Source organism: Micromonospora sp. LOL_014 (assembly GCF_048060245.1).
Taxonomy (GTDB): Bacteria; Actinomycetota; Actinomycetes; order Mycobacteriales; family Micromonosporaceae; genus Micromonospora_E.
In genome coordinates this window covers 1-57011 of record NZ_JBHMIP010000003.1, presented here as the reverse complement: position 1 = coordinate 57011, position 57011 = coordinate 1, and the positions used below count along the sequence as shown (strand labels likewise).

The window sequence follows — 57011 nt, the reverse complement described above, 5'->3', positions numbered from 1 at the left end:
TAGCCACTGCGCCGCGTGGTCGTCGTCGAGCCGACGCCGGATGTTGTCGCGGTCGCGCCGTCGGCGGCCGGGACGGTCGGAGTCGGACGGCGGGCCGGTACGACGGGACGACCGACGACTGCGACCGTCGTACCCCTCCAGGTCACCGGGGTCACCTGGATCACTGGGCGATGCCGACCACCGCGCCGACGCGGTCGACCAGGTAGCGGGTGGCGTAGTGGCTGGACCGCCCGGGTCGAGCGGACCGGCACCCGACACCGGCCCGTATCGGCTATCGGGCGACTCACGCCGCCAGCCCGCTGGATCGCCGGACACCGGGCTGCCGGAGATCGGGTTCCCGGACACCGGGCTGCCGGAGATCGGGTTCCCGGACACCGGACCGCCGGAGATCGGGTCCTCGGCCGCGCGGCGCCGGCCCGGTGCCCGCCGGGGCCGGTCCCAGGCAGGGGCGTCCATCTCGGGCCCGGCCGCTGGCAGCGCCGGCCGGCCACGGGACCGGCGGGTCCGTACCGGCTGCTCGGGGATCTGCCACGATTCGTCGCGGTGCCGCCCGGCCCGGCTGGCCGGCGGATCCCGGTGGACCGGCTCACCCGCTGGCGGCGTCGGGCCGGCGGGCAGCGCCCACCGGCCCGACGCCGGGCTGCCCCAGTCTGCCTGGTGCTGGGCACCGTCGCGCTGGTCCTCGTCGCGGCCGCGTCGGTCCTCGTAGCGGCGCCGGCCGCGGGGCGCCGCGTCATCCTCGGCCGGGTCGTAGCGCCGTGACCGACGAGAGCGTGGTGCCGGGTCGGCGTCGGTGTCGTCGGGCCACCGGGCAGCCGACCGCCGCTCGCATGGAGGGCGGTCGCCGTACTCCCAGTCCCGGTAGTCCACCGCCGGAGCCTCGCCCCTTCGCTATCGAGCCGTGATCGGCTGGGCCGGCGAATCAGTTCCCGCCCGATAGTAGCCGGTGGCCAGGTGGGCAGCCCGGTGCAGATTTTTGTCCACCGGCTGTGGATCGCAAAGTCCCAGCTCAGCGGGCATCTCCTCGAGGTGGCGGCAAGTTTTCCACAGGCTGTGCACAAGGTTGTGCACAGCCTGGGCCCTCCTGTCCACAGCTTGTCCAGAGGTTCATCCACCGCCGTGTTTGGGCATGCCGCCGCAAGTCCGTATCGTTTCCCGGAGCCCTCCCACGCCGATGCGACGTCCCCTGGTCGCCCGGTCCCTGGTGGGTCCGACCGCAGGTCGTCGACGACGCACGAGCAGACGATGTCGTACCCGCGCAGTTGACTCGCGGCAGTGATGTAGTGAAGGGGGGTGCCCGGATGTCCATCACGGACGACCTGCAGACCGAGCCCCGGCCACCGGCCCGCCCGTCCGGTCCACCCGGCCCGCCGGCCAAGCCACCCGGTCCACCCACCGGCGGTGAGCCCTTCGACCGCACGCCACCCCAGGACGTCGCCGCCGAACAGTGCGTCCTCGGCGGAATGCTGCTCTCCAAGGACGCCATCGCCGACGTCGTGGAGATCCTCAAACCGAACGACTTCTACCGCCCGATCCACGCCACGGTCTTCGACGCGGTGCTGGACCTGTACGGGCGAGGCGAGCCGGCGGACGCGATCACCGTCTCCGCCGCGCTCGCCAACTCAGGTGACCTGGGCCGGATCGGCGGCGCGCCGTACCTGCACACCCTGATCGCGAGCGTGCCCACCGCGGCCAACGCCTCCTACTACGCCAGGATCGTGGCCGAGCGCGCGGTGCTGCGCCGCATCGTCGAGGCCGGCACCAAGATCGTGCAGCTCGGGTACGGTTCCGCCGCCGGCGGTGGCCGGGACATCGACGACGTCGTCGACCTCGCCCAGCAGGCGGTGTACGACGTCACGGAACGGCGGGTGAGCGAAGACTTCGCGGTCCTGGCCGACATGCTGCAGCCGACTCTCGACGAGATCGAGGCGGTCGGTGCCCAGGCCGGCATGATGACCGGAGTGCCCACCGGGTTCACCGACCTGGACCGGTTGCTCAACGGGCTGCACCCCGGGCAGTTGATCATCGTCGCCGGCCGGCCCGGCCTCGGCAAGGCGCTGGCGCTGGACACTCCGCTGCCCACCCCGACCGGCTGGACCACCATGGGTGAGGTCGCGGTGGGTGACCGACTACTCGACGCCGCCGGTCGACCTACCACGGTCGTCGGCACCTCTGCCGTCCTGCTCGGCGGACGGTCCTACCAGGTCGAGTTCTCCGACGGCTCGGCCATCGTCGCCGACGGTGACCATCTCTGGCAGGTGACACACCGGCCCGCCGTGCCGGTACCGGCAGCGGCCGCCGCGGCGCTGGCCGCTGTCACCCCGGCACCGGTCTCGGCCGATCCGGTCCTGGCCGGCCGATCCCGGCCAGGACCGGATCGGTCCGCACCTGCACGGGCCACCCAGGTACTGACCACCGAGGAGATCCTGGACCTGCTCGACCGGTCACCTGCGGAGCATCCCGAGGTCACCGTCGCGAACTGCCGTGCCCTGGCGCTGCCCGACCGCGACGACCTGCCGGTGCCGCCGTACCAGTTGGGGGTCGATCTTGCCGGTGGTGACCCGGCTGCCGACCACCGCCAGGTCGACCGGCGGATCCCCGACGCGTACCTGCGGAGTTCCGAGCGGCAGCGGCGGGCGCTGCTGACCGGTCTGTTGGACACCGCCGGCACCCGCAACCCGGGCGGGCTGGACGAGTACCGGACCACCTCGCGTTCGATGGTCGAGGCGGTACGCGAGTTGGTGGCGAGCCTCGGTCTGCACTGCACGGTGTCCGTGACCACCGTCCAGGGCCGGATGACCTCGCCATCCACCGTCTACACGGTGAGCATCCAGACCGACGACGAGCAGCAGCGAGGAATCACCTCGGTCCGACCGGTCCGCAGCGTGCCGGTGCGCTGTGTCACCGTGGACAACGCCGACCACCTGTATCTCGCCGGCCGGACGATGATCCCGACGCACAACTCGACCGCGTCGATGGACTTCGCCCGCAACGCGGCGATCCGGGCCGGTCACGCCAGCGCGATCTTCTCGCTGGAGATGAGCAAGGTGGAGATTGTCATGCGGCTGCTCTCCGCCGAGGCGAAGGTGCCGTTGCATGTCCTGCGCTCCGGCCAGCTCTCCGACGACGACTGGACGAAGCTGGCCCGGCGGATGGGCGAGATCAGTGAGGCGCCGCTCTTCGTCGACGACACGCCGAACATGAACCTGATGGAGATCAGAGCCAAGGCGCGGCGGCTACGGCAGCGGCACGACCTGAAGATGATCGTCGTCGACTACCTGCAGCTGATGACCTCACCGAAACGCACCGAGAGCCGTCAGCAGGAGGTCGCGGACCTGTCCCGTGGGCTCAAGCTGCTGGCCAAGGAGGTCGAGTGCCCGGTGATCGCGGTCAGCCAGCTGAACCGTGGCCCTGAGCAGCGTACCGACAAGCGGCCGCAATTGTCCGATTTGCGCGAGTCGGGGTCGATCGAGCAGGACGCGGACGTGGTCATTCTGTTGCACCGAGATGACTACTACGACAAGGAGTCGCCTCGGGCGGGCGAGGCGGACTTCATCGTCGCCAAGCACCGGAACGGGCCGACCGACACGGTGACCGTCGCCGCGCAACTGCACCTATCCCGGTTCGTCGACATGGCGATCTGAGCCACCATGCCGGGACGGCCGCCCGATTCCAACGGCGCGGCGGCCCGGACCAGCGCAGCGTTCCGGACCGCCGGGGGCACAGGCTCAGTCGAACAGCTGGTTGAGGAAGCTCTTCTGCCGCTTGTGCCGGTAGTGCCCGTGGTAGCCGTGGTGCCCGTAGGCGGCCGCCGGCGGGTAGGCCGGGGCCGGCGGCGGGTAGCCGGGCTGGTGGTGCGTCGGCGGGGGTGGCGGAGGCGGCGGGTATCCGCCGGCCGGGCTCGGTGCCGGGCGGGGCGGTTGACCGGGCTGCTGGCCGCCGGCACCACCGTTCCAGGCTGCCTCCGCGTCCAGCAGGCGCTCCAGCTCGCCCCGGTCGAGAAAAATGCCGCGACACTCGGTGCACTGGTCGACGGTGATCCCACTGCGCTCGTACTGCCGCATGGCGCCGTGACACTTGGGACAGTTCATCTGCATGACTTGACGGTACCGGCTGGGATCCTCACCTGCCGACCGGCAACGCGGTGACCTCGTCGTCGGACACCTGGTGGAAATCCTGGTAGTGACAACCGACGGCGCGAAAGTCCGTTGGCCGCAGCGGGCAGACGACCTCGTCGACCACGTCTTGAAGCGTGCCGATCGCCTCGGCCGAGCCGACCGGCACCGCCAGCACCACTCGGTCCGCACCGAGGCTTCGACTCACCGTGACCGCTGCCCGGGCCGACGCGCCGGTGGCCAGCCCGTCGTCGACCAGAACGGCGGTCCGGCCGCGCAGGTCCAGCGGCGGCCGGTCGCCCCGGAACAGCCGCTCGCGGCGGCGCAACTCGGTGGTCTCCGCGGTGGTGATCCGGGCGATCTGTCCCGGGTCGAGCTGGTCGGCGATCTCCGGGTTCAGCACCCGCACCCCGCCCGGCCCGATCGCGCCGAAGGCGACCTCGGACGCCGACGGCAGACCGAGTTTGCGGATGACCAGCACGTCGTACGCTACGTCGAGCTGGTCGGCGACCACCGCCGCGACCGGTGCTCCGCCCCGCAACAGTCCAAGGACGACGACGTCCGGTCGCCCCCGCAACTGCGCCAACTGCCCGGCCAACTGCTCCCCGGCGTCGCGGCGGTCCCGGTAATCCGTCTCCATGTCCTCAAGGTGTACGCCGTTTCCCGCCCGCCCGCCGCCCGGTCGGCGGATTCCACACCGACGGTCGCGGTCACCCTGCCAGGATGTCGCCGGCCAGGCGGCCGACCAGCAGCGCGGCGAATCCGGCCAGCAGGGTGCCGGTGGCGTAGCCGGCGGCCGTCCAGCGATCCCGCGCGGAGCCGCCGGCCAGCTGGACCACCTCGTAGGCGAAGGTCGAGTACGTGGTCAGCGCGCCGCAGAAGCCGGTGGCGAGTAGCCGGGCCAGCCAGCCGGCACCGGTCAGTCCGGCACCGGCGAGTACGCCGATCAGCGCGGCCCCGGCCAGGTTGACCAGGAAGGTGCCCCAGAAGCTGGGCTGACCGAGCCCCACCACGACCCGGTCGGTGAGGTAACGAACCAGCGCGCCGACCGCCCCGCCACACATCACCAGGAGCAGACTCATCCCGTACCTCCCGAATGTTCCGGATGATCGGGGCGGGTCACCGGACCCGCCGCGCGATCCGGTCGGCGAGCGGCCGGGCCGCCGCGCCGCCGAGCCAGACCGCGACCAGCGCGCCCGCCAGGGTGCCGAGCGCGTAGCCTGCGGCCAGCCAGGGCCGTCCGGCGGTGAGCAAGTCGGCGACCTCCAGAGTCTGGACCGAGAAGGTGGTGAAGCCGCCGAGTACGCCGGCACCGAGGAACGGCCGGAGCAGCAGGTGCGGGTGAGGCACGGCGGTGACCACCCGCATCAGGACACCGATCAACGCACATCCGACGAGATTGGTGACCAGGGTCGGCCAGGGCAGCCCAACCTCGGCCGGGCCCGGCCAGCTGGCGGCGATGCCGTAGCGGGCGGCCGCTCCGGCCGCGCCGCCGACAGCCACCGCGGCGAGGACCGCCGGTGCCGCCGACCCCCGGGGGATCACCGGTCGGGCCCGTACGCCGGCACCAGCCCGTCACGGTCCGGCGCGAACGCCTGCGCCGGCACCTCGGCGACCCGGAGCACAGGGATCCAGCTGAACAGGGCGACCGGGTAGAGCAGGTAGCCGAACCGGGTCGACGGCAGCAGCAGCGTCGCCGCCAACAGGCCGAGGCCGCAGATCAGGGCCGCGGTGGCGGCGGTCTGCGGCGGCCGGCGGACCAGCCGTACCGCGATGGTGAACCCGGCGAGCAGCAGCAACCCGCTGGCGACGATCCGTCCGCCGGGCATCCAGGTGGCGATCAGCATGCCGGGCAGCGGCGAGGCCGCCGGGCTGGGGACCATGCCGGCACCGAGTGGGAAGCCGAGCACGTTGTGGATCAGCGCGGCGTGGTCGACCACTGCCACCGGCAGCAGGGCGAGCAGCGGCAGAGTGATCCCACCGGCCGCGACCCGGCCTACGGCCCGTCGACTACCGGTGGCGGCGTGGCAGAGCAGCACCAGCAGGACCGGCCAGGCGAACAGCTTGAGCGCGGCGGCCGCGCCGATGGCCGCCCCGGCTGCCGCGTACCGGCCGCCGGCGCAGAGCACCAGGGCGAGCAGGGCGAGAGCCAGCACCGGAAGGTCGTCGCCACCGGTGCTCATGGCCAGCGCGGCGATCGGCAGTACGGTGCTGAGCTGAGCGGCGCGCACGATTACCCGATCGCCGGACGGGCCGGCCCGGCGGCGCGCCAGAGTGAGGGCCGCGGCCAGGGCGGCGAGGGTGGCGACGGCGAACCAAACCCGGGCGTCGGTCCACCAACCGGTGCCGGCCAGCGCCCGGGGCAGCCCGAAGATCGCCATCCCGGGCTGGTACGGCAGGTATCCGAGTAGCCGTTCGTCCGCCGGCAGCGCCGCGATCTGCTGTTCGGACAGGTACGGGCTGCCGTCGGCGAGCAGCCGGGAGGCACCGCCATCGTCGACCACAACCACCTCTTCCTGGGCCCGGTCGGTGCGGCCATCGGCCCGCTGCTCGGCCTGCAGGACCAGGGGCACCGCGACCACCGCCGCCCAGGTGGCTCCGGTAAGCCACGCGCGGGCGACGCCGCCGGTCAGCCGCAGCCGCTGGCGGGCCGCGGCGTGCCGGACGACGAGTTGGCCGACCACGACGAGGGCCGCGGCCGCGTAGCCGACAACCGCGACGGCCCCCCAGGCTCGGTGCGGGGCGAGCGTGGAGGCGACCGCGGTGACCGCCGCGAAGACTGCGGAGAGCAGATAGAGGGCCAGGTCGCCGCCGAGGCCGTCGGCGCTTCGGTCCAGTTGCACCCAGCGGCGGGTGGCGACGGCTCGCCACCGCCGGGCCGGGCCAGCCGGGCGGCGCTGGCGAGCTGCGGGTCCGGCCGCCGTGACGGTCACGCCGGCAAGTCTGACAGAACGGTCAGGCCGGCAGGTGCGGTACCTTCTCGTTCCGTTGCCGCTGGCCGGCGCGGCGGGTGTGGTCGATGCGGACGACGGCGCCTGCATCGTGCAGTGGACTGGCCAGGCTGCCGGGGCGGCCGTCGGACCCGCACTGTAGCGCGGTGAGCAGCCGGTGGGCCGGCATCGGCCGGGCGAACAGGTGTCCCTGACCAGCGGTGCAGCCGATCGTCCACAACGCGCGGCGCTGTGGCTCGCTCTCCACGCCCTCGGCGACGACGGCCAGGCCGAGGCTGCGGCCGAGGTCGACGGTCGACCGGATGACGGCGGCCGATTCGGAGGAGGCCTCCATGCTCATCACGAATGAACGGGCGATCTTGAGCTCGTGCACCGGAACCCGGGACAGCATGGACAGCGACGAGTAGCCGGTGCCGAACTCGTCCATGGCGAGCCGTACCCCGGCGTCACGTAGCTGGCCGAGCACCTGGTCGACCACTTCGAGTTGGCTGAGGGTGAGGGTCTCGGTCAGCTCCAGGATGAGCCGCTCGGGCGGGACGTCGTGGGCCTGCAAGCGGGCCAGTACGGCACCGGGGAACCGCCGGTCGAGCAGGCTGCGCGGGGACAGGTTGACCGCGACCGGCAGAACGAAGCCGGATTCGTGCCAGGTGGCGGCGGCGATCAGGGACTGCTCCAGGACCGCGTCGGCGAACGCGGGGAGCAGACCGGAGCGCTCGACGGTTTCCAGGAAGCGCTTCGGGTCGAGACGGCCCCGGTCGGGGTGCTGCCAGCGGGCGAGCGCCTCTGCGGCGATCACCTCCCCGGTGCCGAGGTCGACGATCGGTTGGAAGTCGACGTTGAACTCGTGCTGGGCGACCGCGCGACGCAGGTTTCCGCCGAGCGCCAGCCGGCCGACGTCGGCGGTGTCCCGGCTGCGGGCGTAGACGGCGGTCCGGCCGCCGGATCGCTTCGCCTGGTACATCGCCACGTCGGCGCGGCGCAGCAGTTCGGCCATTCCGCCGCTGCCCGGTGCGACGGCGATGCCGCCACTGGCTTCGACGTTGATCCGCATGCCGTCAAGTTCCATCGGTTCACAGATCGCGGTGAGTAGCGCGTCCGCGCGGTGCGCGGCGATCGCGGGAGCCGGCAGCGTGGTCAGCAGTACGGCGAACTCGTCGCCGCCGAGCCGGGCCACCAGGTCACCAGGCTGCACGTTCGCGGACAGTCGCCGGGCGACCTGGATCAGCACCTTGTCGCCGGCGCCGTGGCCGAGCGTGTCGTTGATCTCCTTGAAGTGATTGAGGTCGACGAGGAGCAGCGCGGTGATCCCGCAGGTGCGCCGTCGGCCGAGCAGTTCGGAGCCGTGCTCCATCAGCCGGCGCCGGTTCGCCAGCCCGGTCAGTTCGTCCTGTGCGGCCTCGCGGGCGTGCCGTTCGGCGTCCTGGTTCAGCTGCCGGTAGAGCGAGGCGTTGCGGACCGCCGTGCACAGTGCGGACGCGAAGGTAAGCAGCGTGTAGTGCTCCCGGTCGGAGAACTTGACCGGGCCGGTCAGGCAGAGCCGCAGGGTGCCGACACTTAGGGTGCTGCCCGGACCGGCGAGCGGTACGGCGATCACGGTCCGCATGTGCGGGGTGGGGGCGCTGCCGGTGGGGCCGTCGTACTGCACACCGTCGCTGTTGCCTTGAACCAGCCGGGCAGGTTCGTTGAGTTCGATCTCGACCCGGTCGGTGGAGAACAGGTCGGCGGCCTGCACCACCGCGATGGACAGCACCGCGTCGAGGTCGACGACGTTGAGCGCGTCGGTGGCCCGGGCGAGCCGCTGCCAGGCCTGCTGGTCGTCGCGGGCCCTGGCATGTCCGGCGTAGGCCAGGTGGATGCAGAGCACTACGGGCGGAATCGTTACCAGTAGCCACTGGTCCGCCTTGAGGATCAGCAGGATGGCGACGATCAGCGGGAACCGGATCACCGCGCTGGAGAGCCGGAGTCCGAGGTTGTGCCGGAAGATGGCGCACAGTCCGGTTCCGGTGTCGCGGGCGATGACCGGGATGGTGAGCACCTCGTCGAGCACGACCGCTACGACATAGGCGGTGACGAGTGGACCGAAGAACGCCGTGCTGTAGATCGCCAGCTCCGGATCCCAGTTCGGCGTGTGCAGGACGGCACCAGCGGCGGCGGCGACGAGCATGTTCTTCGCGACGGCGAAGGTCGCCTTTATCCGGGCCATCCGTTGCACGATCATCGCGAGGCCGACGCCCAGGCCGGTGCAGAGCACCACCAGGGTGGCGGGTGCCACCGCGAGTCCGACCAGGATGGCGACTTCACTCCAGGCGATGGCGTGGGCCGTCGACCGGATACGGACGAACCATTTGACGGTGACCCCGACCGCGGCGAGGAAGACCAAGGCGGCGACGAGCGCCAATTCGTCGGCAGTGCTGACCAGCGACCCGGCGACGAGGTAGAGCGACGAGACGCCGACGGCCACCGCACAAACGGCGACGAGACCGACGAGCAGCACCAGCTGCCGATCGGTCTCGTTGTCGTGTCGAACCGTGCGGGTCACATCTGTTCCTGATCTTGTTGCGCTGCGTGGCCCGCAGAACTACTGCTCGTCATCGGTAGACGACAGTATCAGTACCATTCGTTGCTGCGCATGGTCTTCCCCTCCACTCGATTGGGCAGTTGATGCTGCCGGCTCTTGCTGACAGGAGAATCATAGAGTTGCGATATGCCACTTGCATACGGATAAATGTCCATATGCGCATGATTAGTCAAGATGGCGGCGGTTTGTCACCCTTGGTTATTGATCGCCGACGGAATGCATTCGAACAGTTCGTTCATAACCTTATAAATTCCTTAGGCGTGCACGATTTGGGGGCTGTAGTGGGTATCCGCGAAGGTGATCCGAGAAGTGCGGGTCGGTGGAGAAGCGGAAGGTGACATCCGGGCCGGCAGGTCGCCGGTACGGCCGGCCTGATGCCAACTCTGCCGCCAACCGTGGCGGTCGAGCCAGGGCCGACTGGTTTGCCCGATAGGCTCGTTCAGGTGACCGAGGTGCCGAACCTGACCCATGTCGATGAAACGGGCGCTGCGCGGATGGTCGACGTCACCGCCAAGCCGCCGACCGTCCGCCGCGCCGTGGCAGCGGGACGACTGCGTACCACCGGCGAGGTCGTCGAGTTGCTGCGCCGCGACGGTCTGCCCAAGGGCGACGCACTGGCCGTCGCCCGGATCGCCGGCATCATGGGTGCCAAGCGCACCCCCGACCTGGTCCCGCTGTGCCATCCGATCGCGCTGCACGGTGTGGTCGTCGACCTGGCGCTGACCGCAGACTCCATCGAGATCACCGCCACGGTGCGGACCGCTGACCGGACCGGGGTCGAGATGGAGGCCCTCACCTCGGTCGCCACCGCCGGGCTGACCCTGATCGACATGATCAAGGCGGTCGACCCGGCTGCGTCGCTGGACGACGTCCGGGTGCTGTCCAAGGAAGGCGGCAAGACCGGCGACTGGCACCGTCCGGCGGACCGGTCGTGAGCCCGTACGCCCGGGTGGTGGTCGCCTCCAACCGCGCCGCCGCCGGCGTCTACTCCGACACCAGCGGTCCGCTGCTGGTGTCCGGCCTGCGTGACCTCGGCTGCCGGGTCGACGACCCGTTGGTCGTCGCCGACGGCGAACCGGTCACGCAGGCGCTGCGCCGGGCGGTCGCCGACGGGGTCCAGCTGGTCGTCACCAGCGGCGGTACCGGGATCACCCCTACCGACCGCACCCCGGAGGCGACCCGCTCGGTGCTCGACTACGAGATCCCGGGGATCGCCGAGGCGATCCGGGCGGTCAGCCGGTCGGCGGTGCCGACCGCTGCGCTGTCCCGGGGCATCGCCGGGGTGGCCGGTCGTACGTTGATCGTCAACCTGCCCGGCTCCACCGGCGGTGCCCGCGACGGACTGGCTGTGCTCGGGCCGATCCTGCGCCACGCGCTCGACCAACTGGCCGGCGGCGACCACCCCCGCGCCTGACACCACCGCACCCCGGCCGCACACCTGGCCGGCGGATAGGCTCGGTCGGTGAGCGCCGAACCGACGACCGGCAGGGCCGCCCCGGCCGCCGGGCACCCACCCGTCGACTGGGGGCAGGCCCGCGCCCTGGTGCACGCCGCCGGCCGGGCCGCGCGCCGCCCGCCGGTCCGGCTGCCGTTGCCGCAGGCCGACGGGACCACCCTCGCCGCGCCGCTGACCGCCCTGACCGACCTGCCGGCCTTCCGTACCGCCAGTGTCGACGGCTGGGCGGTGCGCGGCGGTGCCCCGTGGCGGGTGGTGGGCCGGGTGCTGGCCGGCGGAGTGCCGCCGGAGTTGTCCGACGACGGCACCGCGGTGCAGATCGCCACCGGCGCGATGGTCCCCGCCGGGGCCACCAGTGTGCTGCGGGTCGAGGAGTCGACGCGAGACGACACCGGGCTGGTACGCGGCGAGCCGCGGCCGCAGCCGGAGTGGCGCTCGCCCGGCGAGGAGGCGTCGGCTGGCGAGGAACTGCTGGCGGCCGGTACGCCGGTCGACCCCGGGGTGATCGGTCTCGCCGCCTCCTGCGGCTACGACGACCTGCCGGTGTATCAGCGGATCCGGGCCGGCCTGCTGGTCTTCGGCGACGAACTGCTGAACACCGGGCCACCCGGCGCCGGTCGGGTGCGCGACGCGCTCGGCCCGGCGGTGCCCGGGTGGCTGCGCCGGTACGGCTGCGAACTGCCTGCCGAGGAGGTGACCGGGCCGGTCGCCGACACCCTCGCCGCACACGTCGACGGGCTGCGGTCGGCGCTGGCCGGCGCCGATCTGGTCTGCACCACGGGCGGCACCATGCACGGTCCGGTGGACCACCTGCATCCGGCGCTGGCCGAGCTCGGTGCCGAGTACGTGGTCAACACGGTCGCGGTCCGACCCGGGTTCCCGATGCTGGTCGCCCGGGTGACCGGTGCCGACGGGCGGGACCGGTTCGTCGCCGGGCTGCCCGGCAACCCGCAGTCCGCGATCGTCGCCCTGGTGTCACTGGTCGCGCCGCTGCTCGCCGGGTTGCAGGGCAGGCCGCTGCCGACCCTGCCCCGGCACCGGCTGGGGGCGGAGGTGCCGGGCCGTGGTGATTTCACCCACCTCGCCCTGGTGCGGATCGATTCGGTGAACCGTGCCGCGTACCCGCTGCGGCACGTCGGGTCGGCGATGCTGCGCGGGCTGGCCGCCGCCGCCGGCTTCGCCGTGATCCCGCCGGGCGGCGACGGCCGCCCCGACGACGAGGTGCCCGTCGTACCGTTGCCACTGCTTCCCGGGGAGCGTCTGCCGTGACCGTCCCGACCACCCGACCTGTCGTTCTGGTGTCAGTGACCTCGCAACCGCTCGACCTGGCCGCCCACGAGGCGGCGGTCGCCGACCCACGGGCCGGCGCGGTGCTGTCCTTTCAGGGCGTGGTCCGCGACCACGACCACGGCCGGTCGGTGCTCAGCCTGGAGTACGAGGGCCATCCCAGCGCCGAGGACGTGCTGCGGGAGGTCGCCGACGAGGTGGCCGCCGATCCGGCGGTGCACGCCGTCGCCGTGTCGCACCGGCTGGGGCCGCTTGCCATCGGTGAGGTGGCCCTGGTGGCGGCGGTCAGCACCGCGCACCGGGCGGCGGCCTTCGCCGCCTGCGCCCGCCTCGTCGACGAGGCGAAGGCCCGGCTGCCGATCTGGAAGCGGCAGATTTTCGCCGACGGCACCGAGGAGTGGGTCAACTGCCCCTGACCTGACCGGAGGTTCGGGCGTCGGGCTGCCCGGTGCCGGTCGGAGCAGCCGGCTGGCGGTGCCGGATCTGCGGTCGCGGGTCGGTGTAGAACGCCGGCTCGGCTCCGGGCCGCCAGGGCAGCGCCGCGACGAGCGCGATCAGCGCCAGGGCGAGTGAGTTCTCCATCAGTACGCCGAACAGGCCGTCATGGTAGTGCGAGACCTGCGGCAACTGGTGCTCGTACGGCCAGATCGGCGACACCAGGAAGAGCAGGTAGAGCGCGATGGCAGCGGTGGCGTGCCGCATCCCGGTGAGGGCGGGGAACCAGATCGGGGTCCGTAGCCCGGCCACGCCGCTGATGCCGGCACCAGTGGGCGGGTAGGTGCGCCGCGAGATCAGCCCCTTGCTGGCGCTGCGTCGCCGCAGCGCCGCGTCGGCCAGCACGATGATCGCCGGGATCACGAAGACCAGGTGGTGCGACCAGCTGATCGGGCTGATCACGTTGGCGGTGAGGCCGATCAGGGTGAATGCGGTCAACTCGTCGCCGTCCGCGTGGGCGTGCGCGGCCCGGGACAGCCCAAGCGCCAGCAGCAGCAGGGCGAACGAGATCCAGAGCAGGCCGGGGGTCTCCATCGAGTCGTAGAGCCGGGCCAGCAGGCCGGCCAGCGACTGGTTCGGGGTCATGTCCGACACCCCGACCCGGCCGGTGTCCCACAGCACCGAGGTGAAGTAGGCGGCCGACTCGTCGGCGGCGACGATCATCGCGCCGACGGTGACCGCGGCGGCGGTGCCGATCGCGGTGGTGGCCGCCCGCCACTGCTTGGTGATCAGCAGGTAGACGATGAACAGGGCGGGAGTCAGCTTGATCGAGCTGGCCAAGCCGATGCCGACGCCGGCCCAGATGCCGCTGAAGAAGATTCGGCGCAGTGGGCCGCCGGTGCCCAGCCGGTGCGGCGTGGGCGCGGCACGCCAGCGCAACGCGACCAGGTCGGCGATGATCAGGCCGAACAGTAGCAGATTGACCTGCCCGTAACCGAGGGTTTCCCGGGACGGTTCGATGGCCACGGCGAGGGGCACCGCGAGACCGACGGTGAACCAGCGCGGCCAGCCGCAGCGGTCGGCGATCGGGCCGAGTAGCACCGCCAGCACGACGGTGAGGGCGGCGATACCGAATGCGACGTTGAGCCAGCCGGCGGTGATCATCGGAACCACCGCCATCGGCAGCATGGTGAGGCCGGCGAATGGTGGATAGGTGAAGCCCAGGGTGGTTTCCGGTGCGATGAATGCGTACAGGTCGCCGCCGTTGGCCCACCACGTGATCGCGCCGTGGTAGATGCGCATGTCGAAAAAGTTGTACGGCCGGCCGAACATGCCGATCGCGTACCAGGCGGCGTAGCAGGCCAGCGCGACGAGGCCGAGGCGCACGAGCGTGCCGCGCTCGACGTCGCGAACCAGGCGGCTCAGCGGCGCCGGACGACGTCGACCCAGTGGGGCGAGACGACGGACCCGGGATCGGACGTCCGCCACCATGATCTACCCACCCCCGGTCGTTGAATGCAGAGTCTGCTCAGTGCCCGTCCGAGCCTAGAACGCAGCGGCGTCCGGCGGCGGGCGCGTTACCCTACCGTGTCCGATCCCACACTAGTTCGCGACATTTCCACCACGTTAACGCTGTGTGCTGTCTTCTATCTCTTTCGTGGTCTTCGGTGCCCACTGCACACTGAAGTCCGATATCTACCGTCCATCGTTCGGGTCGCCGTTCGGCCGGATCTACAGATCAGCCGGGCAGTCGCCGGGCGGTGGCGGCGGACCGGACCGCGATCCGGGCGTCCCGCCGCGCCGAGTGCACCGCACGCCGCACCGACCGTCGGCTCCGCCGCACCGAGCGCTGGCTCTGCCGGACGGCCCGGCTGGTCCGCCAGCGTAGACCCGGCCGACCCTCAGTATCCGCAGCAGCGAGCAGCAGCCCGCCCAAAAGGCCCAGATTCTTGAAAAAGTGCACCTGATGGAGTTGTCGTTCGGTCGGTTCCGTCGCCGACCAGAATGGATGACCGGCCACCGTGGTGGGCACCAGCGAGGCCGCCAGCACCGCTGCGGCTGGCCGGGTCAGCCGACCGGTCGCTAACAGCAGGCCACCGGCGAGCTGGGTGGCACCGTGCAGCCGGACCAGACTCTCGGTGTCGGTCGGCAGTCGGGGCGTGGCCCGTTCGATCATCGGAGCGACCCGGTCGGTGACCGTCTTCGCCCGGTCGGCGTACTGCGCGGGGCTGGCCACCGCACGGGCGCCGCTGACGATGAAGATGCCGCTGAGCAGAGCGCGGGCAGTGGTGCGTACGGGTCTCATGCTCCCTGTCATACCCGGTCGGGCGGTCTGTTACCCGGCGAACCGGTGAGCTGTCGCATCGCGGCAAGGTTGCCGGGCCGCACCGGGCGTGGTCAACCGGGTTGGGTGCGCAGGTACCGGCCGAAGTGCGGCACGGTGAACGCGACCGTGCCGCGCTCGCCTGAGTAGATCAGCCCCTTTTTGATCAGGGCATCCCGGGCCGGGGACAAGCTGGCCGGTTTCCGGCCGAGGGATCGGGCGATCTCGGCGGTCGGCACCGCCGGGTCGATGTCCGCCGTCGCCGCCGGGTCCAGTGGTCCATCGCTCGTTTCGTCGTGGTATCCCTCGACGGCCGGTGCCGGGCCGTCCCCCGGGGTCGCCGAGGCGAGCACGGCCATCGCCCGCATGTACTCGCGCTCCGCCGGGGTGGCCCGTTCGAACCGGGACCCGAAGAACCCGACCGCGAGTTCCGCTTCCGCCTCCGGCGCGGCAACCCGCACGTCGGCGGCGGTGATCGGCGAGCGCGGAGCATGGTCCCAGGTGGCCTTGCCGTAGGCCTGTACGAAGTACGGGTATCCGCCGGACTTGTCGTAGAGCAGGTCGAGCGCCTTCGCCTCGTACTCGACCTGCTCGCGGGCGGCCGGCGCGGTGAGCGCCTGGTCGGCGGCGACCCGGTCCAACCGGTCGATCCGCTGGTAGCGGAACAGCCGTTCGGAGTAGGACTTGGCGGCGGAGAGCACCGCAGGCAGGTGCGGCAGCCCGGCTCCGACGACGATCAGCGGCCCGCCGAGCTGCGACAACTCGTGACAGGCCGCACAGAGCGCGGAGACGTCGGTCGCGTCGACGTCCTGCATCTCGTCGATGAACAGCGCGATCCCGGTGCCGACGTCGGTGGCCACCGCGGCGGCGTCGGTGAACAGCTCCACGAGGTCGATCTCGATGTCGCCGGAGTCGGCCCGCCCGGTCGCCGCCGGCACGTCGATGCCCGGCTGCCAGCGGTCGCGCAGCCGAGGCCGGGCGTTGCCACGTCCGCCGGCGGCCGGCGGGTTCGCACGCATCGCGAAGGCCTTCAGTACGCCGAGAAAGTCGTCGATCCGCTCGGGTGCCCGGTGCCGGGGCGCGAGCTCGCGTACCGCCATGTGTAGTGCGGCGGCAACCGGGCGGCGCAGCGACTGGTCCGGCCGGGCCTCGATCTTGCCGGTGCCCCAGAGCCGCGCGATGGCCTGCGACCGGAGCGCGTTGAGCAGGACGGTCTTGCCCACCCCGCGCAGGCCGGTGAGCATCAGGCTGCGCTCCGGGCGGCCCCGGGCGATGCGTTCCAGGATCACGTCGAAGACGTCCAGCTCGCGGCCGCGGCCGGCCAGCTCGGGCGGACGTTGGCCGGCGCCGGGGGCGTACGGATTCCGGATCGGATCCATGGCTGGCACCGTATCGGGCCGTCTAGCGTTTGGGCTAGAACCGGGTATAGGTCCCGATCGTGTCGGCCGACGTCCGCCGACACCTCGGCCGAGCTGCCCGCCGAGCCCCTGTCGGACCGTCGAGCAATGACTAGGGCTCTCTAGCGTGACAGCTAGAGAGCCCTAGTCATCGGTCGATAGCGGTTCCCGGTCAGAGCTCCTTCATGCAGAGCACGTAGTTGAGCAGCTGCTCACCGGTGTCGTGCGTGTAGGTGGTGTCGGTGTCCGGGTGGCCGAAAATCGGATCGTCACAGCGTTCCGTGTCGGTGGTCAGCGGAATGCGGGCCAGCACCTCGAAGGTGCCCGGATCGCAGGCAACCTTGCGCAGCACCGCGTCCTCGTCGGAACCGTCGTTGACCACACAGTCGCCGACCACGACCAGGTCGAGACCGCTGTCGGGCGGCGGCAGCGAACTGGAGTCCTCGCCCTGCTGATCGTCGGGCGTGCCGGTCGAAACGTCGACCGTCGGCAATTCCTCGCTGGCGGTCGAGGTGCCGCTGTCGGCCAACGCGAACAACCCGATCACACCGCAGCCGCAGAGCAGCAGCAGCAACACCACCGCGCCGATCACCAGCCCGATGATGAGCCCGGTGCGTGACTTCTTCGGCGGTGGGGCACCGGGCACCCCGGGCGGCGGACCCCAACCCGGCGGCGGTGGCGGTGGGAAGCCACCACCCGATCCGGGCGGTGGCGGGTAGCCACCGCCACCCGAGGTCGGCGGTGGTGGGTAGGCGCCGCCACCGGAAGTCGGCGGTGGGTAGCCGCCGGGCTGGTACGGCGAGGAGTAGGGCGTGGTCGGATCAGGGGCACCGGAACCCGGAGGCGGGTAAGCGGAGCCCGGAGGCGGGTAAGCGGAGCCCGGAGGCGGGTAACCGGACTGACCGGCGGGGTCGTCGGGCTGTCCCGGACCGGGGTAGCCCGGCGGACCGTAGCTGGACATGATCTCCCTAGCGTCGTCGCTGGATCAGGCGGAACGCTGCCCGCCTGGCACGAACCTCACCCGCCGGGCAGGGGTCCAGCGGATCAACTGTGCTACCGGAACGGTAACCAACGGCTGCCATCCAGCGGCAGCCTCACCGGTCAGTTCACCGCTGCCTGAGACAGAGCACGAAATCCAGGGCGTCGAGCTGACTGTTGAAGAAATACCAGTTGGTGTAGCCCTCGACGTCCGCGCACTTCGTCTTGGCGTCCTCTTCGCCGTCGGTCACACCATCGAAGCGGGCGAGTACTTCGTACGCGCCGGAGTCACAATCCGTGATCGTCAGGACCGGCGTCTCCTCCTCCGCCTCGGCCTCGTTGCGGACACACTGCCCTACATCGACGAACCGGGCGTCGTTTGACGAGGTCGGCGTCGGAGTGGGGCTCGGCTGGTCGATCTCGGCCGTCGGCTCGGGCTGCTCCGACGGGGCCGTGGACGGCGCCTCGTCCGGCTCGGTAGTCGGTGCCGTCAACTCCACCCCGGTGTCCGGCGTCTCGTCGCGGGTCAGAACGTAGATGCCGGCCGCGCCGCCCCCGCAGAGCAGCACCGTCAGACCGATCAACACGGCGAGTAGCCCGCCGCTCAGCCCACCGCGCCCGGACCGGCGTGGCTCCGCCGCCGGCTCCCACGCTGGTGTGGCGGCCGGGTGCTGCTGGCTGCCGTCGGAGTACGGCTGCTGGCCCCCGCCCGGCTGCTGCCACGCCTGGCCCCCGCCCGGCTGCTGCCACGCCTGATCGTCGGCCCCGGTCCAGCCCTGGGCCGGTTGGTTCGGCGACTGCCAGTTCTGGTCGCCGGCCGATGTGTGCTGCCCGTACCCCTGCCAGTCGGGACCGGCGGGCGGAGGCTGCCCGGTCGACCAGTCCGGCTGCGCACCGCCGGGCCACTGCTGGCCCGGTGCCTCGGTAGGCGCGTCACCCCAGGGACCGGGCGGCCCGCCCCAGGGATCGGACGGCTCCCGGTACGGCTCCGACGGCTGCCGATGCTCGGGCCACCGGTCTGGCTGCTCACCCGGGTACGGCCCGCCGGGCGGTCCGTATTGCGACATTTCCTGTCCTCCTGCGCGGCGGTTCCGGCCCCGGCTGTCCGCTCGGGTCGGCGATGACAAACGTCACCGTAGCGTGAGCACCCCAGCAGCTCACCTCCCCGAAGCGCGCCAACCGCCGGCCAACCACCGGATGGCCGGACGACGCACCAGGTCCGGCAGTTGCGAGTGACCGGGCCGGCGGCGGTCCGACCAGCCCCTACAGCAGGCGCAGCTGGCGGTCCTTGGGACGGCGCGGTCCTTCGTCGCCGAGCCGGTCGAACAGCCCCGCGTCGATCGCGTCCAGGAACGGCGTCGGCCGGGTCTCCCGCTCGCTGCCGTGCCGGACCCGGCGGCGGGCGTGCGAGAGGTAGAGCCGGTCCTGGGCCCGGGTCAGGCCGACGAAGAACAGCCGCCGCTCCTCGGCGACGTCGTCGTCGGTCGGCGTAGTACCGGGGAAGCGCAGCGGTAGCAGGCCGTCCTCACAGCCGACCAGGAAGACCACCGGAAACTCCAGGCCCTTCGCCGCGTGCAGGGTGAGCAGGGTCACCGCTTCGGCCCGTGGGTCCAGCGCGTCCACCTCGGCGCCGGTCTCCAACTGGGACAGCAGCATCGGCAGGTCGTCGCCGCAGCGGCGGGCCAGCGGGGTGAGCAGCTCCGCCGCGGACCAGATGTCCGCCGGCGACAGCTGCGGACCGGCCGGCACGTCCAGCGTCGGCGTGGTGAGCCGGTCGGCCAGCACCTGCCCAGCGAGCCGGACCCGGGCGGCCAGCGAACCGTCCAGCCCACCACCGGCGTGCCGTAGCTCGCGGGCGATCGCCGTCACCCCCGGCCGGTCCCGCAGCCGGTTGTGCGACCGCTTCTGCACCGGGACACCGGCCCGGGTCAGTGCGTCCACGATCGGGCCGGACTGCGCGTCGGTGCGGTACAGCACGGCGATGTCGGAGAACGACACCGACGACGTGTGCCCGTCGATCCGCCCGGAATCCAACGAGCGGTGCGAGATCCCGCCGACCAGTTCGTCGACCGTACGCACCACGAACGTCGCCTCGTCGGCGGCCGTGCCAGCCGGGTAGAGCCCGATCAACGGCGCCTGCGGATCCAGCCGGGCCGGCTCCAGCCGCCGGCCGCGGACCAGCGAACTGGGCGCGATGGCCTGCACCGCGGCGGCCAGGATCGGGGCCGCTGACCGGTAGTTGCGGGCCAGCCGGACCAGCCGGGCGTCGACGAAGTCCTCGGAGAAGCGCAGGAAGTAGCGGACGTCTGCCCCCCGGAACGAGTAGATTGCCTGGTCGGGGTCGCCGATCGCGCACAGGTTGCCGTCCGCCGGGCTGAGTAGCCGCAGCAGCTCGTACTGGTCGGCGTCGACGTCCTGGTACTCGTCGACGAAGATCCACCGCCAGCGGTCCCGGTAGCGGGCCACCAGCTTCTGGTCCTCGCGCAGCAGCCGCAGCGGCAGGGTGACCAGCTCGTCCAGATCGACCAGGCCGGCCGCGCGCAGCAGCTTTACGTACGTGGCATCGTCCTCGCCGGCCTCGGCGCGGGCCCGCTCCCGCTCGGTGTCGTCGGCGATGCGCAACGTCGCCGGCAACCCGGCCGCCTTCGGGTTCTCCCGCAGGATCGTCAACCCCAGCGAGTGGAAGGTGGCCACGGTGACGTCCTCGGCAACCGGGCCGAGTAGTCCGTCGAGCCGGTGGCGAAGCTCCTCGGCGGCCCGGCGGGTGAAGGTGATCGCCAGGCAGCGCTCCGGGAAGACGTTCAGCTCGGCGCACAGGTACGCGATCCGGTGGGTCAGCGTCCGGGTCTTGCCGGTACCCGGCCCGGCGACGATCAGCAGCGGCCCGCCCGGCGCGGACGCGGCGACCCGCTGCATCGCGTCGAGTCGGTCCAGCAGCCCGGTGCCGACCTCCTCCATGCCGGCCAGCATCGGCTCGAACGGCTCGTGCGGCGACGGCGTCGGTGGCGGCGGGATCGGCGGTGCCGCCGGCTCCTGCCCGGACCGCCCGGCCCGGCCCGGCCGCGTCGGCCGCCCACCGGAACCGGACCGGCCGGCCCCGGCCTTGGACCGGCCGGCCCCGGCCCTGGACTGTCCGCCGCGTCGGGCACCGGTTGGTGCCGGTTCGTCGGCGGCCATCGGCCCGTCGGCCGGGCGCTGCGCCGGCACGGGTACGTCGAACAGCGCCTCCGGCTGACCGGCACCACCACCGGTGGCCAGCTCACCGGGCGCGAACAGGGTAATCACCCCGTACTCGCCGTCGTAGCCCGGCACCCGGCGGACTTCGCCGCGACGCAGCCGGGCGATCGCCTCACCGAGCAGTTCGCCGCCGGCCCGCCGGATGTCGTCCACCGGCACCTTGGTCAGGATGTCCAGTTCGGGGCCGAGCACGGCGACCAGGTTGACCACCTGGCCCTCGACGGTCTTCGACCGGGCACCAACCTGGTTGATCTCGCCGACGATTTCCGGCAGCGCCACCAGGTGGGTGACCTGCTTGGCGTTGGCCGGCCGGTGCCCGTCGGGCCGGTCGGCGAGATCCTCGACCCGGCTGAGCACCCCGACGGTGAGCGGTTTTCCGCACTGCGGGCAGCGACCGGCGGCCTGCCGGGTCTGCTCCGGAGCCCAGTTGACGCCGCAGTTGCGGTGCCCGTCGGCGTGGTACTTGCCCTCCTCGGGGAAGAACTCGATGGTGCCGACCAGCCCGTCGCCGGTGCGCAGCGCCTCACGTACCGCGTAGTAGTCCAGCGCGCTGTCCAGCACAGTGGCCTCCCGGGCCAGCGCCGGCGGCGAATGCGCGTCGGAGTTCGACACCAGTTGGTAGCCGTCGAGGCTGGACACCCGCCAGTTCATCGCCGGATCCGACGACAGCCCGGTCTCGACGGCGAAGATGTGCCCGGCCAGGTCGGCGTAGCAGTCGGCGATCGCGTCGAAGCCGGACTTGGAGCCGAGCGCGGAGAACCACGGCGTCCAGATGTGCGCCGGCACCAGATAGCCGTCCGCGCTCGCCTCCAGGGTGATTTCCAGCAGGTCGCGGGAGTCCAGCCCGAGGATCGGCCGGCCGTCGGAGCCGAGGTTGCCGATCCGGCCCAGCGCCGTGTTGAACCGGGCCACCGCGTCCAGATCCGGCAGGTAGATCAGATGGTGCACCTTACGGGTCCGGTCCCCACGCTTGTAGATCGTCGAGATCTCGACGCTCAGCATGTACCGCACCGGGTTGGTCTCGGCCGCGCTGGCCAGCCGGGGCGGCAGCCGGCGGGCGACGTCCCGTTCGGCCTCCGGGCTGAGCCGGTACAGGCCCGGCTCGGCCGGGCGCAGCGACTCACGCAGATGCTCGAACCACGCCGGATGGGTGAAGTCTCCGGTACCGAGCAGGCTGACGCCCTTGCGCCGGGCCCACCAGGCCAGGTTCGACATGTTCAGGTCCCGGCTGCAGGCACGCGAGTACCGGGAGTGGATGTGCAGGTCGGCGATGAAGGGCCCGGGTCCCGTGGCGGAGCCGGGAGAGGGCACGGCGCGGTACGGGGGCACGCCGCATCCTGTCACGTGACCGGGCCGCCCGGCGTGTCGCCACGCGCGGAAACCCGCGAGACGTGACTCTCACTCGCCGCCGGCTGACCCGTTGCGCTCCTATTCGCTGCGCAGCTCGACCAGGGAGACCTGTGGCGGCGCGCCGACCCGCACCGGCGGACCCCAGAACCCGGCGCCGTTGGTGACGTAGACCTGGGTGCCGTCGACCGTGGCGAGGCCGGAGACGACCGGTTGCACCAGCCGTACCGCCAGGTTGAACGGGGCGATCTGACCGCCGTGGGTGTGCCCGGACAGTTGCAGGTCGACGCCGTAGCGGGCGGCTTCGTGGGCCTGCACCGGCTGGTGGGCGAGCAGCACCACCGGACGGTCCGGGTCCCGGTCGCCGAGCGCCCGGTCGTAGTCCGGGCCGGCCAGCGGCCCGGACCCCTCGGCAATCTGCCCGGCCGGCCGCGCGGTCTCCGCGGTCGGATCGTTCACCCCGGCCAGGTCGAGCACCCCGCCCGGGGTGACGATCTCCCGGCGTTCGTTGACCAGCACCCGGAGGCCGAGCCGGTCCACCTCGGCGACCCATTCCTCGGCGCCGGAGTAGTACTCGTGGTTGCCGGTGACGAAGAAGCTGCCGTAGCGGGCACGCAGGTCGGCCAGCGGGGCGGCGGTGCCGCCGAGCTCGGTGACGGTGCCGTCGACCAGGTCGCCGACGACCGCGACCAGATCGGCGTCCAGGCTGTTGATCAGCTCGACGATCCGGGCGGTGTGCCCCGGCCCGGTCAGCGGACCGATGTGGATGTCCGAGACAGTGGCGATGCGTAAACCGTCCATGGCCCGGGGCAGCCGGGCGATCGGCACCTGCACCCGGTCCAGCCGGGGCGGGCCGAGCGCCGTCCGGATGCCGTAGCCGGTGACGCCGGTCGCGGCCAGCCCGGCGAAGATCGCGGCACCGCGGGCGAGCAGCAGTCGCCGGCCGGGGTCCGGCACCGAATCGTCGGCCGGCCGGCCGCCGGGCAGCTCGGCCGGCGGTGGGGCGGACGTCTCGGCCGGTACGGTCACCGGCACCGTGGCCACTCTGCTCGGCTGACGGCTGCGGGCCCGGCCGGCCAGCCGGGCCACCAGCATCGGCGGCTCCAGCACCAGCAGGACGACCAGCAGGTAGAACATCACCGCCAGCCAGACGTAGCCGGGCCAGGCCAGCCAGGACATCCCGGCGGACCGGGTGCTCACCATGGTCACCGGCACCAGGACCGCCAACCCGACGGCCAGCAGCGTGCCGGCCCGTCGCCACCGCCCCGGCCGGGTGGTGTCCCGGACCAGCCGCCACCAGAGGTAGCAGTGGATCAGGCCGGTGATCAGGGTCAGCGTTGCAACGAACCCGAGTACGGCGAGCACGGACGCGGCCCTCCTCAGCCGCCGGCGAACGGTGGCAGCACGTCGACCGTGGCACCGGCCGGCAACAGTGTGTGACGATCATGCCAGACGACGCCGTCGACCAGGAAACTCGCCGCCGCCAGCACCCGACCCAGCCGGTCGCCGTGCCGACCGGTCAGCTCGGCCACCAGCCCGGCCCGGTCCAGCCCGGCCGGAACGGACTCGGCGGTCCGCCCGGCCGCCGCCCGCGCCCCGGCGAAGTAACGCACCGTCACCGATTGCTCGGCTTCATCCCGTGTCGGGTCGCCCACGGTCAGCCGCCGATCGCTGACATCGGGCGGGCCGGCTGCAGGAACGTCGGATCGTCGATGCCGTGCCCGGCCAACTTCCCGGCCATCGCCCGTCGCCACCGCTGCGCCAACTCGTCGTCGTCGGCCCCGGACCGCAACGCGCCACGCAGGTCCGACTCCTTTCGGGCGAACAGACAGTCGCGTACCTGCCCGTCGGCGGTGAGCCGGGTCCGGTCGCAGTCACCGCAGAACGGCCGGGTCACCGTGCCGATCACCCCGACCTTGGCCGGGCTGCCGTCCGACCGCTCTGCGCCGGCCACCAGCCAGGTCTCGGCCGGTGCGGCACCCCGTTCGGCGGGATCCGGCAGCAGGGTGAACTCGACCCGCAGCCGGTCGAGGATCTCGGCGGCGGTGACCATCCGGTCGCGGTCCCAGGACTGCTGCGCGTCCAGCGGCATCTGCTCGATGAAGCGCAGTTCGTAGCCGTGGCTCAGGGCGTACCGCAGCAGCGCCGGGGCCTCGTCGTCGTTGACCCCGCGCAGCAGCACCGCGTTGATCTTGACCGGGGTCAGCCCGGCCGCCGCCGCGCCGGCCAGCCCGGCGAGCACGTCCGGTAGCCGCCGGCGGTGCGCCAACTGGGCGAACCGCTGCGGGTCGAGGGTGTCCAACGACACGTTCACCCGGTCCAGGCCGGCGGCCTGCAGGCCGGGCGCCAACCGGTCCAGCCCGATCCCGTTGGTGGTCAGCGACAGCACCGGCCGGGGCCGCAGCGCCGCCGCGGCGGCGACGATCCCGGTCAGCCCGGGGCGCAGCAGCGGCTCGCCGCCGGTGAACCGCACCTCGGTCACCCCGAGCTGACGCACCGCGACTCCGATCAGCCGGGTCACCTCGTCGTCGGTCAGGATGTCCGGGCCGGGCAGCCAGGGCAGACCCTCCGGCGGCATGCAGTAGGAGCAGCGCAGGTTGCACCGGTCGGTCAGGGACACCCGAAGGTCGGTGGCGACCCGCCCGTACCGATCGGTGAGCCGGCCGTCGACGGGCCGTGCGCTCGATGCCATGCGCCGACCGTAGCGCGCCGGTGCGTCAGGATCGCAGCGCGTCGCGTGCCGCGTCCGCGACGGCCGAGCGGTAGGCCGCCCCGAACAGAGCGGTGTGCACCAGCAGCAGGTGCAGCTGGTGCACCGGCACCCGGGCCGCCCACCCGTCGGCCAGCGGCCACTGCTCCTGGTAGGCGTCGAGGATCCGGTCCAGGTGCGGGGCGCCGCCGAACAGCGCCAGCTGCGCCAGGTCGGTTTCCCGGTGCCCGCCGTGCGCCGCCGGGTCGACCAGCCGGCAGCGCCCGTCCGCGCCCCAGAGCAGGTTGCCGGGCCACAGGTCGCCGTGGATCCGAGCGGGCGGCTCGTCGCCGCCGTACCCGTCGATGTTGTCGACCACCTGTTCGACCAGGCCGGTCTCGGCGGCGGTGAGCGCGCCGTTGTCGACCGACATCCGCAGGTACGGCAGCAGCCTGCACTGTCCGAACCAGGCCGACCAGGGCCGGTCGGTCACCAGTTCGTTGTCCTGCGGCAGCGCGCCGACGAACCCCGGCCAGTCCGCCCCGAACCCGGCCGCGCCGGCCCGATGTGTGATTGTCAGCTCCCGGCCGAACCGCTCGGCAGCGGCCACGTCCGGCTCGCCCGGCTCGACCCACTCCAGGGCCAGCAGCTGCGGCAGCGCCACCAGCACCTCCGGCACCGGTGCCCCGCCGGCGGCGGCCAGCCAACGCAACCCGGCCGCCTCGGCGGCGAACAGGCCGTCCGGCAGCGGCCTGGCGGACCGCTCCGGCCAGGACTTGGCGAACACCGAGTTGCCGTCGTCGAGGGTGAGCCGGCTCGCCGCGCAGATCGACCCGCCGGAGACCGGCGTCTCCCGGATCCGCTGATGGGTGAGGAAGGTCGGCAGGTGCTCCGGGTGGGCCCGCAGGTACGCCAGATCCATGGCGGCACGGTAACCCGCGCCACCCGCCGTCCAGCTCGGTGGCGCAACCGGTAGTGAGCAGAAACGCCGCCACCAGGGAAACTACTCTGCGTGCCTGTGGATAACCCGGCGTGTCGTCCACAGGTCGGGTCGGGACGGCCACTTCCGGTCACCGTCCGGCGCGACAGTCTCCGGCATGACACCTACCGAACCGGTACCCACCCCCGATTCCGTTCCCGACCCGGCCGCCGACCCTGCTGCTGATCCGGCTGCCGGGACGGTCCAGGGCGCCGCGCTCACCGTCCGCGAGCCGGCCGACCTGATCGCCGCCGTGCCCTACCTGATCGGCTTCCACCCCGCCGACAGCGTGGTGGTGGTCGGGATGCGCGACCACACGGTCGTCATCGCCGCCCGCGCCGACCTGCCCGACGCCACGGTCCCGGCCGACGTCCGCGCGGCGGCAACCGCCCAGCTGACCTCTATCGTCGATCGTCAGCAGGTCAGCGCCGCCGTCGTGCTTGGCTACGGTCCGGCCGACACCGTCGACCCGGTCCTGCGGGACACCACCGACGCGCTGCGCAGACAGGGCACCGTACTGCTCGACGCGCTGCGGGTGGCCGACGGTCGCTACTGGTCCTCCTTCTGCGACGATCCGACCTGCTGCCCGCCGGAGGGCCACCGTTTTGACGCTGAGATCAACCCGGTCGCGGTCGCGGCCACCGTCGCCGGGCAGGTCGCCCTGCCCGACCGGGCCGCGCTGCGCCGCCAGGTGGAACCGGTCACCGGCCCGGCCCGGGCGGCGATGCGGGCCGCCACCGAACGCGCCCGGACCCGCCGCTCCGCGCTGGTCGACCACGCTCCGCCGGCCGACCTGCTCGGTGCCCGCACCCTGCGCCGGGCCGGAGAGAAGACGGTACGGATGCTGCTGGAACGGCAGGGCCGGGGCATCGCCCCGACCGACGAGGACATCGCCTGGCTCAGTCTGCTGCTGACCGACCTGGAGGTGCGCGACTACGCCTGGGAGCGGGTCACCGACGAGCTGTGGCAGGTCACCTTCTGGCAGGACATCGCCCGCCGGGCCGAGCCGGAGCTCGCCGCCGGGCCGGCCAGCCTGCTGGCCTTCGCCGCCTGGCGGGCCGGCAACGGAGCCCTGGCCCGGGTCGCCCTCGACCGGGCACTCGACGTCGAACCCGGCTACTCGATGGCCAAACTGATGGACGACGTGCTGGTCCGCGGCATCCCACCGGCGGCGCTGGGTCCGTGGCCCAAGCCGGACCGCAACGGGCGTAAGGGCCGGTCGGACACCCGCGCGCGCCGTCGACCCGACGGCGAGCGGCTCGACCGGGCCCGCCCCGCTGGCCGACGCCGCCCGTGAACCCGCTCCGCGCGGGCATGGCATGACGCGGAAGACCCCGGGCTCGCCCCGGGGTCTTCCGCGGTCGCGCCGGTGTCAGGACGTAGGCGCCCCGATTCGGCACATCTGGTCCGGCTTCCCCGGGCCCTGGTGCAGCGGTGCGGGCTGGCCGGGGGCGGTGGTCACCTGCTGACCGCAGACCGAGCACCTACCTCCTGACGCCATGAACGGACTCCTTCCGGAATCTGGTAGTCCGGGTGCGGGTCCTCGTTCGGCTCACCCGCGATGCCGCCCGGCCCGGTGGTGGCGGTCGCCCGGAGGAAGACGGCGCCGCCGTCCCGGCAGGTGATCTTCACACCGGCCGGGGACATGTGCACCCCGGTGAAGGCGCACGGCTCCCACGAGGTGAACTCTTCGGGGCGGGCGAAGTCCAGCAGTTGTACGGCGAACGCGAGCGTGCGACGCGCCCGCTCGCGAGGTGCGGGCAACTCGGCCGGCAACGACGCCGGTGCCGGCGCGGGCTTGCCGACGGCCGCCCACAGCATGCCGGTCGATCCCGTCGAGTAGTAGACCCGTACCCCGGCTGGCGAATTGCCGCCGGGCTCGGTGTCCTGCCCGTACCGACGGACGTCGGTGATGTCCGGGTGCTTGCTGGCCTGGAACAGTGCTTCGAGCACATCCAAGACTTCGGCGACCTGCATGTCCCCGTCTCCGATCCGAGGCTGTCTGCGCTGTTCAGGGCCGAGCATAGACACCGCTGGAATCTTGCGGGGATACGCGGCGCACTTCACGAGGTCGCGCCCTTGTCCGCGCGGTCGCCCTACGCCCAGCCGGCCTTGCTCAGGCTGTGCACTTCGCCAACGCGTGGCAGTGGGTCATCAGATGCCTTACGTGGATACTTCGGCCTTCCGGCCGGGTGCCCGGCGGCTTGCCCGAGTCGGATCGCCCGACGGCCCCACTCGGTCCGTCGCCGCGCCCGCATCCCGCCGGGCCTCCTGCGGATCACAGGGCGGGGGAAGGCACCCCGGCGTTGTTTGCCGATGCGAGGCTGAGATACCTAATCCCTTGGTCGATAGGTATCTCAGCCTCACATCGGCGCGTGAGCCGGTCAGGTAGAGCCGTGCGCGAGGACCTGGTAGCCGAGTTGCTGGTTGTAGGTCATCCGCGGGCGCAGGGTGGGACCAGTTCGGTCGCCTCGGTGGACCAGTGGTGTCCCCGGTTGCCGTCGAGTCGGCGGTGGCGGGCCGACGTCGTCTGCCGCTGTCGCCGCACCTCGCGGCGCAGGTGGTGCAGCCGCTGGGAGGCCGTCGACCGGCCGAAGCGCCAGTCGAGCCGCCGCAGCCACCAGTCACGGATCATCTCGGTGATCATTCTTCTCCCTTGATCGATTGGGTCGATGGTCAGGTTTCTGCGCGCCGGGGTAGTCGGTAGAGTCCGTGGCGTTGGACGAAGATCTCCCGCCGGTCGGCGGCGTTGCCGTGGCGGTCGATGACGTATCAGGTCAGCCAGATCCATCCCTCGACGCAAGGGTTTTCCCGACCCGGTCGCGGTCCTCGCAATGGGTTCGGTGTGGCTGAAGTCGGACGTCGAGCGCTGGATCCAGGAGAACCGGCGACAGACGTGAACTTATTGGGCATGCGGAGTCCGGCGGGCCGTACGGCGACCGCCAGCGTCGGGTTCAGTCGGTGAGGCGGTCGGCGCCCGCGTAGACGTTCATCGTCGATCCGCGCAGGAACCCGACCAGGGTCATCCCCGCTTCTTCGGCGAGGGCGACCGCCAGACTGCTCGGCGCGGAGATCGCCGCGAGCACCGGGATGCCGGCCATCCACGCCTTCTGGGTGAGCTCGAAGCTGGCCCGCCCGGAGACCAGCAGCAGATGACCGCGCAGCGGCAGCAGGTCCTCCCGGGCTGCCCAGCCGATCAGCTTGTCGACGGCGTTGTGCCGGCCGACGTCCTCGCGTACCACCCGGAGCTGCCCGTCGGCGGTGAACAGGCCGGCGGCGTGCAGCCCACCGGTGCGGTCGAAGCCCTGCTGGGCGGCGCGCAGCTGGTCCGGCAAACCGGCCAGGGTCCGCGGGCTGAACGTCGCCTGGTCGGCGGCCACGTCGAACCGGGACCGGGTGCGTACGGCGTCGATGCTCGCCTTGCCGCACACCCCGCAGGAGCTGGTGGTGTAGAAGTTGCGGGCCGGGTCGGTCTGCGGCGGCGGAACGTGCCCGGCGAGCGTCACGTCGACCACGTTGTACGTGTTCGGTGTGTCGGTGCCGGCGCACAGTTGGGCGGTCACCACGTCCTCGGCGGCCCCGATCACACCCTCGGTCAGCAGGAAGCCGATCGCGAGGTCGATGTCGTTTCCCGGCGTACGCATGGTGACGGCCAGCGGGGGACGCCGCGCCGCGCCGGCGGGGCCGACCCGGATCTCCAGCGGCTCCTCCCCGGAAATCGTGTCCATCCGACGGACCTGCCGGGTCGACCCACCGCCGACGTCGATCCGCAGTACGGTGCGCCGCTCGTTCGCCCTGCCCATGCACTCCATCCTGCCCCGGTCCGCAGGTGGCGAACGGGCCGGGAGGGCGGCAGCACTCGCCTCAGGTGCTGCCATATCGCTATTGGTGTACGTATGGCGGCCAAGAAGATCACTGTGACCCTCCCCGAGGAACTGGTCGAGGCGCTCGGCGAGGCTGCCCGCGACGTTGGCGTCCCCTTGTCGAGGCTGGTGGCGAGCGCTGCGGAAAGTGAGCTCCGGCGGCGGGTCGGGCGGCGGTTGGTCGCCGACTGGCAGGCCGAGCGCGGTGCGTTCGCCGTAGAAGAGATCGCTGCGGCACGTGCGGAGATGGCTGCCGCCGACGCCCAGGCGCTCAGCGCGCCCGGTCGGGCGGCCGCGTGACCATCCCTCACGTCTACGACACGGGGGTGCTGCTGGCGATCGACAGCAATGACCGACGGATCTGGGCGATACACCATCTGGCCGTGGAGGAAGGGCGGCGTCTGCTCGTCCCTTCCGTCGTGGTCGGCCATGCCTGGCGAGACACCCGCCGTCAGGTCCAGCTCGGACGGTTCCTGAGCAGCTGCGAGATCGTGCCAGTCGGTCTGGAACTGGCCGAATCGGCCGGGGTGCTGTGCGGGAAGGCCGGTACGCGTGACGTGGTCGATGCCAGCGTGGTCACCATCGCGCTTGCCTGCGGCGGGATCGTCTTCACCAGTGACCCGGAGGACATCGCGCACCTGTCGGTTGCCTCGGACGTCAAGCCAGGGCTGGTCATCCGCCGCCTCTGAAATCCGTCAGCACGATACTGGGCCCGAGTGCTTCCGAGGCATCTGTGACGCATCTGGGGCGACCGGACGGCTCAGTCAAGCGCAGCCTCCCGTACGCTGGAACGGGAGCCCCAAAGGGCGGAGGTGCCTGTGGCAGTCAAGCGCCGCCGGTTCGTCGAGCGTCGGAAGGCGCTCGGTTTCAGCCAGGAGACTCTCGCCGAGAAGATCGGCGTGGACCGTACGACGATCGCCCGACTCGAACACGGCGTCACCACCCCCTATCCGTATACGCGGTTGAAGCTGTGCAAGATCCTGGAGGTAACGGCAGAGCAGCTCGACCACTGGCTAATGGGTGGGGACGAGGACCTGTCTCCTCCTGTTCCTACACCTCGACCAACCGCCGCCGGCCCGGTTCCGGTCCGGTCAGAGCCGACGGGTGTACTCGACGACATGCATCGCCTTCGTGCAGGTCAGTTCCGGTTGCACAGCGAAGCTGAGCCGGGAGCAGAAGGGGCGTTTGTGGCGTTGTGCTGGATCGCCCAGATCCACAAGCACTTCGACGACCCGAAGCCGTCGTACGTGGCCGACTGGGACGCGTTGCCAGCCTGGCAGCAGGAGACCGACGCGGACATCTTCGAGCATGTCGAGCGGATCTGCATTTCGGCGTGAGTCGGGGTGAGGTTGTGCTCAGCCCGCTGGCAGTCGACTGGCCAGCAGCACCCCGACGACGGCCCCGAGCACCAGGAATGGCCCGAACGGTAGCTGCTGGGTCCACCGGATCCGCCGGGCGACCAGCAGGACCACTGCCACGCCGCCCGAGCCCACGAAGGCGACCAACAGCCCGAGCAGCACGATCGGCCAACCGAACCAGCCGAGCACCGCGCCGACGCTGAGCGCCAGCTTGGCGTCGCCCAGCCCGAACCCTCTGGCACCGAACGCCAGGGTGGTGGCGGCGAACAGCGCCGCGCCGCCCGTACCGGCGATGACCGCCCGCAGCCAGGCCGCTGACGGCTCACCCAGCAGCACCGCCGCGCCGAACAGCGCCCAGGTCCCGGCGGCGGCCGGGTAGGTGAGCCGGTCCGGCAGCCGGTGCACCGCGAGGTCGACGAAGACCAGCGGGACCATCCAGGCCGCCCACCAGATCAGCGCCAGAACCACCGGCCAGGGATGGCCGGTGGACACCAACGCTGCCAGCGCCGCGATGGCGACCACCTCGACGGCGAACGGTGGCGGGCCGACCCGGGCACCGCAGCCGCCGCATCTGGCCAGTGGGGACAGCGACGCCATGGGGGACAGTGACCCCGCCCGGCCGGCCGCGCCGAGCGGCGTGCCGCACCGTGGACAACCGGTGCGCCACGGTTCGCCGGGTGCCACCGAGTGGACGGCGGCGGCCCGGCGCAGCACGGGCAGCACCAGCAGTACGCCGAGCAGCCTGCCGGCCTGGCCGGGCCGTCGCCCGGCGGGGGCCGGTGCCGACTCGGTCCCGATCGGGCGCTCGTTACCGGTGATCATCCCTGCGCCCTCTCCCGGCCTCCGCGACGTCGGTCACGGTCCGTGTTTTCATGATCGCTTACTTTCGGTGTCGACCGGCCTGGCGGAGTCCGGTCGACCGGTTTCGGCGCGCACCGTGGTCGGCTCACCGGTTGGCAGCGGTCGCGCTGGCCGTCGACTTCCAAATGGGACAGAATCCGGCGCAGGCTGGCAATTCGCGATGGCGACTGTCGGTTTTCGATCACCGCCGCCCACTTGACAGACGTACTCGGATGCGTCTTAGGGCGGTGATCGGAATGACCGGGCATCGCACCGCCCTCCATCGGGACCGGACTCGAAGATCGTAACCCTGAGTATTGTTCTGAATTGCCCCTGTTGCTGTCGCGGGCGTCAGCCTATGCTCCCCCCTTGAGCGATGCACTACCGCCGGGAAACATCCGACCGACCGGCGGAAATGCGTCGGTCGACACCTGGCCGGACCAGCCGGAGGCAGCACTGGATCATTCCAGCGGACAGTACGGCAACGCCCCAACACATCGATGTTGGCAATAGTGCTTGTCGCCCTGCGCCACCCTGGCCGGCCCGGCGGGCACCGAGGAGGACGGACGTGAGGCCAAGTCAGCGCCCCTGGCCAGCGGTGATGCTGGCCGCGTCGGTGCTCGCGGCTGCCGCACTCGCCGGCTGCGCCAGCGAGCAGTCCGCCACCCTGCCACCACTGCGCGTACCGGCGGCGACCGACGACCCGGCCGCCGCCGAGGCCGCCGAAGCCGCGCTCGCCGCGTACAACGGCTACCTCGCCGCCGCCGAGAAGGCCGAACACGCGGCCGACCCCCACCACCCCGAGTTGAAGAAGTATCTGGCGGATCCGCTCCTGGCGCAGGTCCGGCTGAGCATTCGAGACGCGAAGGAGCACGGCGCGATGCGGATCGGCTCGCTAATCTCCGAACCGACGGTGACCGAGGTGAATCTGGATTCGGTCCCGGTAACCGTGGTTATCCAGGACTGCCTGGACGCCACGAATTACCGGATGGTCTACGCCGACGACACCGACACGGTCGTTCCCGGCACCGAAGTGAGTCGCTACCTGGCCACCGCCACCGCGACCCGCTACGACGACGGTCGCTGGCTGATCAGCGGCGGCTTCTCGCACCGGGACCAGCCATGCTGACCGGGGTCGCCGCCACCAACCGTCGCCGGTTCGCCGGGCTGGTCCTCGTCGCCCTGCTGACCGCTGTCGGGCTGACCGCCGCTGCACCGGCTGCCGCCCAGTCGTCCGGCGGCGGCTGCGCGGTCACCCAACCCGAATGCGACGGCTGGGTCGAGGGGCCGGGCAACCCCGGCGGCCCCGGTCACGACGGCGGTGGCGGACCCGGCGACGGCGGCGGTGGGGACGGCGGAGCCGAGCCCTGCTACCGCGACGGCGTCGAGCTGCCCTGCTACGACAAAGTCCTCGGCTGGTTCAACCGGGAGAACGGGTGCTACTACATGCGGGCCGAGCCGCAGCCGCCGGGCGCTGAGCCCGGCCAAACCGCGTATCAGATCAGCTGCGTCGCCGGTCTGGTCTCCCAGGACCCGGAGTGGCTCACCGACCCGCCGCCAGGCTATGGGGCGCCGCCGGACCCGTACGAGCTGCGCCGCCGCGCGTACGCCCGAATCCAGTTCGAGAAGCCGGTCATCCACACCGCGCCCGACCCGGACAAGCCCGGCCTGGTCGGTCTGCCGGTCTGGGTGTGGTCCGAGGAGTCCAACGCCGTCTGGGGGCCGCTTGATGAGGACGAGGCGGACCGCGACGTCAGCGTCCGGGTCGTGGCCGAAGTCGACGAGATCACCTTCAACATGGGCAACGGCGACAGCTTCAGCTGCGAACGGGACGAGGTCTTCGACGCGTACGACCCGGTGGCCGACAACCCCTGGAACCCTGGCTGCGGCTACGACGACGGCTACCCGACGCCGGGCAGCTACCGGATCGTCGCCACGGTCGACTGGAAGGTCTCCTGGACTTTCAACGGGGTCGAGCAGGGCGTCTTCGCGAACCAGCAGATGACGAGCGACCCCATCGAGATTGAGATCGACGAACTGCAGGTGGTACGGCGATGACCGTGGCGACGACACGTACCGGCCAGGGCGGCGTCGACGCCCCGGTCACCCCGCCGAAGATCGTCCGGCAGCGACGGGTCCGGCCCGGCCTGCTCGGGCTGGCGGTGCTGCTGATCGCCCTCGGCGGGCTCGGGTCCGCCTTCGCGCTCACTTCGGTCCGGTCCACCGGCTCCTACCTGGCCGTCGCCCGGGACGTGTCGGTCGGTACGGTGCTGTCCGCCGACGACCTGGTGACCGTCCAGGTGGCCGGTGGGCAGGCGATCAAGCCGGTGCCGGCCAGCCAGCTCGACCAGGTCGTCGGGCTGCGGGCAGCGGTCGCCCTGGTCCCCGGCAGTCTGCTCACTCCGGCGCAGCTGACCAACGAGCCGATGATCGGGCCGGACCAGCAGCAGATCGCCATCGGACTGCGGGCCGACCAGGTGCCGGCCCGGCAGCTGAACCCCGGCGACAAGCTGATCCTCGTCGGCACCCCGACGCGTAACGCCAGTGAGAACGCGGTCACCCGGTTCGACGCGACCGTGATCGACGTGGCCGCCGACGACCGCAGCGGGGTCATCGCCTACCTGGCGCTCGCCTCGCGGGACGTGCCGGCGGTGGTGGTGCTCGCCGCCGAGGACAGGATCGCGGTCGTGCTGGCCCCGGCAGCCTGACAGATGGCCATCGTCGCGCTCGTCTCCGCCAAGGGTTCCCCCGGCGTCACCACCAGTGCGCTCGCCTGCACGCTCTCCTGGCACCACCGGGTGGTGCTGGCCGAGTGCGATCCGGCCGGCGGGACGTTGATGGCTGGCTACCTCGGCGGTGCCCTGGAGGGCCGGCGGGGGATCGGGGAACTGGCGGTCAGCGAGTTGCGCGACGGCAACCTCGAGGAGGCCTTCTGGAGCCAGCTGGTCGACCTGGACGCCCCCCGCCGGGAGCGGCTGCTGCTGCCCGGCGTGGTCGACCCGACGCAGATCGGCAGCGTCACCCCGCTGTGGCAACGGTTCGCCGACTTCTTCGTCGGCCTGGAACACGGCCGTCCACCGTACGATGTGATCGTCGACTGTGGCCGACTTTACGTCGCTAATCCACCGTGGCCGGTCCTACGGGCGGCGACTGTCGTCCTGGTGGTGGCCGCCGCGCACCTGCCCGACCTGTCCAGCGCCCGGGCGGCGGTGACCACGATCGAGCGGGACTTCGCTGAGCACCGGGTGCCGCCCGGTTCGCTGCGGCTGCTGCTGGTCGGTGACGGCCACAGCCGCGCCGAGATCAGCAAGGCCCTGCAGCTGCCGGTGATCTCCCGGTTGCCGGCCGACCCCCGTACCGCCGAGGTGCTCAGCCACGGCGGCACCGTCAAGCTCAACCGGCCGCTGCTGCGGGCGGCCGGCGCGTTGGAGGTCCCGGTCCGTTCGCTGATCGAGCGACGGCAGGCCCGGCTGCGGTGGGCTACGCCGGAAGGGGTGCCTAATGCGATTTGAGCCAGTGCTGAGCGACCCCCGCGACGAGTCCGACAACACCGCCGGCCGGCCGCAGCGGCCGGCCCGGGACCGGCCGGACCCGCTCACCTCGATCACGCCGCCGCTCGGTCCGAACGGCATCCCGGGCGAAGCCGCCCCTGGCGACGCAGTACCGCCTGCCGCGACGCGGCACAGTGGCGTACCGCTGCGTCCAGCGCAGCACGGCCACAGCGCGCGGCACAGTTGGCCGCTGGTTGTCCCGGTCAGCGCGGCACCGGCGGGCAACACACCGGCCGCTCCGCCTACCCCGGGTGCACCCCGGCCCGGTATCCAGCCCGGTACCACACCGGCCACCGCGCCTCCCGTGACCCCGCCGCGCCCCGCCCCGCCGCCCGTCGTGCCGCCGCCGACCGCGTTGGCTCCAGCCACCGCGCCGCCGGCCACCCCCGACACCACCGGCACCGGTGCGCTGGCCCGGCCGCGTACCGACTTCGCGCTGGTCCGCGAGCTGCGCCGGGAGCTCAGCACCCGGCTCACCCGCTGGCAGCGGGGTCGCGAGTTCACCATTGACGAGGAGGACGTCGAGCGGGCCCGGATCGCTGTCGCGGTCGTCGCCGAGTACGCCGACCAGGTCCGCCGGGCCGGCACCCCGCTGACCGCGTACGAGGAACGGGTGCTGCTCGACCAGGTCACCGCCGAACTCGTCGGGCTCGGCCGGCTGCAGACCCTGCTGGTCGACGACACCATCGAAGAGGTTCACATCCTCGGCTGCGACCAGGTGCGGATCACCCGGCGCAACGGGCAGGTGGACTGGCACGCCCCGATCGCCGACAGCGACGACGAACTGGTGGAGATCCTGCAGGCGGCCGCCCGCCGGGCCGGGGCCACCGAACGGTCGCTGTCCACCTCGAAGCCGACGCTGGACCTGCAACTGCCCGACGGCAGCCGGCTGGCCGCCGTCTACCTGGTCAGCCACCGCCCGTACGCGGTGATCCGCAAGCACAACACCCTGGACATCAGCCTCGACGACGTGGCCGGCGGCCGACCCGACCTGGACGAGATGATCGACGTGCTGGTCCGCGACTTCCTGCGGGCGTCGATGCGGGCCGGGCTGAACATCATGGTCGCCGGGCTGGCCGGGGCCGGTAAGACCACCATTATCCGGGCGTTGATGGACGAGATTCCGCCCGACGAGCCGTACGTGCTGCTGGAGGAGAGCCGCGAACTGCTGCCGGCCCGGCGTACCGACCGGCACCGGGCGGTGATGAGCTTCGAGGCACGGGAGGGGCACGGCGAACGCGGTTTCGACGGCCGACCGGCCGGTGAGGTGAGCATCGCCGACCTGATCCCGGTCTCGCTGCGGATGGGCGTACTGCGGATCATTGTCGGTGAGGTCCGGTCCCGGGAGATCGTGCCGATGCTGCAGGCGATGACCACCAGCCGCGGCTCGATGTGCACCATCCACGCCCGGACCCCGTCCGGGGTCGGCGAGCGGATCGTCGAGCTGGCCCTGTCGCACGGCCGGGAGATGACCGTCGACCAGGCCCGCCGGATGGCCGGCAACGCCCTCGACCTGATCGTCTACGTCACCGTCGAGGACGAGACCGGCATCGGCGGCCGCAAGCACCGGTTCGTCTCGCACGTCGAGGAGGTGATCGGGGTCGGTGAGGGCGGTCGGATCGCCACCACCACCGTCTTCGGCCCCGGCCCGGACGGCCGGGCGGTCCCCCGGCACCTGCCGGAACGAATCCGGGAGCAGCTGCTGCGGGTCGGCTACGACGCCCGGATGTTGTCCCGCTACATCGAGGCCGGCGTCGGTGCCTGGCGTCGGCCCCGGCACACCGTCCTGCGGGGGCACCGGTGAACCTGCCCGCCAACATCGAGGTGATCGCGGTCGTCGCCGGCGCCGCCTGCATCGGCGGCCTGGTCCTCGCCGTCGTCGCGCTGATCGGCACCAGCCGACCACCCGGGCCGCCGTCGCGCGCCGGGCTGCCGGTGCGTCGGCTCTGGCTGGGCTCCGGCCCCAGCCGCCGCGAACAGCGCCAGCATCAGGCGCTGCTGGTCGCCGCCGGGCTGGTCGGCGCGTTCGCCTTCCTGATCACCGGCCTGCCGGTGGCCGGCGTGCTGGTCGCGGTCGCCGTGCCGGGGGCGCCGTGGCTGTTCAACGTCGGCAAGGCCGAGCGGCGGGCGATCGCCCGGATCGAAGCCGTCGGCGAGTGGACCCGCCGACTCAAGGATGTCTCCGGCACCGGCCAGGGCCTGCAGCAGGCGATCATCGGCACGGTCAACACCGCCCCTGAGCAGATCAACCCGGAGGTACGGGATTTGGCATCCCGGCTACAGGCCGGCTGGCTGGGCCGGACCGCGCTGCTGGCGTTCGCCGACGAGATCGGCGACCCGGTCTGCGACCAGGTGGCGGCGGCGTTGATCCTGCACCTCACCGACCGGGGCGAGCGGCTCGGTGACGTCCTGGGGTCGATCGCGAACGCGGCCGCCGCCGAGGTCGCCACCCGTCGCGAGGTGGAGGCGAAACGCACCCAGCCCCGGTTCGCGGTGCGGTTCCTGACCGTGATGACCCTGCTGGTCCTCGGGTACGGGCTGGTCAACCCGGACTACATGGCGCCGTACGGCACGCCGACCGGCCAACTGGTGATGGTCTCGCTGGGCGGCCTGTTCGTCGCGCTGCTCGTCTGGGTGCGGCAGATGAGCATCCCGCCCCGACCGGCCCGGTTCCTCGCCGCCCCGGACCCCGACGAGGTGCTGACATGATCCTCAACTGGCAGTTGACCGTCGCGGTGGTCAGTGGGGCGCTGATCGGCCTCGGGGTCTTCCTGCTGCTGCGGGAGACCAGCCCGGCCACGCCGGCGCTCGGGCCGGCGCTGCGCCGGCTGCACCACGCTCAGAGCCGGCCGGGTGTGGTCACCGCGGACAGTGACCTGGTCTGGCTGACCGGCGTGGTCCGGTGGCTGCGGCCACCGCACAAGGAGCTCGCCCTGCTCGGCCGGACCCCGGAGCAGTACGCCCTGTCGCTGCTGCTGTCGGCGTTGATCGGGCTGGTCGCGCCGCCGGTGCTGGGCATGGCGCTCGGCGTGGTCGGCATCGGCCTGCCGATCGCCGTACCGGTGGCGGCGGGCCTGGTGCTGGCGGCGGCGGCCGCGCTGATCGCCCACCAGGACGTGCTGAGCAAGGCCAGGCAGGCCCGGCGGGAGTTCAGCCGGGCGGTCTGCACCTATCTGGACCTCGTCGCGTTGCAGCTGTCCGCGGCGCACGGGCCGGTGCAGGCGTTGGAACGGGCGGCGAAGGTGTGTGACGGGTGGGTCTTCGAACGGATCCGGGAGGCGCTGCGGCTGGCCCAGCTGCAGATGCATTCGCCCTGGGACGAATTGCGGGACCTCTCCGACCAGATCGGCGTGCCGGAACTCGGTGACGTCGGGTCGATCATGCAGTCGTCGGGCACCGAAGGTGCCCAGGTGCACGAGACGTTGCGCAGCCGCGCCGACTCGTTGCGCGACCAGATCAGGACCGACAACCTGGCTCGGGCGGAGGCGGTCACCGGCCGGCTCGACATCCCGGGAGCGTTCCTGGTCTTCGTCCTGATCGGATTCGTCCTCTATCCCTTCCTGGCCCGGATCTGACCGCCCGGATCTGACCGCCCGGCGGCCATCGGCCAGACCCCCGAAAGGACAAGTCACCATGCAGATATTCACCCGCCTCTACCTCGCGGTGGCCGGCCGGATCGGCGAGCTGCGCGGGGCTGACGAACGGGACCGGGGCGACAGCCCGGTCCCCACCGCGGTGATCATCGTCGGCCTGGCGCTCGTCGCGATCGCCGTCCTCGCCTGGGCGTCGAACCTGGCGTTCGACTTCATGAACGCCAACCCGGATCCGACCAGCGACCTGCCGGACTCGGGCAACTTCCCGGGCGGCGGCGATTGATCGGCGACATGTGCTGTCACTTCGTCGGCCGGCCGGGCCGGACCATCCCCACCCCGGTGGTCCGGCCCGCCTGCACCCCGGTGGCCCGGCCCGCCCGGGACCGGGGCGCGGCGCCGGTCGAGTTGGCGATCCTGCTGCCGGCGATCCTGCTGCTGCTGTTCGCCTCGATCCAGGTCGCCGCGCTGTTCCTGGCCCGTACCGTGGCGTTGAGCGCCGCCCAGCAGGCGGTCACCGCCGAACGCGGCTACGACGCGTTGGGCAGCGGCAACGCCGACACCGGGGTGGGCGCGCAACGCGCCGCCGCGTTCCTCGCCGACGCGGGCGACTGGCTCGACCCGGACCCGCTGCCGGAGCCGTCGGTCGGCCCGGACGGGCGGTACGTGTCGTACACCGTCAGCGGCAAGGCGCTGTCCCTGGTGCCGGGGGTGACGTTCACCGTCAGCGAGACCGCCAACGGCGAGATCGAGCGGTTCGAGCAGGTCGCGGGAGGCTGAACGTGCGGCGACGCCATGCGGGCTGCGACCGGGGCCGTGACCGGGGCTCCGTCTCGGTGGAGGTGGCCATCCTCACCCCGGCGTTCCTGCTGCTGGTCGTCGTCGCCTGGGTGACCGGGCGGACCGTGCTGGCCCGCAACGCTTTGGACGCGGCAGCGCACGACGCGGCCCGCGCCGCGTCCATCTCCCGGTCGGTGACCGAGGCGCAGACCAACGCCGAGTACGCCGCGCAGCAGCGCCTCGACTGGGAGGGCATCGCCTGCGCCGGGGAGCCGGCCGCCGACTTTGCCCCGAACGGGGTGGACACCCTGACCAAGGCGTTCGCCACCGCGCCCGGCAGCACCACCGCGCTGATCCACGTCCGGGTCAGCTGCACGGTCCAGTTCGGCGACCTGGGGCTGCCCTGGGTGGCGCAGGACCGGCTGCTCAGCGCCGACTTCCGTTCCCCGCTCGACCGCTACCGGGGGCGGGGATGAGCCGCCAGCGGCCGGGCGGAAGTCGCCAGCGGCCGGGCGTCAACGGCGACGCGTCCGGTCACCGCGACGCGGGGCGGGTCAGTGTCTTCCTCGCCGTGGCCTTCCTCGCCGTAGCGACCGTCCTGGGGATCACCGTGGACGCCGCCGGCAAGTACCGCACCAAGCAACGGGCGGACAACCTGGCCGCTGAGGCGGCCCGCACCGGCGGGCAGCAGATCGACATCGGTCTGGCAGTCAGCGGGGCGGGCCAGTTCATCGACGTCCCGGCGGCCACCGCTGCGGTAGACCACTACTTCGACGGCATGCCCGGGGTGACCGGGTACACGGTCGAGGTCGCCCCCGATCAGCAGCAGATGACGGTGACCGTCGACATGACCTACGAGACCACCATGCTCAGCCTCTTCGGTTTCCCGCCGGGGATTGCGGTGACCGGGCAGGCCACCGCCGTGCTCCGGACCGACCCGTGACGGGAAGCCGACCCCTCGAGAGGAGCGGCACCATGCGCGCGACCCGCGTTTCCCCCGTCCGGCGGCTCGGGCAGGTCCTCACCGGCCTGGGTGCGCTGACCGTCCTGTTGATCCTGCTCGCTGGCGCACCGGTCGCGCTGATCGCGTTCGCCGGCAACCCGCTGCCCGACCACCTGCCCGGCATCGACGAGATCGGCACCGCGCTGACCAGCCGCGACGACGGGCAGCTGTTCGTACGGGTGTTGGCGGTGGCCGGCTGGTTGGGCTGGGCGACGTTCCTGCTGTCGGTGCTGGTGGAGGTGCCAGCCCGACTGCTGCGGCGGCCGGCCCCGAAACTGCCCGGCATGGGCCGTCAGCAGCGGGTCGCCGCCGCGCTGGTCGGAGCGATCTCGTTGATCCTGGTGGCCGGTCCGGCGGCGGCGTACGCCGCACCGGGGCCGGTCGAGGCGACCTCGGCGGCGGTGGTGGGCATCGGGTTCGGCAGCGCCCCTGAGCTTGCCGCGCCCGCCGGCCAGCAGGCGACGCCGAACCAGCTCGTCGGTGCCTCCGGGCGGTCCGCCGCGTCGACACCGGCCGCCGCAGGCTCGCCTGCCCCGCTGGTCTCGCCGGCGGCGTTGCACACGCTCGCGTCGGCACCCACCGGCCCGAAAGGCGGCGACACAGCACCGACGGACCAGCCGGACGAGGCGGCGGAGCCGGCTGTGTACCGGGTCGCCAAGGGTGACTACCTCGGCCACATCGCCGACCGCTACCTCGGCGGGTTCAGTGACTACCAGGAGCTGGCCGACATCAACGAGATCGGCGACCCGGACCGGATCCGGGCCGGACAGCTGCTGCGGTTGCCTGCCGAGGCGACGGACACCGGCGTCCGGCCGCACGCCACCGGCACGGTCGTCACCCCGGCGGTGACGCCCGCCCCGGAGCAGCCGACGCCGGAGCAGCCGACGCCGGAGCCGCCGGCGGCCCCGCAGACCCCGCCGCCCGTCGACGTACCGTCGGACGCCGACCGCCCCGCCTCGCAGGTGGACAACGAGGCGACCGGCAACCTCGGCGGCGGCGTCTCCGCCGGCCGCTCCGGTCCGGTTCAGAACCTGAACCGTCCACTCGCGGTGACCGCGGTGATCACCGCGGCGAGCATCGTCGGCGCGCAGATCGGCACCATGCTCGGGCTGAAGCGGCGTACCGCCGGAACGTCCGGCGAGACCGGCCGGCACCGCCGCGACCGCGCCTGACCTGAGCCCGTACCGACGCGACCGCGCCGGTATTCGGCTGCTCAGCCGCCGCCCGGCCGGAGCTGCCGCTTGTCCGGCTTGCCGCTCGGCCCGACCGGCACCACGTCGATGAAGGTGACGGTACGGGGCCGGCTGGCCTGGCCGAGCCGGTCGACCACCAACTCGCCCAACTCCGCTGGGTCCGGCCGCTCGGCGGTAGCTGGCACGACGAACGCGTGCACGGCCTCCCCGCTGTGCTCGTCGGGCATTCCGACGACGTATGCCTCGGCCACGCCGGGATGACTGGCCAGGACCCGTTCGATCGGGCCGGCGTACTGGATGTTGGCGTCGACGATGATCACGTCACGGATCCGGCCGAGCAGGTACAGGTAGCCGTCGGCGTCGAAGCGGGCGAGATCGCGGGTCCGTACCCAGCCGTCGACGAACACGGCCGCCGTCTCGGCCGTCTCGGCCCAGTAGCCGGCGGCCTGGCCCGGGGTACGGACGAACAGTTCGCCGGTGCCGCCTGCCGGGACCTGGTTGCCTGCGTCGTCGCGGATCTGTGTGTCGACCGGGTCGGGCGGCCGGCCGACGCTGGCCAGCCGGGCCGGCACCGCGGCCATCTCGGCGGGGGTCAGTATGGCGATCAGGCCGGCCTCGGTCTGGCCGTACCCGTGGTAGACGACCGGCCCCAGCACCGACACAGCCTGAGCCAACCGGCCGGGTTCCAACGGGGAACCGGAGACCAGCAGGGCGCGCAAGGAAGCCAGATCGACCGGACCGGTCCGCTGGCCGGCAACCAACTGATGCAGCCGGGGCACGGTGATCACGCTGGCGGTCGCCCGCAGCCGGGCGATCGCGTGCGGCAGGAACGGTTCCGGGCCGCCGGTGGGTTCGGCGATCACGGCAGTGCCGCCGGCGGCCAGGGTCAGCACCGTGTACTCCATCATCACCTGGCTGCTCAGCGACCCGAAGACCAGGAAGCGGTCCAGCCTGGCGGCCAGGTCGCGGACGGCTGCCGGCCACCGGTCGGGGCGCGCCGCCCAGCCCGCACCGAGCGCGGCGTACGTCTGGAGGCAGCCCTTCGGGTTGCCGGTGCTGCCGCTGGTGTAGATGATCCGCCCGCCGTCCCCCGGACGGCCGGCGCAGTCCAGTGCGGCCGCTGACGGCGGTCCGGCGAGCAAATCGCGAACCCCGGTCGAGCCGGCGGAACCGCCCAACGGGCCGACGGCGTGCAGGTCGAGTCCGTCGGCTGCGACCCGTAGCCCGTCGGTCGCCGTGGACCGGTCGACCACCACCGCCCGGTTGGCCGGCACCGTGCCGCCACCAGTGAGGACGTGACGCAACTGTCCCGGTGTCAGCCCGGGTCGCACCCCGGCGACCCGGGCGCCGACCACCTGGGCGGCGATCATGGCGGCGAACGCCTCCGGCGAGACGCCGAGCGCCATCGCCACCCCGTCACCCGGCCCGATCCCCGCCGCCCGCAGACCGGTGCTGATCCGCCCGACAGCGTCCAGGAGCTCGGCTCCGGTGACGTGGCGCGCACCATGCTCGAACACCGTCCGGTCGGCGGCAGCCGCCAGTAGGTCCAGGATCGGCTGCGGGTACCCCGGCGCCGGCTCGGCCGGACCAGGCAGCTCAGCCGGCTCAACTGCCGACATCGGTGAGGCACCCCTTCACGAACACGGCCAGCGGCTGTTGATGCACGCTCGCCAGGTCCCACTCGTTCTCCAGATTCTCGGCGAGGTGGTGCACCGCGCGTACCCGGCCGCCGCTGTGGAACCGCACCACCGGATGCAGGTAGGTGGCCTCGTGAGCGGCGTCGGCGTCGTTCTCCGCGACCCGGGGTACCGACACGTCGAACGGGTCGACCGAGTCGTGGTTCTCCCCGTACTCCAGGGTGACGGCGAAGGTGGGCAGGCTGGCACCGAGTCCACCGTCGGTCAGGTACGCCAGCGGCACCTCCTCGTGGTGGTACGCCGAGCCGTCCGGCCCGACGGTTACCACGTCGGCGAGCACGCCGAACTGCTGCCACAGCGCCGACGACCGGTTGACCCGGGCGACGAGTGCGTCGGTGATTGCCTCCGGGGTGGCGTCGAGTCTGGTGGTCGGCCAGCCGGTGCCGTGGTACCGGGCGCCGAGGATGCGGTACAACGCCCGTACCCCGTACCGGAAGCCGTGGATGAATCCGCTGGTCGACGTCTTGAAGTCGCGTTGCTGGGTGAGCGTGCCGGTGAAGTACAGGTCGGGCACGGTGGTCGACTCGAAGGCGGACGTCTGCTCGGGGAACCGGTCGTTGATGACCAGCCGGGGTCGGCAGGTGTCGTCGAAGATGCCGGCGTCGAACCGGAACCCGGTGCAGGCGATCACCCGGTCGTACCGGATCTCCCGGATGGCTTCGACCGTCCGGGCGTAGCGGAACCGGACCAGGTAGCGGCCGTCGGCGTCGCGGGTGATGCGCTCGATCGTGCCGTCGAGCACCGCGTTCTGCGACTTCAGCTGGTAACTGTCGAGGAAGTTGTTGTTGACCGCCCGCAGGTGGCCGACGTAATGCGTCTGCCAGGCGAACCGGACGGAGCGGGGACCGGCGACGTGGATGACGGCCGCCGTTTCCATCAGCGCGTCGGCGGTCTCGAATCCGGAGTTGCCCTTACCGATGATCATGACGCGCTGGCCGGTGAAGTTGGTCGGGTCGACGCTGACGGTGTCGTAACGTTCTGCCGTCTCGATGCCGGGGATCGGTGGGACGTACAGTTGCGACACTCCGGTCGCGACGATCACCCGGCGGGCGTGCCAGGTCCGGCCGTGTTCGTCGAGTACGGCGAACCCGTCGCCGTCGCGACCGATCCGCATCACCCGGGTCTGGTACTCGACCCGTACCCCGGTGGCGCTGGCGAAGTCGGCCAGGTAGCGGACCAGGTCGTCGGCTGCCGGAAAGTACCGCATGCTGTACCGGGTGAACAGCAGCTCCGGATCGTCGCTGAGCAGCGAGTTCCAGTCCATCCGCAGCCGAAGTTCGGCGTCGTCGTAGCCGGTGTGCACTTTGTTGATGGAGATCAGTTGCCGGTGTCGGGGATAGCGGGTGAAGAACGTGCCGGGGGCGGCCCCGGCCTCGAGGACCGCGTAGTCGTGGCCGTCGCGGTGCATCAGGGCGGCGAGCTGAATTCCCGCAGGCCCGGCACCGATGATCAGATAGTCGTGTGCCATGGCGCGACGCTAGCGGTGGGTATTCAGAGATTCATCAGACCCGATTGGCTGAATCCGGGTCCGGGTCCGGGTCTCGGGGCTGTCGGGCTGAGAGTGTTCTGAGATTCCGTGGTTACGGTCGGCGAGGTGACCAGCAATACGGTGACCGAGATCGATGCCATCGATCTGATCGGCCCCCTGCACCCGGCCGACCTACGGCGCGTGGCTGCCGCAGTGCACATCGAGGTCACTGCGGCGGTACGCGGCCGGGTGCAGGGTTGCCGTTCGTATCTGCGTGGCGTGCTCGACGGCGACCGGACCGTCTACGGTGCGACCACCGGCTTCGGCGCCCTGGTCGGCTTCGCCGGCCGGGACAACGACGCCGATCAGGCCGACAACACCCTGGCACACCTCGGTGCCGGTCAGGGCCCGGACATCGACCCGGCGGTGGCCCGGGCCGCGATGCTCGTCCGGGTGTGGTCGTTGGCCCAGGGTGCCTCGGGCGTGTCACCACATGTGGTCGACGCACTGGTCGCCATGCTCGCGACCACGTTCGCTCCGGCGATGCCCCGGTTCGGCTCGGTCGGGGCCAGCGGTGACCTGATCCCGCTGGCGTACGCCACCCAGTCGCTGCGCGGTCAGGGCCACGCCTACCTCGACGGTGAGCGGCTGCCGGCGGCCGAGGCGCTCCGGCGGGCCGGGCTGCGGCCGTTGACGCTCGACGGACGGGACGCGCTGGCGTTGGTGAACGGCACGTCGGTGACGACGGCCGCGCTCGGGACCGCGCTGCACGACGTCCGGGTGGCGCACCGGTCGGCGCAGCGGCTGGCCGCGCTGCTCGCCGACGTGCTCGGCTGCGACACCCACCAGTTCCTGCATCCGAGGCTGATCGCGGCGTACGGCCATCCGGGCGCGGTCGAGGTGGCGGCGCGGATGCGTGGGCTGCTGGCCGGGGCGCGGCCGTCGGGCAGCCGGCCGCTGCAGGAGGCGTACAGCATCCGGTGCGGTCCGCAACTGCTCGGCGCGGCCGAGGGCGCGTTGCGCTACGCGGACACGGTGTTGGCGGCGGACCTGACCGGGGTCAGCGACAACCCGCTGTTCTTTCCGGACGACGATCTGGTGCTGCACGGCGGGAACTTCTTCGGCCAGCCGGCCGCGTTCGCCGCCGACGTGCTGGCGATGGTCACCGCCCAGGTCGGCAACCTGGTCGAGCGGCAACTGGATCTGCTGGTCGATCCGGCCCGCAACGGTGGTCTGCCGCCGATGCTCGCCGCCGGCCCCGGCCAGCAGCACGGGCTGCAGGGTGCGCAGCTGGCGGCGACCGCGCTGGTCGCGCAGCTGCGCCGGGAAGTCGCGCCGGTCAGTTCGCAGAGTCTGCCCACCAACCTGCACAACCAGGACGTCGTGCCGTTCGGCACCCAGGCCGCGCTGCGCGCGGTGGACCAGGCACGGCTGCTGCGGCTGATCTGCGGCTCGCTGGCGGTCGGGCTGCGCCAGGCGGTGCACGTGGGGGCGCGTCGGCCGACCGCACCGGGCTGCGCTCAGCTGCTCGACCAGCTGGTCGAGGTGGTGCCGGCGATCGACCCGGACCGCCCCCTCGACCAGGACGTACGCCGGGTAGCCGACCTGCTCGACCACGTCGACGAGGCGGCCGGCGGTGGATCGACAGACGCCGGACCTGACCGGCAGGCAGCGGAACCTCGGTAATTGTCCTTCGTAGCGTCAGGCGGTGAATCAAGCGATGCTCGACTATCTGATCATCGGGGCGGGCCCGGCCGGGCTCCAGCTCGCGTCGCACTTCGAACAGTCCGGACAAGCGTCCTACCTGGTGCTGGAGGCCGCCGGTGCACCGGGCGCATTCTTCGAGCGTTACCCGCGGCACCGCCAGTTGATCTCAATCAACAAGCCACACACCGGCTCCACCGACCCCGAACTCAACCTGCGGCTGGACTGGAACTCGCTGCTCAGCGACGACCCGGACCTGCTGTTCACCCGGTACACCGAACGGTACTTCCCGCATGCCGACCTGATGGTGCGCTACCTGGCCGACTTCGCCGCCGCGACCGGCGTTCGGGTGCAGTACGAATGCCGGGTGACCCGGGTGGCCCGCGACCCGGCCGGTGGCTTCGAGGTCACCGACGGGTCGGGCACGGTGCACCGGGCGCGCCGCGTCGTGGTGGCGACCGGGGTGTCCCAGCCGTACGTTCCGCCGGTGCCCGGCATCGAGCTCGCGGAAGGGTACGGCGACATGCCGGTCGACCCGAAGGACTTCCTCGACCAACGGGTGCTGATCATCGGCAAGGGCAACTCGGCGTTCGAGACGGCCGACAACCTGCTGGAGACCACCGCGTTGATCCACGTGGCCGGGCCGAGTTCGATCCGGATGGCGTGGCGCACCCACTACGTGGGGCACCTGCGCGCGGTGAACAACAACTTCCTCGACACGTACCAGTTGAAGTCGGCCAACGCCATCCTGGACGGTGAGGTGCGAAGCATCGTCCGCGACGCGGCCGGTTACCGGGTGCGGTTCAGTTTCAGCCGGGCCGAGGAGGTCGTCAAGGAGCTGCCCTATGACCGGGTGCTGGTCTGCACCGGCTTCCAGTTCGACCCGTCGATCTTCGCTGCGGACACCCGTCCGGCGTTGACGATCAAAGACCGGTTCCCGGCCCAGACCGCCGAGTGGGAATCGGTGAACGTGCCGGACCTGTTCTTCGCCGGCACGCTAACCCAGCAACGCGACTTCAAGAAGTCGACCAGCGGATTCATCCACGGCTTCCGGTACGGCGTCCGCGCGCTGCACCGGATCCTGCGGCGGCGTTACCACGGTGAGGCCTGGCCGGCGGGGAAGCTCGACGCCGACCCGGTCGCGATGGCCGACGCCATCATCGCCCGGGTCAACCGCACCTCCGCGCTGTGGCAGGTGTTCGGGGTGCTCGCCGACGTGCTGACCGTGGCCGGGCCGGATGTCCGCTTCCACGAGGAGGTGCCGGTCGACTACCTGGTGGGCAACGGGCTGTCCGCGCCCGGCCACGAGCCGACCCACGCCTTCGCGGTCACCTTGGAGTACGGGCCCGAGCACGACCAGGTGGACCCGTTCGACGTGTCGGTCAACCGGATCGCCCAGGACTCGGCCGGCCAGGCGCACGACGCCGCGTACCTGCATCCGGTGGTCCGGCGCTACCGCCACGGCGTCGTGACCGACGTCCACCACCTGGCGGAGAACCTGGAGAACCGGTGGGACCGGCCGGACGTGCACCGGGCGCCGCTGGTCGCCTTCCTGGGCCGTTGCCTGGCCACCGTACGCGGATGAACGGGACCAAACTGCCCAGCGTCGCCGCCCCGGTGAACCTGGCCGACCTGCGGGCGGCGGCCCGTCGCCGGCTCGACCCGGCGCACGACGACTTCTTCGCCGGCGGTGCCGGCGACGAACGGACCGTACGCGACAACGAAGCCGCCTTCGACGCCTACCGGGTACTGCCCCGGGTGCTGCGCGGCGTCGGCGCCCGTGATCTGCGGGTGGAGCTGTTCGGCGAGACGGTCTCGATGCCCGTGCTGGCCTCGCCGACCGCCTTTCACCGGCTCGCCCACCCGGACGGGGAGGCGGGTTGTGCCCGCGCGATCGCGGCGGCCGGCACGATCATGGTGGTGAGCATGGCCGCCACCACCCCGGTGGAGGCCATCGCGGCCGCCGCCGCCAACGTGACGCCCCGTCCGCCGAAGTTGTGGTTCCAGCTCTATCCGCAGCCGGACGTGGCGTTCACCGAGTCGGTGATCCGGCGCGCGGAGGCGGCCGGCTGCGGTGCGCTGGTGGTCACCGTCGACTCGCCGGTGTTCGGGCGGCGCGAACGGGACCTGCGGCACGGCTTCCTGGACCTGCCCGACGGGCTGTGCTGCGAGAACATGCGCGATCCGGTGACCGGCGAGATCCGGACGATCACGATGGACGCCGCCCTGGACTGGCGGCGGATCGACTGGCTGCGGGAATCCACTCGGCTGCCGCTCGTACTCAAAGGCGTCCTGCACCCCGCCGACGCCGCGCTGGCCGTCGAACACGGGGTCGACGCGGTGCTGGTGTCCAACCACGGCGGGCGGCAGCTCGACGGCGTACCGGCCAGCGTCGACGCGCTGCCCGCCGTCGTCGACGCGGTCGCGGGCCGCCTCCCGCTGCTGCTCGACGGCGGGGTACGGCGCGGCACCGACGTGCTCACCGCGTTGGCGTTGGGCGCGGTCGCCGTCGGCGTCGGCCGGCCGGTGCTGTGGGGCCTGGCCGCCGGCGGTGAGATGGGCGTACGCCAGGTCCTGGAGCTGCTGCGGGCCGACCTGGACCGGGCGATGGCGCTTGCCGGAGCGGACTCTCCGGCCGCGATCACCCCGGACCTGGTCACCCCGGCGGTGGGCGGCCGAGCGTGGCCGGCGGGGGTACGCCGATGACCGGGTCCGGCGTACCCGTGCTGCTTGCCCTCGTGGCGGCGGCGGTCCTGGTGTGGACGCTGCCCCGCTGGCTGCCGCCGGCGGTGATCGGCCTGCGGCAGTGGGTGTTCGCCCGGGTGAACGGTGGTGAAGGGATCGCGGTGCCCGGCCCGCTGGTCGGCGCGGAGCACTTCGAGCGGGTGTACGCCCACCCGGCGGCGGACGGACGCAGCCGGGGCGCGGGCCTGTCCGATCTGTTCTGGTACTGGTTGTCTCCGGGGCCGCACATGCACCAGGAGCACCTCGAATCGGGTGAGCGCTACCGCACCGTGGCCCGGACCACCCGGCGGGTGCTGGCCGTGTCGCAGCGACGGTCGACGGAGTTGGCCGCCTCGGCCGCCCGCCGGCAGCTGGACCGGCTGCCGCCCGGGCGGACCAGCCTGGTGCGGCTACGCGACATGATGCTGCCGATCTGGGCCGAGGTCTACTACGAGCTGGTCTTCGATGAGGCGTGCCCGCCGGACGCCCGGGCGCTGATCGTCGCGAACGCCGGCGACGTGTCGTCCGCGCTGAAGTGCAGTGGGCTGCGGCACCTGAGCCGGCGGAACCGGTTGACCCGCTATCTGCGGGCCCGCGTCGACGCGGGGACCGCCCCGGTCGTGCTGCCGGAGCCGTTCACCGCCCAGGAGACCGCCTGGTACCTGCACGGTGCGTTCTTCACCACGGCGGTCGTGCAGATGTCCGAGGCGATGGCGCATCTGCTGCTGGCCGTCGCTCAGCATCCGCCGACGCAGCTCGCGGTGCGCCGGGCGTTGGACGGGCCGGCGGAGGCCGCCGATGAGCTGCTCGACCGGGTGATCGACGAGACGTTGCGGGTGCATCCACTGTTCGGGGTGGCGCACCGGATCACCTCGGCCCCGATCGAGGTGGATGCCGGCACCACTCTGCCGGCCGGCTCGGTGCTGCTGTTCAACTATCTGGCCTTTCAGCGCACCGGACCGGCCGCCGACGACGATTTCGACCCGGACCGTTGGTTGCGGCTGTCCCGGCGGGAGGCACACTTCGTCCCGTTCGGCGTCACTGCGAACCGGGCCTGCCCGGCGCGCGGTGTCGCGCCGGTGATGATGCGCGCGGCGACCCGCGAGGTGCTGCGCCGGTACGCGCTGGTCTCCTCGGTACGCCACGACCGGTCGTTGCCCAGCCGGGGTCCGTGTTACCTGCTCCCGGCCGGTTCGGGCGAGGTCGGGCGGCTGCGGCTGTGGCTGATGCGCACCGAGGACCGGTGGGCCGACGTCTGGCGAAGCCTGGTCCAGCTGGTGCTGGGCAGTGTGATGGTGCTCCACGCACGACGGCTGCGGCTGTGCGCGAACCACTTCGACCAGGCCGGGCGCTGACGCTGCCGAAACTTCGCTGGAGGGCCGATGAGTACGGTCGACCTGGCGCCACGGTTCTTCATTGCCGTGGCGGTCATCCTGCTCTGCTGCCGGACGGTCGCCTGGCTGCTCGGCAGGGTCGGCCAGCCGGCGGTGGTGAGCGAGATGCTCGCCGGGGTCCTGCTCGGGCCGTCGTTGCTCGGGCTGCTCGCCCCGACCGCCCAGCGGGCGCTGTTTCCGGAACAGCTGCATCCGGTGCTGTACGTCGTCGGGCAGATCGGCCTGGTGATGTTCATGTTCCAGGTCGGTTACGCGTTCACCACCCACCGGGTGGCCGACCTGGCCGGCACCGCCGGCGCGGTCTCGGCCGCCGGGGTGCTGGCACCGTTGGCGCTGGGCGCGCTGCTGGTGTTCGCCACCGCCGGACGTGTGCCGGTGCTCGCCGACGGGGTCCCGACCGGGGTGACGGCGGTGTTCGTCGGTGTCACCCTGGCGGTGACCGCGTTTCCGATGCTCGCCCGGATCGTCACGGAACGCGGGCAGGCCGGCACCCGGCACGGTTCGCTGGCCCTGGCCAGTGGCGCGATCGACGATGTGGTGGCCTGGATACTGCTTGCCGTGGTCCTCGCCGTGGCCACCGGTCGGCCCGGTCCGGCGCTGGTCACCGTCGGCGGGGCGGTGCTGTTCGGGCTGCTGCTCTGGCGGTTCGGGGCCCGGACGGCGGCGGCGCTGATGCGCGACGGCCGGCTCGGTGACCAGTCCCGGCTGCTGGCCGTCGTGACGCTGTTGTTCGCGGTGGCGTGGTACACCGACGAGATCGGGCTGTACGCCGTTTTCGGCGCGTTCGCGCTCGGTGCGGTGATGCCGCACGATTTGCGTACCGACCGGGTGGTGGAGACGCTCGTCCCGGTGTGTCAGACCGTCTTCCTGCCGTTGTTCTTCACCTATTCGGGCCTGCACACCGAGTTCGGCCTGCTCGGCGATCCGTCGGTGCTGCTGTTCGCGCTGGCCTGCGTGGCGGTCGCGATCCTGGGCAAGTTCGGATCATGCTGGTTGGCGGCCCGGCTCAGGGGCGAGCCGAACGGCGTGGCGTTGCGGGTCGGCGCGTTGATGAACGCCCGTGGCCTGATGCAGCTCATCGCGCTCAACATCGGGTTGTCCACCGGTGTCGTCAACTCTACGATGTTCACCGCGTTGGTACTGGTCGCCCTGGTGACGACGTTGATGACCACGCCGCTGCTGAGCTGGTTCGAACGTGTCGATCGCCGCCGAGGGGCCGGACCTGCGGCAGTCCTGATCGTCGACCCGCCGACCGAAGTCCCTGAACATCGACAAAGGTCTATGTAATCTGGGTCTGGTGTGCGATTCTCGACAGGTGATGACGGCAAGCGTGACGTCGCCACCGGCACTGCGCCTGCTCCTGATCGAGGACGACGCGGACCTCGCGGGTCTGCTGACCGAAGTGCTGGCCGACGAAGGATACCGGGTCGACGCCGCCCGCGACGGACAACGCGGACTGCATCTAGGGCTTACCCGAGCGTACGACGTCATGGTCATCGACCGGGTGCTGCCCGCGATCGACGGGTTGAACCTGCTCGCCCGGCTGCGTTCCCGTTCGGTACAGGCCCGGGCATTGATGCTGACCGCGCTCGGCGCCGTCGACGACCGGGTCGCCGGCCTTGACGCGGGCGCCGACGACTACCTGGTGAAACCGTTCGAGCTGGACGAGCTGGCGGCTCGGTTGCGGGCGCTGTGCCGGCGCGCCTTCGACACCGCCGAGACGGTACGGGTCGGCGATGGCTGGCTCGACCTCGGGCTGCGGGACGTGGTGCTGCCCGACGGATCCCGGGTCGCCCTGTCGTTGCGGGAGTTCGGCCTGCTCCGGGTGATCGCCATGACGCCGACGAGGGTGCACTCCCGGTCCGGGCTGCGTCGGCAGGTGTTCGACGACGCCCATGCCACCTCCATCGTCGACACCTACGTCTACTACCTGCGCCGCAAACTCGGTCGGTCGGTGATCCGGACTGTGCACGGGGTCGGCTACCGGCTCGGTGAACTCTGATGCCCCACCCGTCGGCCGAGCAGTTCGGCATCTCCTGGGCGGCCGCCGAACGCAAGGTCATCGCGCGGGCCCGGCTGCGCGTCGGCGCGCTGGTCGGCCTCGCGGTCACCGCACTGGTCACCCTGGTCGGCGGGATCGCCTACGGCATGCTCGTGCACGGGCAGGAGAAACAGATCGACCGGGAGCTGCGGTACACCGCCAGCCGTGGCGACCCGTCCGGGCCGCCGGGCTGCACCTGGCTGTTCCTGCGCGGCGGCGGCGAGCCGCAAGACGCGGCCCTTCCCGCACTGCAGACAGCAGGAGTCCCCGCACCGGCCGGATTCCCGCTGCGCCAGGTGATGGAGACGGTTGCCGCGACCGGCATCGAGCAGGTGACCAGGGTCGAGCGCAACGACACCGTCTACTTCGTCCTCACTCAGCCCCGGGACGGCGACACCATTCAGGCCGTCTTCGACACCCGTTACCACCTCGCCGACCGTCGCCAGCTGCTCCTGGCCCTGTCCATCACCGAGGGGATCGGACTGCTGGCCGCGCTGGCCAGCGGGATGGTCGTCGGCTGGCTCACGGTCGCGCCTCTCGCCGAGGCGCTCGCGCGTCAACGGCGCTTCATCGCCGACGCCAGCCACGAACTGCGTACGCCCATTGTCCAGGTGCACACCCGGGCGCAGGTGCTCGCCCGCCGGGCCCGTAACGGCAACGGCAACGGCAACGTTCCGTCCGAATACGCCGCCGACCTGGACCGGCTGGTCGGCACCACCCGGCAACTCGGCGAGGTGGTCGACGACCTGCTGCTGTCCGCCCGGCTCGGCGCCGCCCCGGCCGACCGTGCCTCCGACGCGCCGGTCGACCTGGCCGCCATCGTCGAGGACGCGGTCCTTGCCGAGAGCGACCGGGCACAGGAGTGCGGCGTGGTGATCGCCCTGGACCGGTCCGCCGGTCCGCTGCCGGTGGCCGGGGTCTCCTCAGCGCTGCGCAGGGTGGTGTCCGAGTTGCTGACCAACGCGTTGCGGCACTCCCGACCGGGCGGCCGGATCGATGTCGCCGTCTGCCGCACCGCCGTCGGCGACACGATCGAACTGACCGTCGCGGACACCGGCGACGGCTTCGACCCCGACGAGCGCATCTTCGACCGGTTCCATCGCGGTACCGGGGCGGACCGGCTGCACATCGGCCTGGGCCTGGCGCTGCTGCGCGAGGTGGTGACGGCGCACCGTGGCACCATCGAGGCCGCCGGCCATCCCGGTACCGGCGCGAAGTTCACCGTACGGTTGCCGGCTGCCGCAGGTCCGCCGGATCAGGGCAGTTGGGCCTGCACGACGCCGGCCACCACCCGGCTGCGCAGCACCTGCTGATCGGTGGCGGCCGGGCCGTGGGCGACGGTGCCGTCGGTGAGCCGGAACGCGCTGCCGTGCCACGGGCACACCACGCAGGCGTGGCCGTCCGCGCTGATCACCTCACCCTGGTCGAGGGGTCCGTTCTGGTGGGCGCAGTGGGCCAGCAGGACCGTGACGTCCTCGCCGTGCCGGTAGACCAGCACCGGTACGTCGTCCACCTGCCGGCTGATCATGCCCGATTCGGGCAGGTTGGCGAACTCGGCGATCGGGTGCCAGCCGGCGGAGATCCGGTGCAGCTCGGGCACTGCGTGGTTGACTCCAGCGGCCTGCTTGTAGGCGAGATGACCGCCGAGGAAGCCGCCGGCACCGACCGCGGCGAGGCCGAGGAATCCGAGCGTACGGCCGGTCTGGTGGCGGCCGCGCAGCCGGGCGACCAGCGACCCGGCGTAGCAGGCGATGCCGACGGTGTTGGCGATCGCGTGCACCAGGCCGATCCGGCGCTGCTCGCGGGACAAACTCGCCCAGTCGTTCGCTCCGGTGACGGCCGCCGGGATCGCGGCGGCCGTGCCGACGCCGACCAGGGTGGTCGCGGCCCGTCGCTGTCCGGGCAGCATGTCGAGTACGGCAGCGCTCAACCAGGCACCCATCGGCACCTGGATCAGCACCGGGTGCAGCGGATGCCCCAGCCACACCCCGTGCAGCAGGTCGCGGACCCGTTCGTCGCTGATCCGCCGCTGGACGCTCTGCTGCAGCCGGTCGCCGATCCGGTCCAGCCCGGTCGCCTGCTCGATCCTCATCAACAATGCCCGCATCGCGTCGACGTTCCCGCCAGACCCACCACCAAACCTTCGGCGAACAGGTTGGCAGCTATCTCGTCGTCGACGGGCCATCGGGCTGCTCGCGTGGCCTACAGCCGTGGGGTAAGTATCATCCTCGACTGAGACTTCGCGGCGCTAGGGCGAGTTGAGCGAACTGTCTAATGCGGAGACAGATGAAACTTTCCATCGGACGACCTACATGCCCCGATACAGTGCTAGAGCCTTGTTCAGGCCGCCCGCACGCGTCGTGTGCCGGTCGGCCTGCCAATGCCAACGGAGGTGTTGCCTGGGCAAACTCCAATCCGCATGGGTAGGAATCTTCTTCACTGAAGCGCTAGAGGTGTCCAAAGCAGAGTAACCTACGAGTCAGTCCACCTCGTCCAGGTGCACCAGTGATGAGATGATCATCAACATAGACCTTGACCACACTAGGTGTCCTCTGTGATGCTGGATCCGTGAACGGGGGCAAGAAAACAGTCATTGCGACATTGACGATCCTGGCGGCAGCGGCAGCGATTGCTACGTCCCGTGCAGCGATCAGTGCTGAGAGGTCGGAGATATCACCGACCATCTCCTCCTATCCTCCGGCTGATGCAGATCCAGACCTTCTGCTGGTATGGGCGGAAAACCTGCTCGCCGCGCAGTGCATGGCGGAAGTCGGACACCTGCTAGTGGTTGACTGGCCTGACGTCAATTCCACGCAAGAGGACGCGTACGCCGAAATGTATGGAGCGACGGACCCTGCAGTAGCCTTCCAAGCCGGATATGGGATCAACCCTCAGCTACATAACGTCCAGTTGAAGAACTCTGATCCCAACTGGGCCTACGTCAGATCTCTCAATCCGGCCGAGGATCGCCAGTTTCAGCTCGCATACTTCGGCGATCCGGCAGATTCAATAAGAATTGAAACAGATGATGGCTGGTTGGAAGTCGGCGGCTCAGGGTGCCTGGCGGACGCTCGGACAAGACTCTACGGCAGTCTGCGAGAGTGGGTCCGTCTAGATGCTTGGGCCAGTAGTCTGCACCCTCGTGCCCATGACTTGGTGACAGCTGACGATTCATATCCAGATATTCTCATGGCCTGGCGAGAATGCATGGACCGGTCTGGATATAGCGTCAGAGACCCTGGTGATAGCCGGAGCAAAGCCGCAACGCAGCTCCACGCTGTCGGTGCAGAGAAGGCGCTAGCCATGGAACGCAGCGTGGCTGCAGCAGACGCCCGTTGCAATTCTGAAACAAGAATGCGTGAGCAATCTGTCAAACTTCACGACAAGTATGTTGCACAGATCGTAGCGTCGGAGCGGATACTCGCCGACAATTACCGCGCCTGCCGGACCGCAGCCATCCTTACCGCCGAGCGCTTAGTAGGGCAGCCGTACTTCGTGACTTGATCATGTGAGTCTGGATCGGTAGTGGTACCAGCGGGCGCGGGCTTGATGGCGGCGGCGCCACCAGGACCAGCGGAGATGGTGTTCGAGGCTGTGCCAGGCCCTGGTCGCGAGGTTGTACAGCCGTTTGATCTCGACAACGGTCAGCCGGGCGAGTCCGAGGTCGGCCGGTGGTGGTTCGCTGGGGTGGGTGGGTCGGGGCGGTGGCGTGGTCCCGGCCGCGGCGTCGGCGGCGGTGACCGCGCAGACGGCGAGCGCGGCCATGACCAGCACTATGTGCCGCATGATCGGGGTGTGGAGCCGGTTCTGGAACTGGTCGAACCCGAAGTGGTCCTTGCCGAACCCGTGGTCCTCCTCGATCGTCCACCGCCGGCCGGTCACCCTCACCAACGCGGTCAGGGTCGCCGGAAGACGCTCCGGTATCCAGCAGTAGAAGTAGGCCAGGTCGTCGGGGTCAGCCAGGCTCCGGCGTACGAGCAGGTAGTGGCGGGGGCCGGCGGTGGCGATCCACGCCCACGCGTACCAGCGGTCG

The 57011-nt window shown here is 71.5% G+C and carries 52 protein-coding genes and 3 pseudogenes (1 of these 55 running past the window's edge); 30 read left to right on the top strand and 25 right to left on the bottom strand.

Going from position 1 to position 57011, the window contains the following annotated elements; translation table 11 throughout:
• A protein-coding gene (locus ACFHW1_RS03690) for a hypothetical protein (RefSeq protein WP_416614801.1) crosses the window boundary here: on the bottom strand, positions 1–870 show its start. It extends 1110 nt beyond the left edge of the window; only the first 870 of its 1980 coding nucleotides appear in the window; the start codon lies at positions 868–870; its stop codon lies off the left edge, out of view.
• A gap of 431 nt (positions 871–1301) precedes the next feature.
• Here ACFHW1_RS03690 and dnaB point away from each other — a divergent pair, with 431 nt between their 5' ends.
• Positions 1302–3644, top strand: coding sequence for a replicative DNA helicase (gene dnaB, locus ACFHW1_RS03685; RefSeq protein ID WP_416614800.1), 2343 nt, complete (start codon positions 1302–1304; stop codon positions 3642–3644).
• Between the two features lie 84 nt (positions 3645–3728).
• On the opposite strand, the gene ACFHW1_RS03680 is transcribed toward dnaB, so the two are convergent.
• The 6 genes from ACFHW1_RS03680 to ACFHW1_RS03655 all read right to left on the bottom strand — a co-directional run bounded on the left by ACFHW1_RS03680 (position 3729) and on the right by ACFHW1_RS03655 (position 9605).
• On the bottom strand, positions 3729–4097 hold the full coding sequence (locus ACFHW1_RS03680) for a zf-TFIIB domain-containing protein (protein WP_416568037.1): 369 nt from the start codon (positions 4095–4097) through the stop codon (positions 3729–3731).
• 25 nt (positions 4098–4122) lie between these two features.
• A complete protein-coding gene (locus ACFHW1_RS03675; protein WP_416614798.1) occupies positions 4123–4755 on the bottom strand; it encodes a phosphoribosyltransferase in 633 nt (210 codons plus the stop codon).
• Positions 4756–4825: 70 nt separating this feature from the next.
• Positions 4826–5197, bottom strand: coding sequence for a fluoride efflux transporter FluC (locus ACFHW1_RS03670; RefSeq protein WP_416550859.1), 372 nt, complete (start codon positions 5195–5197; stop codon positions 4826–4828).
• Between the two features lie 37 nt (positions 5198–5234).
• Complete coding sequence (locus ACFHW1_RS03665; RefSeq protein WP_416550858.1) at positions 5235–5660, bottom strand: fluoride efflux transporter FluC; 426 nt, start codon at positions 5658–5660, stop codon at positions 5235–5237.
• A complete protein-coding gene (locus tag ACFHW1_RS03660; protein ID WP_416614797.1) occupies positions 5657–7048 on the bottom strand; it encodes a glycosyltransferase 87 family protein in 1392 nt (463 codons plus the stop codon). Before ACFHW1_RS03660 ends, ACFHW1_RS03665 begins: the two co-directional genes overlap by 4 nt.
• Before the next feature lie 22 nt (positions 7049–7070).
• Positions 7071–9605 carry a putative bifunctional diguanylate cyclase/phosphodiesterase gene (locus ACFHW1_RS03655; protein ID WP_416568035.1) on the bottom strand — a complete coding sequence of 845 codons (2535 nt, stop codon included), beginning with the start codon at positions 9603–9605 and terminating at the stop codon, positions 7071–7073.
• A 482-nt stretch (positions 9606–10087) separates the two neighbouring features.
• Between ACFHW1_RS03655 and moaC the strand changes: the two genes are divergently transcribed.
• Genes moaC through ACFHW1_RS03635 form a run of 4 tightly spaced genes read left to right on the top strand, consistent with a single transcriptional unit; the run spans position 10088 to position 12803 of the window.
• Complete coding sequence (moaC, locus tag ACFHW1_RS03650) at positions 10088–10579, top strand: cyclic pyranopterin monophosphate synthase MoaC (RefSeq protein WP_416550855.1); 492 nt, start codon at positions 10088–10090, stop codon at positions 10577–10579.
• Complete coding sequence (locus ACFHW1_RS03645) at positions 10552–11058, top strand: MogA/MoaB family molybdenum cofactor biosynthesis protein (protein ID WP_416551096.1); 507 nt, start codon at positions 10552–10554, stop codon at positions 11056–11058. The genes moaC and ACFHW1_RS03645 overlap by 28 nt, the downstream gene beginning before the upstream one ends.
• A gap of 48 nt (positions 11059–11106) precedes the next feature.
• The gene (locus ACFHW1_RS03640) at positions 11107–12369 is read left to right on the top strand and encodes a molybdopterin molybdotransferase MoeA (RefSeq protein WP_416550854.1); all 1263 of its coding nucleotides are present in this window, start codon (positions 11107–11109) and stop codon (positions 12367–12369) included.
• A gap of 26 nt (positions 12370–12395) precedes the next feature.
• Entirely contained in the window at positions 12396–12803 is a 408-nt protein-coding gene (locus ACFHW1_RS03635; protein ID WP_416551095.1) for a molybdenum cofactor biosynthesis protein MoaE, read from the top strand.
• Here ACFHW1_RS03635 and ACFHW1_RS03630 read toward each other — a convergent pair.
• The 10 genes from ACFHW1_RS03630 to ACFHW1_RS03585 form a co-directional block, all read right to left on the bottom strand.
• Complete coding sequence (locus ACFHW1_RS03630) at positions 12790–14313, bottom strand: glycosyltransferase 87 family protein (protein ID WP_416550853.1); 1524 nt, start codon at positions 14311–14313, stop codon at positions 12790–12792. The genes ACFHW1_RS03635 and ACFHW1_RS03630 overlap by 14 nt on opposite strands.
• Before the next feature lie 247 nt (positions 14314–14560).
• Positions 14561–15127 (bottom strand): DoxX family membrane protein, encoded by a 567-nt coding sequence (locus ACFHW1_RS03625; RefSeq protein ID WP_416550852.1) that lies wholly within the window; start codon positions 15125–15127, stop codon positions 14561–14563.
• A 92-nt stretch (positions 15128–15219) separates the two neighbouring features.
• Positions 15220–16524 (bottom strand): ATP-binding protein, encoded by a 1305-nt coding sequence (locus tag ACFHW1_RS03620; RefSeq protein WP_416550851.1) that lies wholly within the window; start codon positions 16522–16524, stop codon positions 15220–15222.
• Positions 16525–16714: 190 nt separating this feature from the next.
• Positions 16715–17503 (bottom strand): LppU/SCO3897 family protein, encoded by a 789-nt coding sequence (locus tag ACFHW1_RS03615; RefSeq protein WP_416550850.1) that lies wholly within the window; start codon positions 17501–17503, stop codon positions 16715–16717.
• A 145-nt stretch (positions 17504–17648) separates the two neighbouring features.
• Positions 17649–18587, bottom strand: coding sequence for an LppU/SCO3897 family protein (locus ACFHW1_RS03610; protein ID WP_416550849.1), 939 nt, complete (start codon positions 18585–18587; stop codon positions 17649–17651).
• Between the two features lie 196 nt (positions 18588–18783).
• Positions 18784–22086 carry a UvrD-helicase domain-containing protein gene (locus ACFHW1_RS03605; RefSeq protein WP_416550848.1) on the bottom strand — a complete coding sequence of 1101 codons (3303 nt, stop codon included), beginning with the start codon at positions 22084–22086 and terminating at the stop codon, positions 18784–18786.
• Between the two features lie 99 nt (positions 22087–22185).
• Positions 22186–23469, bottom strand: a complete 1284-nt coding sequence (locus ACFHW1_RS03600; RefSeq protein ID WP_416550847.1) for a metallophosphoesterase — start codon at positions 23467–23469, stop codon at positions 22186–22188.
• 14 nt (positions 23470–23483) lie between these two features.
• A complete protein-coding gene (locus ACFHW1_RS03595; RefSeq protein WP_416551094.1) occupies positions 23484–23765 on the bottom strand; it encodes a MoaD/ThiS family protein in 282 nt (93 codons plus the stop codon).
• Positions 23762–24796: a GTP 3',8-cyclase MoaA gene (gene moaA / locus ACFHW1_RS03590; protein ID WP_416550846.1), complete on the bottom strand. Its 1035-nt coding sequence runs from the start codon at positions 24794–24796 to the stop codon at positions 23762–23764. Before moaA ends, ACFHW1_RS03595 begins: the two co-directional genes overlap by 4 nt.
• A gap of 25 nt (positions 24797–24821) precedes the next feature.
• Positions 24822–25715 (bottom strand): fructosamine kinase family protein, encoded by an 894-nt coding sequence (locus ACFHW1_RS03585; RefSeq protein WP_416550845.1) that lies wholly within the window; start codon positions 25713–25715, stop codon positions 24822–24824.
• Positions 25716–25890: 175 nt separating this feature from the next.
• Here ACFHW1_RS03585 and ACFHW1_RS03580 point away from each other — a divergent pair, with 175 nt between their 5' ends.
• Positions 25891–27069: a DUF4192 domain-containing protein gene (locus ACFHW1_RS03580; protein WP_416550844.1), complete on the top strand. Its 1179-nt coding sequence runs from the start codon at positions 25891–25893 to the stop codon at positions 27067–27069.
• A 161-nt stretch (positions 27070–27230) separates the two neighbouring features.
• Here the strand turns inward: ACFHW1_RS03580 and ACFHW1_RS03575 are convergent, their stop codons facing one another.
• From ACFHW1_RS03575 to fdhD, 3 genes are all read right to left on the bottom strand, one after another.
• Positions 27231–27749 carry a hypothetical protein gene (locus tag ACFHW1_RS03575; protein ID WP_416550843.1) on the bottom strand — a complete coding sequence of 173 codons (519 nt, stop codon included), beginning with the start codon at positions 27747–27749 and terminating at the stop codon, positions 27231–27233.
• A gap of 457 nt (positions 27750–28206) precedes the next feature.
• Positions 28207–28419, bottom strand: a complete 213-nt coding sequence (locus ACFHW1_RS03570) for a hypothetical protein (protein WP_416550842.1) — start codon at positions 28417–28419, stop codon at positions 28207–28209.
• A 307-nt stretch (positions 28420–28726) separates the two neighbouring features.
• On the bottom strand, positions 28727–29575 hold the full coding sequence (gene fdhD, locus ACFHW1_RS03565; protein WP_416550841.1) for a formate dehydrogenase accessory sulfurtransferase FdhD: 849 nt from the start codon (positions 29573–29575) through the stop codon (positions 28727–28729).
• Between the two features lie 114 nt (positions 29576–29689).
• On the opposite strand from fdhD, the gene ACFHW1_RS03560 reads away from it, so the two are divergent.
• The 4 genes and pseudogenes from ACFHW1_RS03560 to ACFHW1_RS03545 all read left to right on the top strand — a co-directional run.
• On the top strand, positions 29690–29935 hold the full coding sequence (locus tag ACFHW1_RS03560) for a hypothetical protein (RefSeq protein ID WP_416550840.1): 246 nt from the start codon (positions 29690–29692) through the stop codon (positions 29933–29935).
• A gap of 26 nt (positions 29936–29961) precedes the next feature.
• Entirely contained in the window at positions 29962–30324 is a 363-nt protein-coding gene (locus tag ACFHW1_RS03555) for a type II toxin-antitoxin system VapC family toxin (RefSeq protein WP_416550839.1), read from the top strand.
• 123 nt (positions 30325–30447) lie between these two features.
• A pseudogene (locus ACFHW1_RS03550) lies at positions 30448–30636 on the top strand (helix-turn-helix transcriptional regulator); the annotation flags it as partial.
• 145 nt (positions 30637–30781) lie between these two features.
• A pseudogene (locus tag ACFHW1_RS03545) lies at positions 30782–30972 on the top strand (hypothetical protein); the annotation flags it as partial.
• Between the two features lie 18 nt (positions 30973–30990).
• Here the strand turns inward: ACFHW1_RS03545 and ACFHW1_RS03540 are convergent.
• A complete protein-coding gene (locus ACFHW1_RS03540; protein WP_416614795.1) occupies positions 30991–31815 on the bottom strand; it encodes a prepilin peptidase in 825 nt (274 codons plus the stop codon).
• Between the two features lie 619 nt (positions 31816–32434).
• Between ACFHW1_RS03540 and ACFHW1_RS03535 the strand changes: the two genes are divergently transcribed.
• From ACFHW1_RS03535 to ACFHW1_RS03480, 12 genes are read left to right on the top strand one after another with little or no spacing between them, the layout of a single operon-like run.
• Positions 32435–32962: a hypothetical protein gene (locus ACFHW1_RS03535; RefSeq protein ID WP_416551093.1), complete on the top strand. Its 528-nt coding sequence runs from the start codon at positions 32435–32437 to the stop codon at positions 32960–32962.
• A complete protein-coding gene (locus ACFHW1_RS03530; RefSeq protein ID WP_416550835.1) occupies positions 32956–33891 on the top strand; it encodes a hypothetical protein in 936 nt (311 codons plus the stop codon). The genes ACFHW1_RS03535 and ACFHW1_RS03530 overlap by 7 nt, the downstream gene beginning before the upstream one ends.
• On the top strand, positions 33888–34541 hold the full coding sequence (locus tag ACFHW1_RS03525; RefSeq protein ID WP_416550834.1) for an SAF domain-containing protein: 654 nt from the start codon (positions 33888–33890) through the stop codon (positions 34539–34541). The genes ACFHW1_RS03530 and ACFHW1_RS03525 overlap by 4 nt, the downstream gene beginning before the upstream one ends.
• A 3-nt stretch (positions 34542–34544) precedes the next feature.
• Positions 34545–35345 carry a ParA family protein gene (locus ACFHW1_RS03520; RefSeq protein WP_416550833.1) on the top strand — a complete coding sequence of 267 codons (801 nt, stop codon included), beginning with the start codon at positions 34545–34547 and terminating at the stop codon, positions 35343–35345.
• Complete coding sequence (locus tag ACFHW1_RS03515) at positions 35335–37188, top strand: CpaF family protein (protein ID WP_416550832.1); 1854 nt, start codon at positions 35335–35337, stop codon at positions 37186–37188. Before ACFHW1_RS03520 ends, ACFHW1_RS03515 begins: the two co-directional genes overlap by 11 nt.
• Positions 37146–38093, top strand: coding sequence for a type II secretion system F family protein (locus ACFHW1_RS03510; RefSeq protein ID WP_416551091.1), 948 nt, complete (start codon positions 37146–37148; stop codon positions 38091–38093). Before ACFHW1_RS03515 ends, ACFHW1_RS03510 begins: the two co-directional genes overlap by 43 nt.
• Positions 38093–38959, top strand: coding sequence for a type II secretion system F family protein (locus tag ACFHW1_RS03505; RefSeq protein ID WP_416551090.1), 867 nt, complete (start codon positions 38093–38095; stop codon positions 38957–38959). The genes ACFHW1_RS03510 and ACFHW1_RS03505 overlap by 1 nt, the downstream gene beginning before the upstream one ends.
• A gap of 58 nt (positions 38960–39017) precedes the next feature.
• Positions 39018–39260: a hypothetical protein gene (locus ACFHW1_RS03500; RefSeq protein ID WP_416550831.1), complete on the top strand. Its 243-nt coding sequence runs from the start codon at positions 39018–39020 to the stop codon at positions 39258–39260.
• Complete coding sequence (locus ACFHW1_RS03495) at positions 39257–39754, top strand: TadE/TadG family type IV pilus assembly protein (protein ID WP_416550830.1); 498 nt, start codon at positions 39257–39259, stop codon at positions 39752–39754. Before ACFHW1_RS03500 ends, ACFHW1_RS03495 begins: the two co-directional genes overlap by 4 nt.
• A gap of 2 nt (positions 39755–39756) precedes the next feature.
• The gene (locus ACFHW1_RS03490) at positions 39757–40230 is read left to right on the top strand and encodes a TadE/TadG family type IV pilus assembly protein (protein WP_416550829.1); all 474 of its coding nucleotides are present in this window, start codon (positions 39757–39759) and stop codon (positions 40228–40230) included.
• A complete protein-coding gene (locus ACFHW1_RS03485; protein WP_416550828.1) occupies positions 40227–40697 on the top strand; it encodes a pilus assembly protein TadG-related protein in 471 nt (156 codons plus the stop codon). Before ACFHW1_RS03490 ends, ACFHW1_RS03485 begins: the two co-directional genes overlap by 4 nt.
• A 32-nt stretch (positions 40698–40729) precedes the next feature.
• Positions 40730–41929, top strand: coding sequence for a LysM peptidoglycan-binding domain-containing protein (locus ACFHW1_RS03480; protein ID WP_416614793.1), 1200 nt, complete (start codon positions 40730–40732; stop codon positions 41927–41929).
• A gap of 41 nt (positions 41930–41970) precedes the next feature.
• Here ACFHW1_RS03480 and ACFHW1_RS03475 read toward each other — a convergent pair whose 3' ends face one another.
• Together ACFHW1_RS03475 and ACFHW1_RS03470 are read right to left on the bottom strand one after the other, a co-directional pair.
• Positions 41971–43569: a class I adenylate-forming enzyme family protein gene (locus ACFHW1_RS03475; RefSeq protein ID WP_416614791.1), complete on the bottom strand. Its 1599-nt coding sequence runs from the start codon at positions 43567–43569 to the stop codon at positions 41971–41973.
• On the bottom strand, positions 43556–45115 hold the full coding sequence (locus ACFHW1_RS03470; RefSeq protein ID WP_416568023.1) for an NAD(P)-binding domain-containing protein: 1560 nt from the start codon (positions 45113–45115) through the stop codon (positions 43556–43558). The genes ACFHW1_RS03475 and ACFHW1_RS03470 overlap by 14 nt, the downstream gene beginning before the upstream one ends.
• Before the next feature lie 126 nt (positions 45116–45241).
• On the opposite strand from ACFHW1_RS03470, the gene ACFHW1_RS03465 reads away from it, so the two are divergent.
• Genes ACFHW1_RS03465 through ACFHW1_RS03435 form a run of 7 tightly spaced genes read left to right on the top strand, consistent with a single transcriptional unit; the run spans position 45242 to position 54291 of the window.
• The gene (locus ACFHW1_RS03465; protein WP_416614789.1) at positions 45242–46801 is read left to right on the top strand and encodes an aromatic amino acid ammonia-lyase; all 1560 of its coding nucleotides are present in this window, start codon (positions 45242–45244) and stop codon (positions 46799–46801) included.
• 22 nt (positions 46802–46823) lie between these two features.
• Entirely contained in the window at positions 46824–48404 is a 1581-nt protein-coding gene (locus ACFHW1_RS03460; RefSeq protein WP_416550823.1) for an FAD-dependent oxidoreductase, read from the top strand.
• Entirely contained in the window at positions 48401–49525 is a 1125-nt protein-coding gene (locus ACFHW1_RS03455) for an alpha-hydroxy acid oxidase (protein ID WP_416568022.1), read from the top strand. The genes ACFHW1_RS03460 and ACFHW1_RS03455 overlap by 4 nt, the downstream gene beginning before the upstream one ends.
• Entirely contained in the window at positions 49522–50898 is a 1377-nt protein-coding gene (locus ACFHW1_RS03450) for a cytochrome P450 (protein ID WP_416568021.1), read from the top strand. Before ACFHW1_RS03455 ends, ACFHW1_RS03450 begins: the two co-directional genes overlap by 4 nt.
• Positions 50899–50925: 27 nt before the next feature.
• The gene (locus ACFHW1_RS03445) at positions 50926–52224 is read left to right on the top strand and encodes a cation:proton antiporter (RefSeq protein WP_416550820.1); all 1299 of its coding nucleotides are present in this window, start codon (positions 50926–50928) and stop codon (positions 52222–52224) included.
• Positions 52225–52255: 31 nt separating this feature from the next.
• The gene (locus ACFHW1_RS03440; protein ID WP_416614867.1) at positions 52256–52939 is read left to right on the top strand and encodes a response regulator transcription factor; all 684 of its coding nucleotides are present in this window, start codon (positions 52256–52258) and stop codon (positions 52937–52939) included.
• Positions 52939–54291, top strand: coding sequence for a sensor histidine kinase (locus ACFHW1_RS03435; protein ID WP_416568019.1), 1353 nt, complete (start codon positions 52939–52941; stop codon positions 54289–54291). Before ACFHW1_RS03440 ends, ACFHW1_RS03435 begins: the two co-directional genes overlap by 1 nt.
• On the opposite strand, the gene ACFHW1_RS03430 is transcribed toward ACFHW1_RS03435, so the two are convergent.
• Positions 54234–55085, bottom strand: coding sequence for a Rieske 2Fe-2S domain-containing protein (locus tag ACFHW1_RS03430; RefSeq protein WP_416550818.1), 852 nt, complete (start codon positions 55083–55085; stop codon positions 54234–54236). The genes ACFHW1_RS03435 and ACFHW1_RS03430 overlap by 58 nt on opposite strands.
• 461 nt (positions 55086–55546) lie before the next feature.
• Here ACFHW1_RS03430 and ACFHW1_RS03425 point away from each other — a divergent pair, with 461 nt between their 5' ends.
• On the top strand, positions 55547–56482 hold the full coding sequence (locus ACFHW1_RS03425; protein ID WP_416614787.1) for a hypothetical protein: 936 nt from the start codon (positions 55547–55549) through the stop codon (positions 56480–56482).
• On the opposite strand, the pseudogene ACFHW1_RS03420 reads toward ACFHW1_RS03425, so the two are convergent.
• Positions 56483–57011: pseudogene (locus tag ACFHW1_RS03420) on the bottom strand (IS701 family transposase); the annotation flags it as partial.

What these genes read in the sequence shown, in the direction of transcription:
- dnaB (WP_416614800.1), top strand. Translation starts at nt 1,302, where the DNA reads ATGTCCATCACGGACGACCTGCAGACCGAGCCCCGGCCACCGGCCCGC.
- ACFHW1_RS03680 (WP_416568037.1), bottom strand. Translation starts at nt 4,097, where the DNA reads ATGCAGATGAACTGTCCCAAGTGTCACGGCGCCATGCGGCAGTACGAG.
- ACFHW1_RS03675 (WP_416614798.1), bottom strand. Translation starts at nt 4,755, where the DNA reads ATGGAGACGGATTACCGGGACCGCCGCGACGCCGGGGAGCAGTTGGCC.
- ACFHW1_RS03670 (WP_416550859.1), bottom strand. Translation starts at nt 5,197, where the DNA reads ATGAGTCTGCTCCTGGTGATGTGTGGCGGGGCGGTCGGCGCGCTGGTT.
- ACFHW1_RS03630 (WP_416550853.1), bottom strand. Translation starts at nt 14,313, where the DNA reads ATGGTGGCGGACGTCCGATCCCGGGTCCGTCGTCTCGCCCCACTGGGT.
- ACFHW1_RS03625 (WP_416550852.1), bottom strand. Translation starts at nt 15,127, where the DNA reads ATGAGACCCGTACGCACCACTGCCCGCGCTCTGCTCAGCGGCATCTTC.
- ACFHW1_RS03620 (WP_416550851.1), bottom strand. Translation starts at nt 16,524, where the DNA reads ATGGATCCGATCCGGAATCCGTACGCCCCCGGCGCCGGCCAACGTCCG.
- ACFHW1_RS03615 (WP_416550850.1), bottom strand. Translation starts at nt 17,503, where the DNA reads ATGTCCAGCTACGGTCCGCCGGGCTACCCCGGTCCGGGACAGCCCGAC.
- ACFHW1_RS03610 (WP_416550849.1), bottom strand. Translation starts at nt 18,587, where the DNA reads ATGTCGCAATACGGACCGCCCGGCGGGCCGTACCCGGGTGAGCAGCCA.
- moaA (WP_416550846.1), bottom strand. Translation starts at nt 24,796, where the DNA reads ATGGCATCGAGCGCACGGCCCGTCGACGGCCGGCTCACCGATCGGTAC.
- ACFHW1_RS03585 (WP_416550845.1), bottom strand. Translation starts at nt 25,715, where the DNA reads ATGGATCTGGCGTACCTGCGGGCCCACCCGGAGCACCTGCCGACCTTC.
- ACFHW1_RS03580 (WP_416550844.1), top strand. Translation starts at nt 25,891, where the DNA reads ATGACACCTACCGAACCGGTACCCACCCCCGATTCCGTTCCCGACCCG.
- ACFHW1_RS03575 (WP_416550843.1), bottom strand. Translation starts at nt 27,749, where the DNA reads ATGCAGGTCGCCGAAGTCTTGGATGTGCTCGAAGCACTGTTCCAGGCC.
- ACFHW1_RS03570 (WP_416550842.1), bottom strand. Translation starts at nt 28,419, where the DNA reads ATGATCACCGAGATGATCCGTGACTGGTGGCTGCGGCGGCTCGACTGG.
- fdhD (WP_416550841.1), bottom strand. Translation starts at nt 29,575, where the DNA reads ATGGGCAGGGCGAACGAGCGGCGCACCGTACTGCGGATCGACGTCGGC.
- ACFHW1_RS03540 (WP_416614795.1), bottom strand. Translation starts at nt 31,815, where the DNA reads ATGATCACCGGTAACGAGCGCCCGATCGGGACCGAGTCGGCACCGGCC.
- ACFHW1_RS03535 (WP_416551093.1), top strand. Translation starts at nt 32,435, where the DNA reads ATGCTGGCCGCGTCGGTGCTCGCGGCTGCCGCACTCGCCGGCTGCGCC.
- ACFHW1_RS03530 (WP_416550835.1), top strand. Translation starts at nt 32,956, where the DNA reads ATGCTGACCGGGGTCGCCGCCACCAACCGTCGCCGGTTCGCCGGGCTG.
- ACFHW1_RS03525 (WP_416550834.1), top strand. Translation starts at nt 33,888, where the DNA reads ATGACCGTGGCGACGACACGTACCGGCCAGGGCGGCGTCGACGCCCCG.
- ACFHW1_RS03520 (WP_416550833.1), top strand. Translation starts at nt 34,545, where the DNA reads ATGGCCATCGTCGCGCTCGTCTCCGCCAAGGGTTCCCCCGGCGTCACC.
- ACFHW1_RS03515 (WP_416550832.1), top strand. Translation starts at nt 35,335, where the DNA reads ATGCGATTTGAGCCAGTGCTGAGCGACCCCCGCGACGAGTCCGACAAC.
- ACFHW1_RS03500 (WP_416550831.1), top strand. Translation starts at nt 39,018, where the DNA reads ATGCAGATATTCACCCGCCTCTACCTCGCGGTGGCCGGCCGGATCGGC.
- ACFHW1_RS03485 (WP_416550828.1), top strand. Translation starts at nt 40,227, where the DNA reads ATGAGCCGCCAGCGGCCGGGCGGAAGTCGCCAGCGGCCGGGCGTCAAC.
- ACFHW1_RS03480 (WP_416614793.1), top strand. Translation starts at nt 40,730, where the DNA reads ATGCGCGCGACCCGCGTTTCCCCCGTCCGGCGGCTCGGGCAGGTCCTC.
- ACFHW1_RS03475 (WP_416614791.1), bottom strand. Translation starts at nt 43,569, where the DNA reads ATGTCGGCAGTTGAGCCGGCTGAGCTGCCTGGTCCGGCCGAGCCGGCG.
- ACFHW1_RS03470 (WP_416568023.1), bottom strand. Translation starts at nt 45,115, where the DNA reads ATGGCACACGACTATCTGATCATCGGTGCCGGGCCTGCGGGAATTCAG.
- ACFHW1_RS03455 (WP_416568022.1), top strand. Translation starts at nt 48,401, where the DNA reads ATGAACGGGACCAAACTGCCCAGCGTCGCCGCCCCGGTGAACCTGGCC.
- ACFHW1_RS03450 (WP_416568021.1), top strand. Translation starts at nt 49,522, where the DNA reads ATGACCGGGTCCGGCGTACCCGTGCTGCTTGCCCTCGTGGCGGCGGCG.
- ACFHW1_RS03445 (WP_416550820.1), top strand. Translation starts at nt 50,926, where the DNA reads ATGAGTACGGTCGACCTGGCGCCACGGTTCTTCATTGCCGTGGCGGTC.
- ACFHW1_RS03440 (WP_416614867.1), top strand. Translation starts at nt 52,256, where the DNA reads ATGACGGCAAGCGTGACGTCGCCACCGGCACTGCGCCTGCTCCTGATC.
- ACFHW1_RS03435 (WP_416568019.1), top strand. Translation starts at nt 52,939, where the DNA reads ATGCCCCACCCGTCGGCCGAGCAGTTCGGCATCTCCTGGGCGGCCGCC.
- ACFHW1_RS03430 (WP_416550818.1), bottom strand. Translation starts at nt 55,085, where the DNA reads ATGCGGGCATTGTTGATGAGGATCGAGCAGGCGACCGGGCTGGACCGG.